The organism is Thalassobacillus devorans MSP14 (assembly GCF_000496835.1).
Classification (GTDB): Bacteria; Bacillota; Bacilli; order Bacillales; family Halobacillaceae; genus Thalassobacillus; species Thalassobacillus devorans_B.
On sequence record NZ_KI543237.1, the window covers coordinates 895,655 to 953,325 of the forward strand.

Annotated in this window: 53 protein-coding genes (2 of these 53 running past the window's edge); 23 read left to right on the forward strand and 30 right to left on the reverse strand. The window is 44.6% G+C overall.

What is annotated here, in order from left to right; genetic code table 11:
- The 12 genes from P855_RS0114600 to pxpB all read right to left on the reverse strand — a co-directional run.
- Positions 1–593, reverse strand: partial view of an aconitate hydratase gene (locus P855_RS0114600; protein ID WP_028784263.1) — the 5' portion only. The gene continues 1,357 nt to the left of window position 1, outside the view; the window shows 593 of its 1,950 coding nt (coding positions 1–593); it begins with the start codon at positions 591–593; its stop codon lies off the left edge, out of view.
- 157 nt (positions 594–750) lie between these two features.
- Complete coding sequence (locus P855_RS0114605) at positions 751–2,163, reverse strand: MBL fold metallo-hydrolase (RefSeq protein ID WP_028784264.1); 1,413 nt, start codon at positions 2,161–2,163, stop codon at positions 751–753.
- A 206-nt stretch (positions 2,164–2,369) separates the two neighbouring features.
- The gene (locus tag P855_RS0114615) at positions 2,370–2,876 is read right to left on the reverse strand and encodes a DUF6933 domain-containing protein (RefSeq protein ID WP_028784265.1); all 507 of its coding nucleotides are present in this window, start codon (positions 2,874–2,876) and stop codon (positions 2,370–2,372) included.
- Between the two features lie 423 nt (positions 2,877–3,299).
- Positions 3,300–4,013, reverse strand: coding sequence for a trehalose operon repressor (gene treR / locus P855_RS0114620; RefSeq protein WP_028784266.1), 714 nt, complete (start codon positions 4,011–4,013; stop codon positions 3,300–3,302).
- Between the two features lie 24 nt (positions 4,014–4,037).
- On the reverse strand, positions 4,038–5,720 hold the full coding sequence (treC, locus tag P855_RS0114625; protein ID WP_028784267.1) for an alpha,alpha-phosphotrehalase: 1,683 nt from the start codon (positions 5,718–5,720) through the stop codon (positions 4,038–4,040).
- Between the two features lie 69 nt (positions 5,721–5,789).
- Entirely contained in the window at positions 5,790–7,202 is a 1,413-nt protein-coding gene (treP, locus tag P855_RS0114630; protein WP_037986091.1) for a PTS system trehalose-specific EIIBC component, read from the reverse strand.
- Positions 7,203–7,220: 18 nt separating this feature from the next.
- Positions 7,221–7,715, reverse strand: coding sequence for a PTS sugar transporter subunit IIA (locus P855_RS22555; protein WP_028784269.1), 495 nt, complete (start codon positions 7,713–7,715; stop codon positions 7,221–7,223).
- A 203-nt stretch (positions 7,716–7,918) separates the two neighbouring features.
- Positions 7,919–8,710, reverse strand: a complete 792-nt coding sequence (locus P855_RS0114640) for a putative hydro-lyase (RefSeq protein WP_028784270.1) — start codon at positions 8,708–8,710, stop codon at positions 7,919–7,921.
- A gap of 19 nt (positions 8,711–8,729) precedes the next feature.
- Positions 8,730–9,920 carry an NRAMP family divalent metal transporter gene (locus P855_RS0114645; RefSeq protein ID WP_028784271.1) on the reverse strand — a complete coding sequence of 397 codons (1,191 nt, stop codon included), beginning with the start codon at positions 9,918–9,920 and terminating at the stop codon, positions 8,730–8,732.
- Positions 9,921–9,938: 18 nt separating this feature from the next.
- Positions 9,939–10,709: a LamB/YcsF family protein gene (locus P855_RS0114650; protein ID WP_028784272.1), complete on the reverse strand. Its 771-nt coding sequence runs from the start codon at positions 10,707–10,709 to the stop codon at positions 9,939–9,941.
- 11 nt (positions 10,710–10,720) lie between these two features.
- Positions 10,721–11,722, reverse strand: a complete 1,002-nt coding sequence (locus P855_RS0114655; RefSeq protein WP_028784273.1) for a biotin-dependent carboxyltransferase family protein — start codon at positions 11,720–11,722, stop codon at positions 10,721–10,723.
- The gene (gene pxpB, locus P855_RS0114660; RefSeq protein ID WP_028784274.1) at positions 11,719–12,438 is read right to left on the reverse strand and encodes a 5-oxoprolinase subunit PxpB; all 720 of its coding nucleotides are present in this window, start codon (positions 12,436–12,438) and stop codon (positions 11,719–11,721) included. The genes P855_RS0114655 and pxpB overlap by 4 nt, the downstream gene beginning before the upstream one ends.
- Before the next feature lie 294 nt (positions 12,439–12,732).
- Between pxpB and P855_RS0114665 the strand changes: the two genes are divergently transcribed.
- The 7 genes from P855_RS0114665 (at position 12,733) to P855_RS0114695 (ending at position 22,383) form a co-directional block, all read left to right on the forward strand.
- Positions 12,733–13,923, forward strand: coding sequence for an MFS transporter (locus tag P855_RS0114665; RefSeq protein WP_037986308.1), 1,191 nt, complete (start codon positions 12,733–12,735; stop codon positions 13,921–13,923).
- Between the two features lie 133 nt (positions 13,924–14,056).
- Positions 14,057–15,217: a CapA family protein gene (locus P855_RS0114670; RefSeq protein WP_028784276.1), complete on the forward strand. Its 1,161-nt coding sequence runs from the start codon at positions 14,057–14,059 to the stop codon at positions 15,215–15,217.
- Positions 15,218–15,485: 268 nt separating this feature from the next.
- Positions 15,486–19,166 (forward strand): nitrate reductase subunit alpha, encoded by a 3,681-nt coding sequence (locus P855_RS0114675; RefSeq protein WP_028784277.1) that lies wholly within the window; start codon positions 15,486–15,488, stop codon positions 19,164–19,166.
- Positions 19,156–20,703, forward strand: coding sequence for a nitrate reductase subunit beta (gene narH, locus P855_RS0114680; RefSeq protein WP_028784278.1), 1,548 nt, complete (start codon positions 19,156–19,158; stop codon positions 20,701–20,703). The genes P855_RS0114675 and narH overlap by 11 nt, the downstream gene beginning before the upstream one ends.
- Positions 20,690–21,226: a nitrate reductase molybdenum cofactor assembly chaperone gene (narJ, locus tag P855_RS0114685; protein ID WP_028784279.1), complete on the forward strand. Its 537-nt coding sequence runs from the start codon at positions 20,690–20,692 to the stop codon at positions 21,224–21,226. Before narH ends, narJ begins: the two co-directional genes overlap by 14 nt.
- Before the next feature lie 15 nt (positions 21,227–21,241).
- A complete protein-coding gene (gene narI, locus P855_RS0114690; RefSeq protein WP_028784280.1) occupies positions 21,242–21,952 on the forward strand; it encodes a respiratory nitrate reductase subunit gamma in 711 nt (236 codons plus the stop codon).
- A gap of 14 nt (positions 21,953–21,966) precedes the next feature.
- The gene (locus tag P855_RS0114695; protein WP_028784281.1) at positions 21,967–22,383 is read left to right on the forward strand and encodes a hemerythrin domain-containing protein; all 417 of its coding nucleotides are present in this window, start codon (positions 21,967–21,969) and stop codon (positions 22,381–22,383) included.
- Positions 22,384–22,432: 49 nt separating this feature from the next.
- Here the strand turns inward: P855_RS0114695 and P855_RS0114700 are convergent, their stop codons facing one another.
- On the reverse strand, positions 22,433–23,929 hold the full coding sequence (locus P855_RS0114700) for a NarK/NasA family nitrate transporter (protein WP_028784282.1): 1,497 nt from the start codon (positions 23,927–23,929) through the stop codon (positions 22,433–22,435).
- A gap of 374 nt (positions 23,930–24,303) precedes the next feature.
- Between P855_RS0114700 and P855_RS0114705 the strand changes: the two genes are divergently transcribed.
- Positions 24,304–25,254 (forward strand): rhodanese-related sulfurtransferase, encoded by a 951-nt coding sequence (locus P855_RS0114705; protein ID WP_028784283.1) that lies wholly within the window; start codon positions 24,304–24,306, stop codon positions 25,252–25,254.
- Positions 25,255–25,479: 225 nt separating this feature from the next.
- Positions 25,480–26,349 carry an SDR family oxidoreductase gene (locus P855_RS0114710; RefSeq protein WP_028784284.1) on the forward strand — a complete coding sequence of 290 codons (870 nt, stop codon included), beginning with the start codon at positions 25,480–25,482 and terminating at the stop codon, positions 26,347–26,349.
- Between the two features lie 222 nt (positions 26,350–26,571).
- Here P855_RS0114710 and P855_RS0114715 read toward each other — a convergent pair whose 3' ends face one another.
- Genes P855_RS0114715 through P855_RS0114725 form a run of 3 tightly spaced genes read right to left on the reverse strand, consistent with a single transcriptional unit; the run spans position 26,572 to position 29,476 of the window.
- A complete protein-coding gene (locus P855_RS0114715) occupies positions 26,572–27,405 on the reverse strand; it encodes an ABC transporter ATP-binding protein (protein ID WP_028784285.1) in 834 nt (277 codons plus the stop codon).
- Positions 27,406–27,419: 14 nt separating this feature from the next.
- Positions 27,420–28,475: a FecCD family ABC transporter permease gene (locus P855_RS0114720; RefSeq protein WP_028784286.1), complete on the reverse strand. Its 1,056-nt coding sequence runs from the start codon at positions 28,473–28,475 to the stop codon at positions 27,420–27,422.
- Complete coding sequence (locus P855_RS0114725) at positions 28,472–29,476, reverse strand: FecCD family ABC transporter permease (RefSeq protein ID WP_028784287.1); 1,005 nt, start codon at positions 29,474–29,476, stop codon at positions 28,472–28,474. Before P855_RS0114725 ends, P855_RS0114720 begins: the two co-directional genes overlap by 4 nt.
- Positions 29,477–29,678: 202 nt before the next feature.
- Here P855_RS0114725 and P855_RS0114730 point away from each other — a divergent pair, with 202 nt between their 5' ends.
- Entirely contained in the window at positions 29,679–30,668 is a 990-nt protein-coding gene (locus P855_RS0114730; protein ID WP_028784288.1) for an ABC transporter substrate-binding protein, read from the forward strand.
- A 265-nt stretch (positions 30,669–30,933) separates the two neighbouring features.
- On the opposite strand, the gene argH is transcribed toward P855_RS0114730, so the two are convergent.
- The 3 genes from argH to thiD all read right to left on the reverse strand — a co-directional run bounded on the left by argH (position 30,934) and on the right by thiD (position 34,621).
- The gene (argH, locus tag P855_RS0114735; RefSeq protein WP_028784289.1) at positions 30,934–32,358 is read right to left on the reverse strand and encodes an argininosuccinate lyase; all 1,425 of its coding nucleotides are present in this window, start codon (positions 32,356–32,358) and stop codon (positions 30,934–30,936) included.
- On the reverse strand, positions 32,355–33,614 hold the full coding sequence (locus P855_RS0114740; protein ID WP_028784290.1) for an argininosuccinate synthase: 1,260 nt from the start codon (positions 33,612–33,614) through the stop codon (positions 32,355–32,357). The genes argH and P855_RS0114740 overlap by 4 nt, the downstream gene beginning before the upstream one ends.
- A gap of 167 nt (positions 33,615–33,781) precedes the next feature.
- Entirely contained in the window at positions 33,782–34,621 is an 840-nt protein-coding gene (gene thiD / locus P855_RS0114745; protein ID WP_235062654.1) for a bifunctional hydroxymethylpyrimidine kinase/phosphomethylpyrimidine kinase, read from the reverse strand.
- Positions 34,622–34,728: 107 nt separating this feature from the next.
- Between thiD and P855_RS0114750 the strand changes: the two genes are divergently transcribed.
- The 7 genes from P855_RS0114750 to P855_RS0114775 all read left to right on the forward strand — a co-directional run bounded on the left by P855_RS0114750 (position 34,729) and on the right by P855_RS0114775 (position 41,580).
- Positions 34,729–35,880, forward strand: a complete 1,152-nt coding sequence (locus P855_RS0114750) for a conserved virulence factor C family protein (RefSeq protein ID WP_028784292.1) — start codon at positions 34,729–34,731, stop codon at positions 35,878–35,880.
- Between the two features lie 85 nt (positions 35,881–35,965).
- Positions 35,966–36,394, forward strand: coding sequence for a BrxA/BrxB family bacilliredoxin (locus P855_RS0114755; protein ID WP_028784293.1), 429 nt, complete (start codon positions 35,966–35,968; stop codon positions 36,392–36,394).
- A gap of 291 nt (positions 36,395–36,685) precedes the next feature.
- The gene (locus tag P855_RS0114760) at positions 36,686–37,624 is read left to right on the forward strand and encodes a PD-(D/E)XK nuclease family protein (protein WP_028784294.1); all 939 of its coding nucleotides are present in this window, start codon (positions 36,686–36,688) and stop codon (positions 37,622–37,624) included.
- A 107-nt stretch (positions 37,625–37,731) separates the two neighbouring features.
- On the forward strand, positions 37,732–38,028 hold the full coding sequence (locus P855_RS22560; RefSeq protein WP_235062655.1) for a hypothetical protein: 297 nt from the start codon (positions 37,732–37,734) through the stop codon (positions 38,026–38,028).
- A 2-nt stretch (positions 38,029–38,030) separates the two neighbouring features.
- Positions 38,031–39,407 carry a M4 family metallopeptidase gene (locus P855_RS21095; protein ID WP_235062656.1) on the forward strand — a complete coding sequence of 459 codons (1,377 nt, stop codon included), beginning with the start codon at positions 38,031–38,033 and terminating at the stop codon, positions 39,405–39,407.
- A gap of 250 nt (positions 39,408–39,657) precedes the next feature.
- Positions 39,658–41,178 (forward strand): aldehyde dehydrogenase, encoded by a 1,521-nt coding sequence (adh, locus tag P855_RS0114770; protein ID WP_028784295.1) that lies wholly within the window; start codon positions 39,658–39,660, stop codon positions 41,176–41,178.
- 33 nt (positions 41,179–41,211) lie between these two features.
- Complete coding sequence (locus P855_RS0114775) at positions 41,212–41,580, forward strand: DUF779 domain-containing protein (protein WP_028784296.1); 369 nt, start codon at positions 41,212–41,214, stop codon at positions 41,578–41,580.
- A 643-nt stretch (positions 41,581–42,223) separates the two neighbouring features.
- Here P855_RS0114775 and hutH read toward each other — a convergent pair.
- The gene (gene hutH, locus P855_RS0114780; RefSeq protein WP_028784297.1) at positions 42,224–43,741 is read right to left on the reverse strand and encodes a histidine ammonia-lyase; all 1,518 of its coding nucleotides are present in this window, start codon (positions 43,739–43,741) and stop codon (positions 42,224–42,226) included.
- 96 nt (positions 43,742–43,837) lie between these two features.
- Positions 43,838–44,275, reverse strand: coding sequence for a hut operon transcriptional regulator HutP (gene hutP / locus P855_RS0114785; protein ID WP_028784298.1), 438 nt, complete (start codon positions 44,273–44,275; stop codon positions 43,838–43,840).
- Between the two features lie 198 nt (positions 44,276–44,473).
- On the opposite strand from hutP, the gene P855_RS0114790 reads away from it, so the two are divergent.
- Entirely contained in the window at positions 44,474–44,653 is a 180-nt protein-coding gene (locus P855_RS0114790; protein ID WP_028784299.1) for an H-type small acid-soluble spore protein, read from the forward strand.
- Between the two features lie 85 nt (positions 44,654–44,738).
- Here the strand turns inward: P855_RS0114790 and P855_RS0114795 are convergent, their stop codons facing one another.
- Positions 44,739–46,172 carry a PAS domain S-box protein gene (locus P855_RS0114795; RefSeq protein ID WP_028784300.1) on the reverse strand — a complete coding sequence of 478 codons (1,434 nt, stop codon included), beginning with the start codon at positions 46,170–46,172 and terminating at the stop codon, positions 44,739–44,741.
- Positions 46,173–46,308: 136 nt separating this feature from the next.
- The gene (locus P855_RS0114800) at positions 46,309–47,091 is read right to left on the reverse strand and encodes a carbon-nitrogen family hydrolase (protein WP_028784301.1); all 783 of its coding nucleotides are present in this window, start codon (positions 47,089–47,091) and stop codon (positions 46,309–46,311) included.
- 111 nt (positions 47,092–47,202) lie between these two features.
- Here P855_RS0114800 and P855_RS0114805 point away from each other — a divergent pair, with 111 nt between their 5' ends.
- The gene (locus P855_RS0114805; RefSeq protein WP_028784302.1) at positions 47,203–48,375 is read left to right on the forward strand and encodes a pyridoxal phosphate-dependent aminotransferase; all 1,173 of its coding nucleotides are present in this window, start codon (positions 47,203–47,205) and stop codon (positions 48,373–48,375) included.
- 37 nt (positions 48,376–48,412) lie between these two features.
- On the opposite strand, the gene P855_RS22280 is transcribed toward P855_RS0114805, so the two are convergent.
- From P855_RS22280 to P855_RS0114825, 3 genes are all read right to left on the reverse strand, one after another.
- Positions 48,413–48,565 (reverse strand): hypothetical protein, encoded by a 153-nt coding sequence (locus P855_RS22280; protein WP_161628824.1) that lies wholly within the window; start codon positions 48,563–48,565, stop codon positions 48,413–48,415.
- A 14-nt stretch (positions 48,566–48,579) separates the two neighbouring features.
- Positions 48,580–49,599 carry an AimR family lysis-lysogeny pheromone receptor gene (locus tag P855_RS0114815; protein ID WP_028784303.1) on the reverse strand — a complete coding sequence of 340 codons (1,020 nt, stop codon included), beginning with the start codon at positions 49,597–49,599 and terminating at the stop codon, positions 48,580–48,582.
- A gap of 860 nt (positions 49,600–50,459) precedes the next feature.
- A complete protein-coding gene (locus tag P855_RS0114825) occupies positions 50,460–51,347 on the reverse strand; it encodes a vanadium-dependent haloperoxidase (protein ID WP_028784305.1) in 888 nt (295 codons plus the stop codon).
- Positions 51,348–51,489: 142 nt separating this feature from the next.
- Here P855_RS0114825 and P855_RS0114830 point away from each other — a divergent pair, with 142 nt between their 5' ends.
- Entirely contained in the window at positions 51,490–52,200 is a 711-nt protein-coding gene (locus P855_RS0114830; RefSeq protein ID WP_028784306.1) for a nucleotidyltransferase domain-containing protein, read from the forward strand.
- A gap of 185 nt (positions 52,201–52,385) precedes the next feature.
- Here the strand turns inward: P855_RS0114830 and P855_RS0114835 are convergent, their stop codons facing one another.
- Positions 52,386–53,216, reverse strand: coding sequence for an STAS domain-containing protein (locus tag P855_RS0114835; RefSeq protein ID WP_028784307.1), 831 nt, complete (start codon positions 53,214–53,216; stop codon positions 52,386–52,388).
- 163 nt (positions 53,217–53,379) lie between these two features.
- On the opposite strand from P855_RS0114835, the gene P855_RS0114840 reads away from it, so the two are divergent.
- Positions 53,380–53,829, forward strand: coding sequence for a hypothetical protein (locus P855_RS0114840; RefSeq protein WP_028784308.1), 450 nt, complete (start codon positions 53,380–53,382; stop codon positions 53,827–53,829).
- A 9-nt stretch (positions 53,830–53,838) separates the two neighbouring features.
- Here the strand turns inward: P855_RS0114840 and P855_RS0114845 are convergent, their stop codons facing one another.
- Entirely contained in the window at positions 53,839–54,237 is a 399-nt protein-coding gene (locus tag P855_RS0114845; RefSeq protein ID WP_028784309.1) for an HIT family protein, read from the reverse strand.
- A 297-nt stretch (positions 54,238–54,534) separates the two neighbouring features.
- Positions 54,535–55,293: a TrmB family transcriptional regulator gene (locus tag P855_RS0114850; RefSeq protein WP_028784310.1), complete on the reverse strand. Its 759-nt coding sequence runs from the start codon at positions 55,291–55,293 to the stop codon at positions 54,535–54,537.
- 135 nt (positions 55,294–55,428) lie between these two features.
- Between P855_RS0114850 and P855_RS0114855 the strand changes: the two genes are divergently transcribed.
- Positions 55,429–56,586 (forward strand): MFS transporter, encoded by a 1,158-nt coding sequence (locus P855_RS0114855; protein ID WP_028784311.1) that lies wholly within the window; start codon positions 55,429–55,431, stop codon positions 56,584–56,586.
- Between the two features lie 126 nt (positions 56,587–56,712).
- Entirely contained in the window at positions 56,713–57,306 is a 594-nt protein-coding gene (locus P855_RS22665; protein WP_268744494.1) for a peroxiredoxin, read from the forward strand.
- Positions 57,307–57,412: 106 nt separating this feature from the next.
- Here P855_RS22665 and nagE read toward each other — a convergent pair whose 3' ends face one another.
- Positions 57,413–57,671, reverse strand: the 3' portion of a protein-coding gene (nagE, locus tag P855_RS0114870; RefSeq protein WP_028784313.1) for an N-acetylglucosamine-specific PTS transporter subunit IIBC. Its footprint extends 1,676 nt past the window's final position; only the last 259 of its 1,935 coding nucleotides appear in the window; its start codon lies off the right edge, out of view; it ends in the stop codon at positions 57,413–57,415.

Below are 57,671 nucleotides of genomic sequence, written 5' to 3' on the forward strand. Positions count from 1 at the left end.
CCTGGTCCATAATATTCAAAGACATGATTTGCCGCCGCCTTCACGCCATGTCTTCGAAGCATTTCCAGGATAACATCCTTGGCGCTTACCCAATCTGGTAATTCTCCGGTCACTTTTACGCCCCACACTTTCGGCATTTTCACATAAAACGGTTCCCCTGCAATCGCCATCGCTACATCAATTCCACCGGCGCCGATTGCCAGCATACCCATGCAGCCATTGGCACATGTGTGGCTGTCGGAACCTAACAACGTCTTACCGGGCCTTGCCAGACGCTGCATGTGAACAGGGTGGCTGACACCGTTTCCAGGTTTACTGTAGTAAAGTCCGAAGCGCTTAGCAGCACTTTGCAAAAACAAGTGGTCATCAGGATTCTTGCTGTCCTCTTGAATCAAATTATGGTCCACATACTGAGCAGAAGCTTCTGTCTTGGCTCGATCGACACCCATTGCTTCCAATTCCAGCATAACCATTGTTCCGGTAGCATCCTGGGTGAGGGTCTGGTCGATTTTCAGACCGATTTCTTCCCCTGGAGTCATTTCACCTTCAACAAGATGATCTTTAATCAGTTTTTGAGCTACATTCAAGCCCATTTTATTCCTCCTTTTCTTCTCAGAAACAATTGTAAGTATTTCCAATAATCATATATTCAGCCTATATATCCCATTACCCGCAACTGGAGTGGAGTATTCCCTGTATTTTTCCATGAAAAATACACCCGCATATCTATGCGGGTGCTTCATAAATTACTTATTTCTCTTTTACTACTGGAAGATCTTCTTTAACCCAGGCATCGTATCCACCTTCAAGGTTTTTCACGCCTTTAAAGCCGTTCTTTTGCAGGACACTGGTTGCAATGGCAGAACGGGCTCCAGACAGACAATGGACGACAGGAGTTTTGCCTTCTGGAATTTTATCGAGATTGTCTGGAAGAGTACCAACGAAGATATGCTCAGCATCTTCTAAGTGCCCTTCATTCCACTCTGACTCTTCACGAACATCGATGGTGACATAGTCATCATCTTTCTGGTATTTATCACGCAGCTCTTTTGGCGAAATGTTCTCATAAGTTTCCAGGTTGGACTGTTTAGAGACATCCTCTGCCTTTACATACGCTACCGCACGGTCAAGCCCGATCGATTGCAGAGTAAGGTTGATATCATAAGTGTTTTCCTCATCAGCGATCAATACGATATCTTTATCATAATCCATCATCCAGCCAGCCCAATTGGCAAATGACTTATTAAATGGAATATTGATCGTTCCCTCTATATGACCCTTAGCAAATTCCTGCTTAGGACGGGTATCCAGTATAATCGTATCGTCATTCTTATAACTATCCAGTTTATCGATAGAAATCTGCTCTAAGTCTTTATCTTCCAGGAAATCCGGACCTTCTTTATTAATTTTCTTCATCATAGCGAAATATTTCGGCGGTTCTGGCTGCCCGTCAAGAAGACTCTTAACAAATTCATCTTCAATGTCTTCTTTAACTGCCCAGTTATTGAGTTTTTCATAACCTACAGTAGAAAGAGGTACAGCGCCTAATGACTTACCACAGGCACTTCCGGCACCATGCCCTGGCCACAGCTGGACATACTCAGGCAGTTCCTTGAATTTTTTCAGGGATTCAAACATTTGATGCGCACCTTTTTCAGACGTACCTTCTTCTCCTGCTGCTTTTTCAAGCAAGTCCGGACGTCCGACATCCCCTACAAACACGAAGTCGCCAGTAAAAATACCCATTGGAACTTCCGAGCCGCCTCCTTCATCTGTCAATAAGAAGGAAATGCTTTCCGGGGTATGGCCCGGTGTATGCATGACATCAAAGCGGACCTTTCCGATATAAAATTTATCTCCATCGTTAAGCAGCTCATGGTCAACATCATCTAGATACTGATATTTCCAATCTCCGCCACCTTCGTTGGAAAGATAGAGTTTTGCATTTGTACGCTTAGACAATTCACGAGCTCCGGAAACGAAGTCTGCATGGATGTGTGTTTCTGTCGTTGCTGTAATGTTGAACCCTTCTGCTTCAGCCGTTTCCAGATAAGGTGTAATATCACGGGCTGGATCGACAACTAGCGCTTCACCCGTTTTCTGACAACCGACCATATAAGACATCTGCGCAAGATTTTCATCGAAAAAATATTTGAAATACATGTAATACCTCCGTTTTTCATTTTTTCATTGTATATACATTATATACCCAGTACGGTATATTCGTAAACCTTTAAGCTTCCTCGAAAAGGAGTTCATATATACCCATATCCGTTTGTGCTTCATTTAAACTTGGGGTTAAAAAAACCGCCATATGAACACACCCTATTGTCCGTTCTAATAACAAAGGTGCAGTTCACAGGCGGCTTTCATTTATTTTCATTATAATAGGCAATCAAAGTATCCAACGGCTTTAATTCTTTCAATGGGGATAAAATAATCCGGTTGTTTTTTTCATTTACTTCGATAGCGTCAATCTCCTCGTAGGATAATCCTTGCAGGACATGTTCCATCCCAAGCTTTATTTCATTCATCATGCCAAGAACACTGCGGTCATGAGTTTTTGTATAAACAATTTCCTGCCCTGCCTCCAGGAAATCATCGATGATAGCTTGGTCGACTTTAAGTAATCTTAGCAGCTCTCTTAATGAGCCCATAATGACTTGATCCATATTTTTGAATTGCTCCTGTTTTAAACCGAACAACGTCAAATTCAGCCCGGTCTCATCATTCATCAATAATATACATTTTCTCCGCTGAATAGTAAAAAAATTCATATGCCATTGATAAATTCGCGGGCTATCAACAGCATCTGCAGGCTGAACTTCTTTCTTCAATTCTTTTGCCATTTTAGCTGTAACGCCTATTTGCATCATCCTGAAATCACCTACTTCTGTAAAATCGGTCTTTCATCTATTTTTCATCTTAAAGTATAAATCCATACAATCCAAGTAAATCGCTGGCGTAATAATGAACCTTTGAAAATTGTTAAACATTTCATAAGGGGCTTATTCAACAAAAGGGCCAAAAGTCGAAAACTTGATTTCGAGATATTGTTAGAGTTGAGGGTCTTCGGGAAACGATTCGCTTTCCCCATTCCTCATATGGTAACGGCCCCAATTGTCTCGAAACTGAGTCTTCAGCAATTGGGAGCTTATCTGGAAAATACGGAGATTTAACGAAGTCTCTAATAAATAAACACTTCCAATAGAAGCTGCTATATTCGCTCCTTATGGAAGTGTTCTTCAATGATTTTCTCTTAATGGAAACTAGATTCTCTTTTGCTTAAATCAGGAAAGTTATTTGCTGCGCCGGGCGAAATCCACAAACCTGAATTTATCCGGGCGGTGCCTGGATTCGGTGAATTGAAAGAGGGTGGTATCCTCCAGATAAACAAAACTGCGGATGACCACCATTTGATCGTGGTTGTTCACATCCAGCAATTCCCGGTCTTCTTCCGACACCGGTTCGACGACAATTTCTTTTTTTGCATAGCTGATGGCCAACCCCAACTTATTTTCAATATATTCATACAGTGAATCTTCACAAATGGTTTTGGTCAATCCTGGTACAATATCCTGTCGGATGTAATCCTTGTCCAGAATGACTTTTTCTCCATCTATATTCCTTGAACGTACAACACGCCAGATTGGAACTTTTTCAGTATTATCCAAAAGCTCGGCTAACTTCCTGTCGGGTTCTAACAAGTATAACTCATGTACTTTTGTCTGGATTTGCTGGCCGGATTGATTCGTCAATTCCTTGAAGCTTGTCAGTCCGGAAACAGGAAACTCATATTTATCACTGTCCAGTACGATCGAGCCTTTCCCTCTCACTTTTTGAATATAACCGTTTTGCGCTAAAAGATGAAGGGCTTTACGGATCGTTTCCCGTGATGTATCATAACGCACGCAAAGCTCATGCTCAGACGGCAGTCGTTCTCCTGCCTTGAAACTGCCGTCCCTGATAGACATGACGAGTTCATTGTAGATATCTAAATATTTCTTTTTCATAGAATCACCATTACCATTTTAACATTAGTGGATGTGATAAACGACGGACTCATACGGCCGCAATCCTGCCCCCGCGTAGATATCCTTGTCTGAATCGTCGTAATTGCTGATCAGGATATCCACTTGCTTCCCTTTTAGGTCGAATTTCTCCGGCATTTTAAAACGCGTTGCCAACCCATAGAAGTTATTGACAACAAGAAGGGTTTCGTCTTTCCACTTACGTACATAAGCGAAAACCTGTTCATCCTCCTGTAGAATCCATTCGTAATCCCCGTAAGTGATAATGTCAAATTCTTTACGAAGTTGAATTAACTTTTGGTAATGATAGAATACGGAATCTTTTTGTTCCATAGCCTTTTGAGCATTGACCGTCTTAAAGTTGTCAGCCACTTCAATCCATGGATCAGATTTAGAAAAACCGGCATTAACGCTATCATCCCATTGTACTGGGGTTCGCGAATTATCCCGTGACTTCTGCTTCAATATCTCGATAATTTCCTCTTCGGTAATCCCTTCTTCTTTCAAAATTTGATACATATTCAATGATTCCACATCCCGGTACTGATCAATAGAATCAAAATAAGGGTTAGTCATACCGAATTCCTCACCCTGGTAGATATAAGGTGTTCCTTGCATCATGTGTATCGTTGTCGCCAGCATTTTCCCTGACTCTACCGGATAGTTGACATCATTACCAAACCGTGAAAGTACACGGGGCTGATCATGGTTACACCAGAATAAAGCGTTCCAGCCTTTGCCGGCATTCATTTCTTTCTGCCAGGTAGACAGGATTTTCTTTAATTCATAGAAATCAAAATCAGCAACTGTCCATTTTTCACCGTTCGGGTAATCGACCTTTAAGTGGTGGAAGTTGAACGTCATGCTAAGCTCTTTACGTTCTGGACGGGTATAAAGAATACAATGATCGATGGTTGTTGAAGACATTTCTCCGACAGTAAGCAAGTCGTATTTTCCAAATACCTCCCGGTTCATCTCCTGCATATACTCATGGACTCGAGGTCCGTCGGTATAATACTTGCGTCCATCTCCCGGAGCGACACTGCCATCATCATCCGGAAATGCCTGGTTTTTGGAGATCAGATTAATCACGTCCAAACGGAAACCATCAACACCTTTTTCCGCCCAGAAACTCATCATTTCATAGATGCTTTTACGAACTTGTTCATTTTCCCAATTCAGGTCGGCCTGTGTAACATCAAATAAATGGAGGTAATACTGATCAGTCTGTTCGTCATACTGCCAGGCAGAACCGCCGAATTTTGATTTCCAGTTGTTCGGCGGTCCACCGTCTTTGCCATCTTTCCAAATGTAATAATCGCGATAAGGATTATCTTTCGATTGCTTAGCTTGCTGGAACCATTCATGATCGGTCGACGTATGGTTCACAACAATATCCATGATCAGCTTCATGCCGCGGTCATGGACGCCGGTAATCAGTTCGTCAAAGTCTTTCATCGTCCCATATTCCGGATGGATATCATAATAGTCGCTGATATCATATCCGTTGTCCCGCTGTGGGGATTTATAAGGTGGAGTCAACCAAAGGACGTCGACCCCTAATTCTCTCAAATAATCCAGTTTTTTCACAATACCTTGCAAATCACCGACACCATTTCCTGTGGTATCATTAAAACTTTTCGGATAGATCTGGTAAACTACCGCTTTCTTCCACCATGCTTCATTCATAAAAACACCACCAACATATAGTAATACTTAGCACAATATAAACCTCAGTCGTTTGTCAAAAAGCGAAAATCAGCAATCGCCTCTACGCTTCGCCCATAGATACGTGATTACCATTGGCAGAATGATGACAATTGCCATTCCGATGAAGAAAGGCATCCATTTTCCGGCACTGATTGATAAGAAGCCGGGAATCCCGCCGACACCAATGGAAGTAGCTGTTACTCCTGCTACGGTAATATACATACCTGCGATACCAGAAGATACCAGGGCTGCAACAAACGGATATTTAAAACGGAGGTTGACCCCGAACAATGCCGGCTCGGTGATACCGAGATAGGCAGAAATACCAGATGTAGAAGCCAGACCTTTTAATTTTTCATCTTTTGTGGCAAGAAACATGGCAAATGCTGCTGAACCTTGTGCGATATTAGACAATGCAAGCATTGGCCATAAAAAGGTCGTACCTGTGCTGCCGACTAATTGAATATCCACTGCCAGGAACGTATGATGCATCCCTGTTACAACTAACAGACCGTATAAGCCACCATAGATTAATCCGCCTAATGCAGCGAATTGGTCAAAAATGGATACAAGACCATCAGTCAGCAGATTACCAACAAAGAACATAGCTGGTCCGATGAATAAGAAAGTCAAGAAACCTGTTACCAATAAGGTTACCGGTGCTACAATCAATAACTGTAAAGAATCCGGAATACGTTTACGAAGCCACACTTCTGATTTGGCTAACACCCACGAAGCCAACAATACCGGCAATACTTGACCCTGATAGCCGATCTTTTCAATTTCCATTCCAAATAAATTCCATGTCGGGATATTGCCTTCTTTTAAAGCATTACCATAATCCCAAGCGTTCATCAGGTCAGGATGAACTAAAATCAGACCGAGGACAATACCGAAGAGCGGACTGCCTCCGAATTTTTTCACTGCCGACCAGCCAATCAGTCCAGGCAGGAACACGAATGCTGTATTAGCAATAAGGTTGATCATTTCAGCTATGCCGGACCATTGCGGATAGACATCGATCAAAGATTTTTCGTCATAAAAGATCCCAGGACCAGCAAGAATATTATTTAGCCCCATCAATAAACCAGCGGTAACAATTGCCGGCAAAATCGGGATGAATATGTCCGCAAGAACCTTGATGGCTTTTTGAAGCGGATTCATTTTTTCCGAAGATGCCGCCTTGACATCTTCCTTCGTCTGTTCACCGATCCCTGTGATAGAAATCAATTCCTGATAAACTTTATCGACAGTTCCCTGTCCAATGACTATTTGAAATTGCCCGTTCGTTGAAAAAGAACCTTTAACCGCTTCAATGTTGTTCAGTTTCTCCTGGTCGACTTTGCTTTCATCATTCAAGGCTAAACGCAAGCGTGTCACACAATGGGTAGCGGCATTAATGTTTTCTTTTCCACCGATGGCTTCTAAAATCTGTTTCGCCTGATTATTCAAATCCATCATGATTTCCTCCCGTTTCTATTAGTTGGCCTTTGGCTTTATTTGCATAATTTCTGTCGAACCGGCTTTCACTTCACCCTGATTATAAAATTCAAGAGAATATTCATCGCTGTTTGTGATAATTACAGGGGTTAACGTGCTTGATGCTTTTTCCTCTATTTTTGCAAGATCAAAAGTCATCAGGGTCTGGCCTGTCTTCACTTTATCCCCTTGCTTTACAGAAGCTTCGAACCCTTCCCCGTTCATGCCAACTGTTTCCAGACCTATATGAACCAGTACCTCGACACCGGCTTTATTTTTCAGCCCGATTGCATGTTTTGTAGGAAATAATTGGACGATTTCTCCATCAAATGGCGCTACCGCTTTTCCTTCAGATGGCTGGATAGCAAGTCCTTCCCCCATCATTTTCTGTGAAAAAGTCGGATCCGGCACCTCAGACAGATCAATCACTTTTCCTGTGACAGGCGCTGTCAGAATGGTCTCTTTATTGTCTTTGCCAAATAGTTTTTTCAACATAGTAAATGTCCCTCCTAATCAGTTTTTCCCAATCGCCATGACATGTATATACAAGTTATGATCCAATTATAATTTGTATATACATGTTTTGCAAGCGTTAACAATCATTTTTTTATTACTAAAACATGGAGGCTTCAAATTAAGCGTGACAAAAAAGCTGTTCTTGAAAAGTAGTAACTAATCAAGAACAGCTTCGATAATGCTTATCCTATACTATAATCTTCATTTTTCTTATCGGTAATAAACATGTGCCCCGGGGCATGGGTGAGCATCAATTCCGGCTTCATGTGCATGGCGACTGCCTGAGGAGTAACCCCACAGGCCCAGAAAACCGGAATTTCTCCATCTTTGATCGTTACGGGATCACCAAAATCCGGGCGGGATAGATCAGCAATTCCAATTGCTCCCGGGTCCCCGACATGGATTGGAGCTCCATGTACGGAAGGAAACCGGCTCGTGACCTGGACAGCTTTAGATATGTCGGCAGCTTTCACTGGGCGCATGCTTACAACCATCGGGCCTGAAAACCGTCCTGCAGGCACACATTGAATATTAGTCTTGTACATGGAAACGTTCTTTTTTTCTTCCATATGTCGAAGTGGAATGCCATTCTCGATCAATGCTTGTTCAAAGGTAAAGCTGCAACCGAGTAGAAATCCAACCATATTTTCATCCCATTGTTCTGTTATATCAGTCAATTCTTCAGTCAGCTGGCCATTACGGTACACCCGGTAACCGGGTAAATCCATCCGCAAATCTGAATCTGGTGCAACCAAACGCGGCACAGGAGACCCTGGCTCAGTCACATCCAGAACGGGACAGGGCTTCGGATTGCGTTGGCAAAACAATAAAAACTCGAACGCCATTGCTTCGGGCAGGACAACCAGGTTTCCTTGAATATAGCCGGGAGCCAGACCGGAAGTCGGCCCCGTCCAGTATTGCGTGCGAATTTTTTCCCGTGCTTCCTCTGGACTCCATGTTTCCGGTCTTTCCATTTATGACTCCTCCTCTTTTTTATTCAAATAATTGCGGAATACCTTCCATTAGCGTAACGAAGCCCATATAAGACATGACAATGACGATCAATGCTCCGAATATAGTCATCCAAACCGGGTGCTTATAATCTCCTACGATACTCTTTTTATGGGCAGCGATAATCATAACCCCCAACGCAAGCGGCAAAATCAATCCATTCAGGGAACCAACTAAGATTAAAATGCTGACCGGGCGCCCCACGGAAACAAATACCAAGGTGGAAACAGCTATGAATCCGACAATATACCATTTATGGTGCTTTTCAATTGATTTACTGAATGATCTGATAAAAGACACTGATGTATAAGCTGCACCTACCACAGACGTAACAGCTGCCGCCCATATGACCACACCGAATATTTTATAGCCTATCGTACCTGCTGCCGACTGGAATACAGTGGCGGCTGGATTCCCGGGATCCAATTGTATCCCCTGAGCGACCACTCCAAGCGCAGCCAAGAATAGAAAGACACGCATGATGGAAGCGAAACCGATCGCTGAGACTGCACTGCGGTTGACATATTCCAACGAGTCCTTCCCCTTGACTCCTGCTTCCAGCAGTCGATGGCCGCCGGCAAAGGTGATATAGCCACCGACAGTCCCACCGACTAACGTTACAATTGCAAGAAAGTCGATCGTGTCCGGGGCAAACGTCTTTACAGCGGCTTCACCGAGCGGAGGAGTCGCGGTGAACATGACATAGACCGTCAACCCGATCATTAGAAAACCAAGCATTTGCGCGAAGCGGTCCATCACCTTACCAGCTTCACGTACGAGGAAAACCCCAATAGCAACCAGGCCGCTGAAGAGCGCCCCTATTTTTGGTGAAATCCCGAACAGAACGTTAGTACCTAATCCCGCTCCGGCGATATTCCCGATATTGAAGGCGAGACCGCCTGCCACAATCAGGGCAGACAAAACAAAGCCAAGTCCGGGCAGGAGCTTGTTGGCAATGTCCTGGGCAGGTTTTTCTGAGATAGCGATAATCCTCCAAATGTTCAACTGGGCTCCGATATCAATAATTATCGAGACGAGGATAACAAATCCAAAGCTAGCGGCTAATTGTTCTGTAAAATGTGTCGTTTGTGTCAGAAATCCAGGTCCAATGGCAGAAGTCGCCATCAAAAACGCTGCCCCCAACAGTAGTCGCCTTCTTGATCGTTTGTCCATAGGTTCCACTCCTTGCTGTTATTTCAATACATCTTTGATTTTTGTAGTTTCAATACCAGATTCGTTTAATGCTTCATTGATATATTTCGCAAAATCCAGAGCATTTTCTCCGTCACCATGGATGCAAATCGTATCGGCCTGCACCTCAATATCTTTTCCCTGGACGGTATGGACCCTCTTTTCTTTTATCATCCGGGTCACCTGGTTGACCGCTTCCTCATAGTCAGTCAGTAAGGCATTTTTTTCTTTCCTCGATGTCAGGGAACCATCTTCCTGGTAGGTCCTATCGGAAAAGACTTCACTGGCGGTACGAAGTCCTGCTTTCTTACCCGCCTTCACTAGTTCACTGCCTGCTAATCCAAATAAAACAAGTTCTGAATCCACTTTATAAACGGCTTCGGCAATAGCTTCCGATAAGTCCTGGCGCTTGGCTGCCATATTATATAATGCTCCGTGTGGTTTGACATGCTGCATCTTTCCACCTTCCGATTGTACAAAACCGTTCAAAGCTCCAATTTGATAGATGACAAGTTCATATGCTTCCTCAGGAGAGATGTCGATGTTCCGCCTGCCAAATCCCATCAGGTCAGGTAAACCGGGGTGCGCCCCGATGCCTACCCCTTTTTCCAGAGCCATGGCTACCGTCTTTCTCATGGTAGTGAAATCTCCCGCATGGAACCCGCATGCCACATTGGCTGAAGTGATAAAGTCAAGAATTTCTTCATCACGCCCTTTTTGATAGGTCCCAAAGCTCTCTCCCATATCACAATTTAAATCTACAATCGCCATATCATCCCCTCCTAATTGAATTTCAGACGTATTCCTTGAGCAAGCTGCTGGATACTACGCTCTCTTTCTAAATAAAGTTGTTGTGCCTTGTCGTGGGATATTTCCTCAAAACGGACTTTCTCTCCAGGTTTCAATTGCGCCATCAGCGGTATGTCGACCGAGGCGATTTGTCCGATTTTCGGATAACCGCCCGTTGTCTGCCTGTCAGCCAGCAGAGTGATTGGCTGTCCATTCGATGGCACTTGGATTGTCCCCAAAGCCACCGCTTCTGAAATCATATCTCCTTCTTTTTTTATATATAGTCCGGGGCCTTCCAGGCGATAGCCCATTCGGTCAGACTTACTGCCGACTTTGAAAACCTCATGAAAAAAGGCTTCCCGGCTTTCCCTTTTAAATAGATTATATTGTCTTCCTTTTATAGCCCGTACCGGCTGCTCTTCTTGAAATGCCGGGATGAATTCAGAAGCCACATACCAATCCATACTGATAAAATTCCGCCCGTCCGACTTATCTTTTAATGAGGCCATTATTTTCTTAGCAACACTGGAAGCTTCCTCCGTCCGTAATTCATCATTCTCCTGCAATGCTCTTCCATGGAACCCTCCAAGCCCGGCCCGGAGGTAGGTCGACTTGCTCCCCATGACATCAGGAACATCAAATCCTCCCGCCACAGCTAAGTTAACCCGGCATCCCTCTTTCGCTTGTCCAAAGCGGAGTACACTGCCCTTTTTAACAAAAACAGGGCGCCACAGCTTGACCGGAGCATCATCAATCGATGCCGAAAGATCCCCGCCACACAGGGATATCAACGTATCACTTTCAAACCTTAAAGCAGGGCCTGACAATGTCATTTCCATCGTAGGCACGTCCTTCTGGTTACCTACCAGCAAATTGGCAATCCGGTGTGCCACAGGATCCATCACACCGCTGGCAATTACCCCGTGTTTTTGAAAGCCGGTCCTGCCCAGGTCCTGCAGGCTGGTCAGAAGGCCTGGCTTTAAAACTTTTATCATACTTCCCCCTCCTTATAATCGTCATATTCCTGCCGGGTAATCGCTTTAAAAACGACTTTATCTCCGGCTTGTAATAAAGAGGGGTTCGTTTGCTCAGGCCGGAACAAAGGAAGTGGCGTCCTTCCAATCAACTGCCAGCCTCCAGGAGTCTCAATCGGATAGACACCCGTCTGACCTCCTGCGATACCGACAGAACCTGCAGGAATTTTCAGCCTGGGTTCTTCTTTCCTTGGAGTAGCAATCTTTTCTGTCATCCCACCGATATAAGGAAAGCCTGGTGCAAAGCCGATCATATAGACAAGATAATCTCCCTTTGTATGATGTTCGATGACCTGCTTTTCTGTGAGTCCATTGTGCTCAGCAACGCAGGAGAGATCTGGACCCAACTCCCCTCCGTAACAGACAGGGATTTCTATGACTCTTGCTTGTTCAGACACGCCCTCTTTCAAAGTAGCAAGTTTTCTATCCAGCTCTTCGACAACCATCTCATATGGCAGCCGGGAATCTGTTTCTCCCAGGTACTCGATGACTTTCAAAGGATCATAGAATACCGCTACAGTTGTAAAAGCGGGAATATATTCTGTCATCCATTCTATTGGGTTGTCTTCAAAATAATTGGTCGCGCTTTTCACTCGCTCGTGTGTGTCTTCATCTATCGTTTGTCCAAACTCAATAATGACCGCCTGATCACCCAGTGGGTATATCTTATAATTCAAATCACGACCTCCTATGCTGACCTTTACGGTTTGTATTTTCATAAAATTCTATATTCATAAATGGTAAACGAACTGGAATCGCAATTCAATCTAATTTTCTGACGTTTATTATGGTGTACCTTATTCTTTCTCCTATAAATAAAGATGAGCGAGCATTTTTCTTTCAGGGAGGCAAAGAGTATGATATACATTTAGAATGACGAAATAATATTTAGGGTTCCGAAATAATTAATTTGAAAGAAGTGATTCATTATCGTTGAGCAAGAAAAATTGGCACAACGAAATCTGTTCATCATGTGGTTTGCTAACTTCTTTATTGCAGGAAGCATAACCATGGTTTTGCCCTTTTTATCTTTATATATAGATAGCTTTGGAAAATTCTCGGAAGCATATGTGCAACAATGGTCGGGTTGGGTGTTTGGTGTTACCTTTGTGACCGCCTTTCTATTCGCGCCAATTTGGGGACGCGTCGGCGACAAGTATGGCCGGAAGAAGATATTAATCATTTCCGCCTTGGGACTCGGACTTTCTGTTTTTTTGATGGGACTGGCCAACTCGGTCTGGCAGCTGTTTTTTCTCCGATTATTCATGGGTGTTTTCACCGGATTCATTCCGATGTCCCAAGCGCTGATTGCAACACAGACACCGAAAAACATTGCCGGGAAGGTCCTTGGAACTCTGCAAACAGGGAGTATCACAGGAAGTCTGATGGGTCCGATGTTAGGTGGATTATTAGCTGATTCTTTCGGGTACTCTGTGACTTTCCAGGGAACATCGATTACTGTCTTCCTATCTGCAATGATTGTCCTCTTCGGAATCAAAGAAGTTAAGATGGCAGATGAAAATAGTGATAATAAAACCAGCTATTCAAAAAAAGAAGTCATCAATCATATTATCAGACACCCGGTATTGTTGATGGTGATGCTGGTATCCTTGTTCGTACAAATCGCCCATTTCAGTATCCAGCCTATTTTGTCCTTATATGTTGCTGAACTGCATGGCGCAGCCAACCTTGCTTTCTTTTCGGGAATCGCATTCTCCGCAGCAGGGTTAGGGAACCTGTTGATGGCAAGACGCTGGGGCAGGATTGCTGACCGGGTCGGTTACATCAAAATACTCGTGTTCCTTTTATTCATGGCGGGAATCGTCTATTTTCCAGGGGCATTCGTTACCAGTATTTGGCAGTTAGTCGTTATCCGTTTCTTATTGGGCGCCTCGATTGGAGGCATCATTCCAGTACGCTCTGCCTACATCCGCCAGGAAGCCCCGCTCGCTATGCAAGGAGAAGTGCTCGGCTATAATACCAGTATTCGTTTCTTAGGAAATATGATTGGACCTGCACTCGGCGGAATGCTTTCCGGTTATTTCGGTTTTTCATCCGTATTCTTTGTTACCAGTACACTACTCGTAGCCTCAGGCATCGCCATGTATTTGACGATGCAGCGAAACCCGAATGCTGTTAAACACCATGCGCATTCTGTCTGAATATGAAAAATCCTCCCGTTTTTTAACGAAAAAGTTCGGGAGGCTTATTTTTATTTTCATGTAAACGGTTTATAATATAGGGAAATGGTCTTTTACATCCTAACTATTTTCCTATTTAAAAGGGGCGCTTGTTATGAATAGACTCTTCTTCCTCATCTTACTATTTCTCCTTACAGCTGCCTGCAGTCAGTCGGACCCTGCTGCTTTTTCTGCCAAAGACCTTACTACAAAGAATTCCGCCGTCCAGGCAAAACAGGATTTTCCCGCCAACCCTAAGATAACCCTCTCAGCAATCGGTGATATCCTGATCCACTCCCCCATTTACCATGATGCGCAAACGACCGATGGTTACAATTTTGTTCCCATGTTCAAAAACGTTGCACCTTACCTGAAAAACACCACATTATCCATCGCTAATCAGGAAACAATGATAGGCGGAACCGGTTTCGGCCTGTCGGGATATCCGGCATTCAACAGCCCCAAGGAAGTCGGGGATGCGTTGAAGGCTAGTGGTATCGACATAGTGTCCATTGCCAATAATCACACTCTGGACCGTGGAGGAAAAGCGATCCAACAGGCGATTTCCCATTGGAATGCCATCGATGTCTTGTATACGGGAGCATTCAAGAGTGAGGAAGACAAAGAGAAACTTCGAGTCATCCGGACCGCAGAGGGGATCGATGTCGCTTTTTTAAGCTATACGTATGGCACGAACGGAATACCGGTCCCTGAAAATAAAGATTATCTTGTCAATTTGATTAATGAACAAACCATCAAGACAGAAGTTAAGCAGGCAAATCAAGCGGCAGATGCCGTTGTTGTCAGTATGCATTTCGGTGAAGAGTATCAACGCATGCCGAATGATTATCAAAAAGAACTGGCACAAATGATATCCGATGCCGGGGCCCATGTTATTCTGGGTCACCACCCTCACGTACTTCAGCCAATGGAAAAGCTCCAGGGAAAGAAAGGGAATCAAACGCTTGTCATTTACTCCCTGGGAAATTTCCTCTCGGCTCAGGAAGAAACCTACAGACGCATCGGGGGTATCCTGCAAGTGGAGCTGGAAAAAGACAGGCTGGATGGCTCAATTTCTGTGAATAACCCTGCGTTCATACCAACGATCGTCGATTATACCCCTTTCGCCAATCAACACGCAGGAACAGACTTCAAGATCCTGCCAATGCACACCTCTCTTCAGGAAGAGGTCATTCCTGAGCAGAAAAAGGTTTTCGAGGATATTAAAAATCACATGTCCCAGTGGCTTCCTGAATTACGCTTTCCTTCTCCATGAAAATATGACATTTCTCACATTATCAAAAGCCGAGCTGGCAAAAGCCCGGCTTTTTTGCACTTTAAAAGTTTAACTAAATTATAAGAAAATACTAAGGCTTTCGCCATAAGTACTTGGCGACAATCCAGGTTTTTCTAATCGATTTATTGAAATCAGTGTTAAAATTACCTTAATATTGTGAAAATGGTAATGGAATCTGTTACCATAAATGTAATATCGATCTTGTTCATGCATGTTTTACCCTCAAAAAATGTAAGGAGATGTGAAAATGCCCAGAAAAACTCCACCATTTTTACAGAAACTAAAGTACTTAGGTAAAACACAGCCAGAGACAGAACATAGTGAAATGTCCCCGAAGTCACGCAGCAACACGGAAAATTATTACCGCAGCCGCTGGCAGCATGATAAAGTTGTCCGCTCGACGCATGGAGTCAATTGTACCGGTTCATGCAGCTGGAAAATCCACGTCAAAGACGGGATCATCACCTGGGAAACCCAGCAGACGGATTACCCGACCACCGGTCCCGATATGCCAGAATATGAGCCACGGGGGTGCCCTCGCGGTGCTAGCTTCTCCTGGTATACATATAGCCCCCACCGGGTGCGCTATCCTTATATCAGAAGTAAACTATTAGAAATCTGGCGAACTGCAGTAAAGAAAACAGACGACCCTGTCCAGGCGTGGGCATCTATTGCCGATAACCCTGAGCTATCCACACAGTATAAACAGGCACGTGGCAAAGGCGGATTCGTCCGTGCTGACTGGGATGAGGTTGAAACGCTGATATCCGCCCAGCTTATCCATACGATAAAACAGTACGGTCCTGACCGTATTTTTGGATTTTCCCCTATTCCTGCCATGTCGATGGTCAGTTATGCAGGGGGAGGCCGATTCCTTAACCTGATCGGCGGCGTCCTGTTAAGTTTCTATGACTGGTATGCCGATCTGCCCCCTGCTTCTCCACAAATATGGGGCGAACAGACCGATGTTCCGGAAAGTGCCGACTGGTACAACTCCAGTTATTTACTTGTTTGGGGCTCTAACCTTCCACAGACCCGCACCCCTGACTCCCACTTCATGGTGGAAGCCCGCTATAAAGGTACAAAAGTAGTCGCTGTCAGTCCGGATTACGCTGAATTCGTAAAATTCGCCGACGACTGGCTTCCCGTCCAGGCTGGCATGGACAGTGCGTTAGCGATGGCCATGACCCATGTGATCCTCCAGGAATTTTACATCGATAGACATGTTCCTTACTTTGATTTTTATGCGAAGACCTATACCGACCTTCCTTACTTAATCACTTTGAAAAATACCAAGCACGGCTTAAAAGCTGACCGTTTCCTGCGTGCAAGTGACCTTTCCCTCACCACAGAAAAAGCCGAATGGAAAACAGTGGTCTATGACGAAGAGACCAAAGATTTCGCCATACCTAATGGTTCAATTGGACACCGCTGGGATGGTGAAAAGAACTGGAATCTGCTGAAGGCAGATAAAGTCAATAATGTCGACACACTCTCCCCTGCCTTATCATTACAGGGGCACGAAAGTAAAATCGACCAGGTGTGCGTCGCAGCATTCGAGCAGGACGATAACCGCGTGTTCAAAGCGGACATCCCGATTAAAGAAATCGAGACCGCTGACGGTCCGGTTTATGTAACAACCGTATTCGATCTGATGTGCGCGCAGAGCGGAGTGAATAGAGGCCTGACGAATGACAATCCTGCTAATTATGACGAAGACCGTCCATTTACTCCAAAATGGCAGGAAAAATATACGGGTGTCAAAGCGAAACTTGTCGCCCAGATAGCAAGAGAATTTGCCCAAAATGCCATCGACAGTAAAGGACGCTCGATGATTATCATGGGATCAGGGATCAATCACTGGTACCATTCCGACACCATTTACCGGGCGGTACTGAATCTGGTTTTATTAACCGGTTCCCAGGGAGTCAATGGTGGAGGCTGGGCGCACTATGTCGGACAGGAGAAAGTACGCCCGCTCGAAGGGTGGCAGACCGTTGCGATGGCCCGGGACTGGGGCGGACCGCCAAGGCTGCAAAATGGCACCTCTTTCTTTTATTTCGCTACGGAACAGTGGAAATATGATGAACAGAAAACACGTGATTTGGCATCCCCGTTGATTGAGCAGCCAAAGTACCAGAATTTAGCTGATTATAATGTGTTAGCGGCTCGACTCGGCTGGCTGCCTTCTTATCCACAGTTCAATAAAAATGCTATCGGGATGTATGATGACTCGAAATCACCAGAGTCCAACACGGAACATATAGTGAATGCCGTTTCCAAAAAGGAAATGAATTTTGCTATCGAATCACCGAATGACCCGGTCAATTTCCCAAAATCCATGTTTGTCTGGCGGGCGAATTTGATTGGCAGTTCTGCCAAGGGGCATGAGTACTTCCTGAAACACCTGTTAGGTACACACGGACACAACCTGAGTGAAGAAACGGAAGACCTGGAGGCGAAGGAACTGAACATGGAGATTCCATCGGCGACCGGTAAACTGGACTTGCTCGTCAACTTGGATTTCCGTATGTCCGGAACCGGATTATATTCCGACATCGTGCTTCCTGCGGCTACCTGGTATGAGAAGCACGACTTAAGTTCAACCGACATGCATCCATTTGTCCACCCGTTCAACCCGGCTATCACCCCTCCATGGGAAAGCCGCTCAGACTGGGATATTTTCAAAAAGCTTGCAAAACGGTTCTCCAGCATGGCAGCACAGCATCTCCCTGAAAAGGTATATGATACGGTTGCTACCCCGCTCCTGCATGATTCTACCGACGAGATTGCCCAGACGTATGGACACGTCCCTGATTGGAAAGCAGATGGAAGTAAACCGGTTCCAGGGGTTAACTTTCCGAAAATCCAGGTAGTTGAAAGAGAATATGCCAAGGTCTATGACAAATTCATATCGCTTGGACCAAAAATCAAACATTCCATCGGCGCCAAAGGAATGTCCTGGGATGCTAAAGAAGAGTACGCCAAACTGTTCGACATGCTTGGACCATCGGATAAGTCGGCTTCCTACAAAGACTGCCCAAGCTTATATTCCGACCTTAATGTAGCCGAAACGATACTGACGCTATCCAGTACAACGAACGGATCACTTGCGATGAAAGCGTGGAAAACACTGGAGGGTAAGACTGGACAGGCATTAAAAGATCTTGCTGAGGAACGGGCAGAGGAACATATATCTTTTGCAGAAATTACGGCTCAGCCGCAAAAGGTCATCTCCTCCCCGGTTTACAGTGGCACCGAGACAGGCGGTCGTCGTTACTCTCCGTTCACTACCAATGTCGAGCGGATGATACCGTGGCGGACTCTGACCGGAAGGCAGCACTTTTATTTAGACCATGAAACGATGCTAGAATTCGGGGAAGAACTGCCTACATTCAAACCGCCATTGAAAAAAGCGTCGTTTTATTCTACCGATAATAAACCAGCCGAGGGGCAAAAAGAAATCACGTTAAGATACCTGACCCCACACTTCAAGTGGTCGTACCACAGTACGTATGGCGATACGCTGCCAATGCTGACTTTATTCCGCGGCGGTCCGCATGTCTGGCTGAACAACCTGGACGCTGATGAAGCAGGTATTAAAGATAATGACTGGCTCGAAATGTACAACCGGAACGGTGTCGTCGTAGCAAGAGCTGTTACGAGTCACCGGCTGCCAAGAGGCGTCGTGTTCATGTATCACGTTCAGGACCGCCTGATCAATGTGCCTGGTTCAAAAATCACGAAAGATCGCGGAGGCACCTTCAATAGTCCAACAAGAATCCACATCAAGCCGACTCAAATGATCGGTGGATATGCCCAATTGAGTTATGGTTTCAACTACTATGGTCCAACCGGCAACCAGCGGGATGAACAAGTACAGATCCGCAGAATGGACCGAAGCGAGGTGGATTGGCTTGAAGATTAAAGCGCAATTTGGAATGGTCATGAATCTGGATAAATGTATCGGCTGTCACACATGCAGCGTCACCTGTAACAATACGTGGACGAACAGGCCAGGTGCGGAGTACATGTGGTGGAACAACGTTGAAACAAAGCCAGGAATCGGCTACCCGAAAGAATGGGAAAACCAGGAGAAAAACAAAGGCGGATGGGAAATGCGAAACGGAAAGCTTGCCCTGAAAGCCGGCGGAAAAGCGAACAAGTTGTTGAACCTTTTCTATAATCCCGACATGCTTGACATTGATGAATACTACGAACCATGGACATATGAGTATGAGCATCTTGTGCATAGCCCGGAGAAAAACCATCAGCCCGTCGCACGTCCGAAGTCTCAGCTGACCGGTGAATATATGGATATCCTTTGGGGGCCGAACTGGGAGGATGACCTGGCGGGGGTCCATGAAACCGGGAAGCGCGACCCGAACATGCAAGGTGTCGATGAGAAAGTGAAATTCGAATTCGAACAAGCATTCATGATGTATCTTCCGCGCATTTGCGAACACTGCGTCAATCCTTCCTGTGTCTCCTCCTGTCCATCAGGAGCGATGTATAAACGGGAGGAAGACGGGATCGTCCTAGTGGACCAGGATGCCTGCCGGAGCTGGCGGTTCTGCATGTCCGGCTGTCCCTACAAAAAAGTCTATTTCAACTGGCAGACGAACAAAGCGGAAAAGTGTACGTTCTGTTTTCCAAAAATCGAAAATGGTGACCCTACCATCTGCTCGGAGACGTGTGTCGGCAGGATCCGTTATATCGGCATCGTTCTTTATGATGCGGATCGCGTCAAGGAAGCGGCTTCGGTTTCGAATGATCAGGACCTTTATGAAGCGCAGCTCGATTTGATATTGGATCCGAACGACCCGGAAGTGATCGCCCAGGCGAAAAAAGACGGTATCCCAGAGGACTGGATCGAAGCAGCCCAGGAATCACCGGTATATAAGCTGGCCTGCGAACAGAAAATCGCTCTTCCACTCCACCCGGAATACCGTACATTGCCAATGGTCTGGTATATTCCACCGTTGAGTCCGATTGTCGATGCTTTCAATGGTCATTTCAATGACCTTGATCCATCTGTGGTTTTTCCGGCAATCGACCAATTCCGGATACCAATCGAATATTTAGCCAACCTGATGACGGCAGGCGATACCGAATTAGTTGCGTCCGTGCTTAAAAAACTGGTTGCCATGCGGACGTACATGCGGAGTGTCGACCTCGGCAAAGAGCCCGATACGACGCTTATTGATGAAGTCGGCGTCTCGGAACAAATGGCGCGGGATATGTATGAACTATCAGCAATTGCTAAATATGGCGACCGTTATGTCATCCCGAAAGCGCACCGTGAGCAGGCGGAAGATATGTTTGCCCACCAGGGAAGCGCAGGTTTTGACTTTATGGATGGATGTGAATCCTGCGCTATGAATGGAGAATGGAAAGATCCTTATGAATACAGCGAATCCTATTGGAGCGATGTCACAGGAGGTGCCAAAGATGGAAGACAGTAGACATATTCTGAAGCTCTGCTCCCTGTTCCTCCGTTACCCGGAAGAAGAGTGGTTTCAACAGGAAGACGTCCAGTTATTCATTGAGGATTTAGAAGCGGCATCTCAACAAGATAACCTTTTACATTTCTGGAATTATGTCGAGGCCTCCTCATGGCTCGAATTCAGTCAGAACTATGTGAAGCAGTTCGACTTCAGCAAGGATTGTTCCTTATACCTTACTTATGGTGTATTCGGTGATAAACGGGAACGAGGGCTTGGGTTCGTCAAATTGAAACTGGAATTTGCAAAAGCGGGGTATTTCATCAAAGATGATGAATTACCCGACTACTTTCCGTTAATCCTCGAATTTCTGGCAGAAGCAGAAGAAAGTTTTATCCAGAAACTCTACTATATCCACAAAAAAGCGATCGATCAACTATATCAACAACTGCGTGAGCAACTGTCTCCGTATGCGTTTGTCATAGCAGCCGCTTTGGAAACATTGGATGCCATCGTCGCCCGTCGCGAAGCCAAAACGGTATGAAGGGATTGATTCCAGTTGACACCAATCGATTTTTTACTTTGGGTAGCGTACCCGTATATCACTTTAACCATTTTTGTCGTCGGCCATATTTATCGGTACAACCATGATCAGTTCGGATGGTCCGCTCAATCGAGTCAGTTTTTAAAATCAGATCCCCTACTGAAATGGGGAAGCATTCTATTTCATTACGCGGTCATCTTAGTATTTTTCGGCCATGTTGGCGGGATACTCGTTCCCCAGTCATTTTATCCGCTGATTGGAGTAACAGAAGAAATGTATCACTTTGGTGCCGTATGGTTTGGTGGTGCAGCGGGGGCTGCGATGGTCGTTGGCGGAGCTCTGCTAACTGCCCGCAGACTCCGTAATAAACGCATCAGCACTACAGGGTCACGTAAGGACCTGTGGGTGCTTCTGCTGATCGGAATCGTCACGGTCGTAGGATTCACCAATACTGCCTGGTATACGGCGACAGGCGGAGAATTCGATTATCGTGATACCATCGGACCATGGTTCCGTGGAATTTTAACGTTCAGACCAATGCCTGAAATGCTGGCTACTGCTCCATGGGGTTTCCAGGCACATGTGTTTGCAGCCTTTACCTTATTTGCGGTATGGCCGTTCACCCGACTTGTCCATGTATGGAGTTTGCCGCTCGAATATCTAAAACGGAGATATATCATTTACCGGCGCGCCAACCCGAAACAAACGAACAAGAAAGCACAATAGAAAGGAAGATGAGGATGTCAGGACCTGCACTTCGGCAGCTGGACGCCCACCGCTCGATTCACGAAGCGGCATACGGGCAAGTGAAGGATATGACAGAAGTTTTAAAACGTCTGTATCACGAGGAGCGTACAAAAGAAGCAAAACAGGCGGAATTAATCTTGATTGAACACTGGCGTGATCACATCATTTCCCATGCGACATCGGAAGAGGAAGGACTGTATCAGGATATCAGGGAGACGTACCCGGAGATGAAGAATACCATTACACAGCTTACCAGGGATCATGATTTATTAAGAAAGATACTCACCCGCATCGAAGAAAGTTTAGCAGCGGATGGGCGGGCTGAAGATCGACTTATGTTGTACGACAGCCTGCTTGTAGTAAACTGGCACCACAGCCGCGATGAAGAACATTATTTACTTGACCTTTAAAACTAACGGGATGCCTCCCTATGGGGACATCCCGTTAGTTGGTTCTACTTTAATTTTCCGGTGTTATTTCCGAAAACATAGCGACATAGCCGGTTACAGGTTCGTTTTTATTACGGATAGGACTTATCGTCAGCCATTCCAAAAATAACTCGCCGTTCTTTCGTTTATTCCATATTTCACCTTTCCAGTAGCCTTCTTGCTCAACTTTCTGCCACATATCACGGTAAAACTCTTCCTCATGCTTCCCTGATTTGAGAATATTCGGTGTGTTACCGATTGCCTGTTTTTCTTCAAAACCGGTAGTTTCCGTAAACGCCGGATTTACGTATTGGATGACCCCGTCCTGATCTGTAATCATGATTCCCTCTACCGTATTTTTCATAGCTGCATGACTCATCTGCAATTTGTCGGTAAAATACATCCAGATGACGATGATCAGACTTGCGAGCGCGAATTGTGATAGAGCCATGAAGCCAATCGCATAATGTCCTGTCAAACCAAATACCGTACTCAGGACGAGAGGCGGAAAGAAGCCGCCAAGACCGCCGATAGCAGAAACTACTCCATTGACAACCCCAGCCTGTTTGGAGAAATAAAATGGCACCAATTTGAATACAAGGCCGTTTCCGATGCCAGCGCAAACCGCTACACTTAAGACACCGACTGTGTAAAGCTCGATTGTCGGGGAAAAAGAAAGCACCACGCCAGCCAGTGTCAACCCTGCAAATACCACCATCAATAAAATGAATGAGTTGAATTTATCACCGAGCCATCCCCCTACCGGTCGTAAAAAGGTAGCCAAAGCGATGAACCCTGCCGTGCGCAGCCCTGCATCTCCGCTGGTCAAGCCGAAGTTCGAAACTAAAAAGTTCGGGAGGTAGATGGTAAAAGCTACAAAAGATCCGAAGGTGATAAAATAAAATAAGCTCAGAAACCACATCTTCTCATTATCAATCACAGATTTGATTTGAGGCACGATCGGCGCTTGAACTTTTTTCTCATGACGATCGCCCATCAGGAAATTCACTATAATGAATAATAACAACAAGCCTAAGTATAGACGAATAGTACTTTGCCAGCCGATTTGTACGGCCAGAAAAGGTGCGGCAAATGAGGTGGCCGCCGTCCCGACGTTCCCTACCGCATAGACACCATTCACAAAACCGTGACGCTTTTTATCATAATATTTCGGGAGCGAAGTAACACCAATGGAAAATATCGCTCCCCCTAACCCTAACAGTAAACCTCCGAGAACAAGGTCAAGGAAAGAATCAGCGGTGCTTAAATAAAAAACAGGAAACAGCAGAATAACGAAGCTGATTGTGAATAGCAGCCTTGCTCCGAATTTATTCGCCCAATAACCTAAAGGAATACGAAGCAATGAACCCAGAATAACCGGAATGGCCGTGGCCAATGCTACTTGATTGGCATTTAATTCGATGTCTTCCTTTATAAAGGGCATTAAGGAAGATATAATTACCCAAACCATAAACCCTGCAAATAAACTGAGTGTCTGTAATCCTAGTTGAAATCCTGGTTTTTTCATTCACACACCCTCTTCAACAGAATATTTTTCCTTACGAGCATTATAACAAAGCATTACCTCTGTATTCCGTTTTTGACAAAAAATTCAGTTTTTTGTATGTTCTCTTCTAGTTTAGATTGGTATTGTGGAGTGCTTGCTATACTCAAAACTTCCATTGTCAGGACCTTACCATGCTACCTTAAAGTGATTATGGAACGAGATATTCCTCCTCGCCTGCATTTATATCTGAGGGAAACCAAAAGAGAGACCATAACTTCCAAATAAAGGGTCTATTGAAAGCCATCTCATGTTGAAATTTTTTCAAAAAGCAGATATGATATAACGTGGCAAAAAAATGTTATCACACTTGCAATGTGAAACAGGAGGAATAAGAAATGAGCAATAAAGACTACCGTGTGTTGTTATACTATAAATATGTCGACTTACCAGAATTTGAGGAGTATGCGGAAGAACACTTGGCATACTGTAAAGACTTAGGAGTAAAAGGAAGAATCATCGTCGCCCCTGAAGGGATTAACGGCACTGTATCCGGAACTGTTGAACAGACGGATGAATATATGAAGCATATGCATGCAGATGAACGATTTAAAGAAATGGTTTTTAAAATAGATGAAGCAGAAGGTCATACCTTCAAAAAAATGCACGTACGTGCAAAACCAGAGGTTGTCAATTGGAGCATCGAAAACGATGACATCGATCCGAAAACATTCACCGGTAAGCGCTTGAAGCCGAAAGAATTCTATGAAATGCTTCAAGACGAAGATACGATCGTGATTGACGGCCGTAATGAATATGAATACCGCATTGGTCACTTCCGCAATGCCATTCAGCCGGAGGTCGAGACTTCCCGTGAGTTTCCAGAGTGGATTGCTGAAAATGCCGATCAATGGAAAGATAAAAAAGTGCTAACTTACTGCACTGGCGGTATCCGCTGTGAAAAGCTGACAGGCATTCTCATGAAAAACGGTGTGGAAGACGTCTATCAGCTGGATGGCGGTATCACGACTTACAGTAAGGACCCGGAAACAAAGGGCCGTTATTTCGACGGTAAAATGTATGTGTTTGATGAGCGGATCTCTGTTCCTGTCAACCATACAGAAGAAGATACCGTCATCGCTGAATGTGAGCACTGTGGCAAAAAAGAAGACCGCATGATCAACTGCAGCAACCCGATATGCAATCGCCAGTATGTCTGCTGTGAAGAATGCGAAATCGAGCAGCATGCTGCCTGCACTACGGAATGCCGCGAGCACCCGGAAAACCGCTGGGACGTGGACAAACAAAAACAAATTGATAAATACGATCGAGTTCAGGTACAAAAATAAATGAATGAAAACCTTACAACAACGTTGGTCTCTAATCAGACCAACGTTTTTTAATTCCCTTAACGATCTTTAATTGGGGTACTGCTGGCTGTTCAGCTGGAGCGTTCACATCCCTTGCCTTCTTAGTATAAAGTTTCGCAACTGTCGAACATTTCCCGCTTTGTTTACTATATTCCTTTAAGTGGTAAAGTTCACTACCTGAGAAAAACAAAGGAGGCAGTATGTATGAAACCGACAGATCGTCAAACAGAAGGACAACCGAAACAGGTACAGGATAAACAGCCGGGATATCGGGAAGAAATGGCTCCAAAACCGATTGTAGAAGATGATGACTATAAAGGCAGCGGAAAGCTGAAAGATAAAGTTGCATTGATTACAGGCGGTGACAGCGGCATAGGTCGTGCTGTAGCCATTGGATACGCAAAAGAAGGCGCCCATCTTGCTATTGTCTACCTGGATGAACATGAGGATGCAAAAAGCCTGAAAGAACGTGTAGAACAGGAAGGTGTCAAGTGTCTCTTGATTGCTGGTGATGCCGGCGAAGAAGAGTTCGCCAAAGACGCCATCAAACAGACTATCGATGAGTTCGGAAAACTGAACATTCTGGTCAATAACGTAGCAGAACAGCATCCACAGGCAAGCCTGGAAGAGATTTCGACAGAACAAATGGAGCGTACATTCAAAACCAATTTTTATTCTTACTGGCATTTCACAAGAGCAGCTGTCCCTCACTTGAAGGAAGGAGATGCCATCATCAATACGACTTCAATCAATGCCTATCGCGGGAACAAAGAGTTGATCGACTACACAGCTACAAAAGGTGCTGTCGTCGGTTTCACACGCTCGATGGCCCAGGTATTGGTTGATAAAGGTATACGTGTCAATATGGTAGCACCTGGTCCAATCTGGACTCCTCTCATCCCGTCCAGCTTTGAAGAGGAAAAAGTAGAGGTATTCGGCACCAACACTCCGATGGATCGTCCTGGTCAGCCGGTCGAACATGTCGGCAGCTATGTACTATTAGCTTCGGATGACTCTTCTTACATGACTGGTCAATGTATCCATATTAACGGCGGCCATTGGATGAGCAGTTAAAAGAACAAAAGCGCAAGTGCCTCGCTCACCCCCGACAAGCTTAAGACAAGCCTCGCCGTGACGTTTTTTGTCACAGAGAGGATTGACTTAAGACCTCGAGGGGGTAGGCACTGGAGCTGGATGCAGCCCGCTACTAAGGATTATCTCCATCCCATATATAATAACCTAGACATTTAAATAATGCCCCGGGAGAACAGGTCGTTCTCCCGAGGCATTTACTGTTTATGAGGAAATTTGGCTGGTTTGATTTTGAGCTGCTGCTTTAATCAGACAGCGTCCTTTTCCGTGCGGGATACACATGGGTGTACCAAACAAGGGATCCTCCCTGACATCACAAGTCATGTCAAAAACATCCTGCACCATTTTACAGGTTATAATATCCTCCGGCTTTCCTTGCGCATAGACTTTTTTATCTTTCAAAGCCACGATATGATCTGCATACCTGCTCGCAAGGTTGATATCATGTAACACCATTACAATCGTACGACCGTGAATCTGATTTAAATCAAATAAAAGATCCAGAATTTCAATCTGATGGGTCATATCCAAATACGTTGTAGGTTCATCCAGTAACAACGTGTCTGTGTTCTGGGCAAGTGTCATGGCAATCCATGCCCGCTGTCGTTGCCCGCCAGATAAAGAATCAACTGAACGTTCTTTCAGTTCAAGCATGTTCGTTGCCTCTAAAGCATTCTGTACAGCTTCCTCATCCTGCTTCGACCATTGGCGCGCCCAGCTTTGATAGGGGTAGCGTCCCTGCTTCACCAATTGCAGCACAGTCAGCCCTTCCGGAGTAACGGGGCTTTGCGGCAAGATGGCCATCTTCTTTGCCACTTCTTTGGTGCGCATCTTTGAAATATCTTTATTATCAAGTACAATATGACCGGACAGCGGCTTTAGAAGTCTGGCTAATGAACGAAGCAATGTAGACTTTCCACAACCGTTTCCTCCGATCAATACCGTTACTTCCCCTTTAGGTATCGAAATATCGAGGGAATCGATAATAAGATCTTCTCCGTATCCTAGTGACAAATCATTGGCAATCAGCGTTTTCATAATAATCTCTCCTTTTATGACTGCTTGCTTTTATAAAGTAAAAAGATGAAGTAAGGCGCTCCAATCGCTGCTGTAAATACTCCAGCCGGGACTTCAAGCGGGGAAAATACTGTGCGTCCCACCAGATCAGCACCTAGTACGACGATGGCCCCGACTAATGCTGATACTGGTATCAAGGCACCGTAAGACGATCCAACCAAACGCCTGGCAATATGAGGAGCCATCAATCCGACGAAACCGATTCCGCCAGCAAAAGCAACGGCAGCACCAGTCAATGCCGTGCACACTGCCAAAAAAATCAGCCGATCCCTTTGAAGGTGAGCCCCAATGCCTGCAGCAGCTTCTTCCCCTAACTCCTGAGCATTGATTCTTCTTGAAATAATTAAAGAAACGATAAACAAAACAAGAACTACGGGAACCAATATTTTAACTTCTGCCCAATTGGAACCATATACACTTCCCGTCAGCCATATATTTGCCTGGGAAGCACGGAAGATAGGCCCCAGAATCATAAATGTTGTTATCAATGCCTGGGTCAATAAGGAAATACCTATCCCTATCAAAACCAGCGTCATGGGCGCAATACCATTTTTATAAGCAAGAATGTACACCATAAACCCAACTATGATTGCTCCAATGAAAGAAGCTAAAGGCAGCCACTGAAGACTTACTGTCAATGCATTGTCTTCATTACTGAACATGGCCAGGAATGCAACTACAGCTACCCCTGCACCGCCTGTGATTCCTATAATATCCGGTGATGCGAGTGGATTTCTGATCATTCCTTGTAAAATTGCCCCACTGACCGATAACGCAATACCTACAAAAAGCGCGGTTAAAATTCTCGGCATACGGAATGAGTTGACTACCATCTGATTTATTTCATTTCCCTGCCCTATCAAAACTTTGATTACATCCAGAGGATGAACAAAGATTTCACCAAGAGCAGCTGAAAATAAAAACAACGTGATTAAAGCGAGAAGAAGCAGTGCGGATACGATCATCGACCTGGGATCGAAAAGAAACGAGATCCAATCATTTTTTGTACGAAATACGCGATATCTGCTCATGTGCTTTTCAATCCTTTACGGGCAATGTAGATAAAGAATGGTGTCCCGATGAATGCTGTCATGACACCAACCGGAACCTCCTCCGGCATAATGACATACCTTGCAGTAATATCGGCAGCTAATAATAAGATAGCTCCTAATATGCCGGCATAAGGGATTACCCAGCGATGATCCTGCCCGACGATCGATCTTGCAAAATGAGGAACCACGATTCCGATGAAGCCGATAGGTCCTGCAATCGCTACTGCTCCACCGGCTAACAGTACAACCAGAATACCTGATACCGCTTTTATCCAGCCGGTTCTCTGGCCCAGCCCCTGAGCTACATCTTCCCCCATGATCAAAATATTGATATGGCGGGAAATGAGCAGTGCCCCTATCCATGCAGTTGCAAGATATGGAAATACAGAAGAAAGGTATTCCAGACTCCTCCCTTGTACAGAGCCGGCCAGCCAGAACAATACTTCATCCAGAGCCTTTTCATTCAAGACAAGCAGCCCCTGGGTAAAAGAAGAAAACAAAGCCGCAATGGCAGCACCGGCCAGTGTGAGTCTTACTGGTGTTAAGCCCTGCTGGCCAACAGAGCCAATTGCGTACACCGTGACAGCAGCCACTGCCGCTCCTGCAAAAGATACCCATGCCATTCCTTGCAGGGAGATAGCCTGAAAATAGGAAACTGCCAGAACTACGAACAAGGAAGCTCCGGCATTGATCCCGAAAATCCCAGGTGATGCAAGCGGATTTCTTGTAAGTGCCTGCATTAATACTCCTGCAACCGCTAATGATGCTCCCACAACAGTTGCAATCAGTGCCCTGGGCAACCGGACGTCTTTTATAATGATATGTTTATTAGTTTGTTCAAAATGAAAAAAAGCTTGGTATGCTTCATTAAGTGTTACATCTGTATAACCTAAAACGATACTGCCGCAGATAAATAAGATAAGCAGCAGAAGTCCGGCAAGAATACCTGACCACTTCGCACCGGCTGACCTCAACACCATAATTTTTAATCCTCTCATTATACAGAAACTAGTATATTCCTACTCTTTCAAGTCTATTTGACCTATTGTCAACTGTCAATGATTTTGAGAATCATTTTCATTTATGTCACAAAATATTTCAAAATTCCGTTGACTAAAGGTTAAAGATTAGGTAAGCTACTAATTGTGAATGATAATCATAATCAATTAGGGAGTGGAAGGTATGTTTAGGAAATACTTACCTGCATTTATGTTAATGTTGGTTTTATCTCTTGTATTAGCAGCTTGCGGAGGGTCTTCCAGTGAAGAAAATGCAGATGAACAAAAGAAAAGTAATGAAGGCACTAGCAGTTCAGAAGATTTCGAGCCATATACCATAGAACATGCAATGGGTGAAACTACGATCAAAGAGAAACCGGAGCGTGTCGTAATACTTACAAACGAAGGTACCGAAGCTTTGCTGGCCCTTGGCGTCAAGCCGGTCGGGGCAGTAAAATCATGGACAGGCGATCCATGGTATGATCACATCAGTGATAAAATGGAAGGCGTCGAAGTTGTCGGTGATGAGTCAAACGTCAACATTGAAAAAATCCTGGAATTGAAGCCCGACCTGATCATAGGCAATAAAATGCGCCAGGAAGACATTTACGATAAACTGAGTAAAATTGCACCGACCGTTTTCTCAGAAACATTACGTGGAGAATGGCAAACGAACTTTATGACCTATTCCAAAGCAATGAATATGGAAGACAAAGGACAACAACTGATTGATGAATATGACCAAAGACTGGAAGATTTCGCAAAAAAAGCTGGCGATAAGTTGAACCAGAAAGTATCTGTGGTTCGTTTCATGCCTGACCATGTCCGTATTTATCATAAAGATTCCTTCTCAGGAGTCATCCTGGAACAAATCGGCTTCAAACGTCCTGAATCCCAACAGGCAAATGACTTTATGGAAAAAGCAACCAAAGAACGCATTCCAGCCATGGATGGAGATGTCCTTTTCCATTTCACATATGAAACTGGGGATGGCGCTGCAAATAAAGTGAAAGAAGAATGGATGAACGATCCGTTATTCCAGAACCTTGACGTTGTTAAACAAGGGGATGTCCATGAAGTGAGTGATGCAATCTGGAACACTGCAGGTGGATACATCGCTGCCAACGAAATGGTCGATGACCTTGAAAAAGTATTTCTGGAAGAAGAAAAATAATGATTAATTAAAGGCTGCTCCTCTCAGGGCAGCCTTTCTTTATGTAATGGAATAAAGCATAAGAAAAACCGCCCTGCCGTATGCTGCCGGACAGGGCGGTTTTACTAGACAATTATTTTATATTCTAGACACAATTATGAGGTTACTGGACATTTTCGGAAAAATACTAAACATTATTCAAGATTTATTAGACAAAACGTGATTTTACTAGACACTTCCTGAAGTTAACTAGACAAATCATCCGATTACTAGACAACCTTCACAGTCAACCATCCAATTTTACTGCAGACTGCAAGGACTGGACCCAGCTTAAGCTTTCTGTAATCGACTGTTCGGCACTGAGAATCTGTGCCTGTACCCGGTTTTTCGCAGGGCCTCCGGCAACATTCCTGGCTTCCACGACAGACTCAGGTGTGAGAGCTTCATAGATGTCTGCTTCAATAGCGTCGGAGAATTGATGAAACTCTTCCAATGATAGATCAAGAAGGTAACAGCCTTTATTGATGCAATGAAGCACCACCTGACCGACTACAGCGTGGGCTTCACGAAAGGGAACATTCTTCCCTACCAGGTAATCAGCAAGGTCGGTCGCGTTGGAATAATCTTCGGCGACCGCTTTATACATCGCCTCTTTGTTGACGTGCATCGTTTCGATCATTGGGGCAAACAATGCCAAAGCCCCTTTCAAGGTTTCGGCTGTGTCGAACATGCCTTCTTTGTCTTCCTGCATATCTTTGTTGTATGCGAGCGGCAGCGACTTCAGCGTCGTCAGCATGCCGATCAGATTACCATAAACCCGGCCGGTTTTGCCACGTACAAGCTCAGGCACATCCGGGTTTTTCTTTTGAGGCATCATACTGCTCCCTGTACAAAAGGCATCATCCAGCTCAATAAAGTTGAATTCCGTGCTTGACCATTGGACAAGCTCCTCGGATAACCGGGACAGGTGCATGGAAATCATTGATGTGTTCGATAAAAACTCGATGACAAAATCACGGTCACTGACGGCATCCAGACTGTTTTCGCATAGACCGTCGAACTGCAGCTTATCGGCTACCTGCTGACGGTCAATCGGGAAGGTCGTGCCTGCAAGTGCCCCAGCACCAAGGGGCATCTGGTTGATACGCTTGAAACTGTCTTCCAAACGCTCCACATCACGCTGGAACATGAAGACATACGCCATCATATGGTGAGCGAACGATACGGGCTGTGCCCGCTGGAGGTGGGTGTACCCCGGCAGGATCGTATCCACATTTGTTTTCGCCTGGGTAAGCAGTGCCTGCTGCAATTGGACAAGCTGCTCGACCATATCGACGACCACCTCACGCAGGTAAAGCCGCATATCAAGAGCTACCTGATCATTACGACTTCTTCCGGTATGGAGCTTCCCGCTTAGTGGACCGATTTCCTTGCTCAACAGCTGCTCGACATTCATATGGATATCTTCATGGCCGACATCGAGCTCCACCTTGCCACACTCGATTTTATAATCCACTTTGTTCAGGCCTTCAATGATGATTGCCGCTTCCTGATGGGTAAGAATCCCACAGGAAGCGAGCATATCTACATGAGCCATGCTGCCGATGATATCGTATCGGGCAAGCTTCCGGTCAAAATTGATGGAAGCTGTATATTCTTCTACAAGTTGATTGGTCGCCTTCGTGAAACGGCCTCCCCATAATTTAGTCACGACTTAACCGCCTCTTTCAAATCTAATTTGACTTTATCTAAAGAGCTGCCTGTAATTTTTTCACCCTGAGTTACGGATGCATGGACTTTTGTCGGCAATCCCCATAGTTTGATGAATCCAAGTGCTGCTTCATGGTCGAAAGCGTCATCCGGATTGTAAGTGGCCAGATTGAAGTCATAAAGAGAGAAGTCGGATTTACGTCCGATCACCTGCGCCTGGCCTTTGTACAACTTCACCTTCACAACACCGGAGACGTGGGTCTGGGTCTCTTCGATGAATGCTTTCAATCCGTCCATCAGTGGTGAATACCATAAACCTTCATATACCATTTGAGCGAATTTTTGTTCCACGATCGGCTTGAACTGCGCCACTTCACGAGGAAGTGTCAGAGATTCCAACGCCTGGTGAGAAGTAATCAACGTTGTTGCGGCAGGAGTTTCATAGATTTCTCTTGATTTGATGCCGACCAGACGGTTCTCCACGTGGTCGATACGCCCGACACCATGCTTACCTGCAATCTGATTCAAGTTCAGGATCAAATCTTCCAATGGCTGCTGCTCGCCATTGATAGCGACAGGCATGCCTTTTACAAAGGTGATCTCCAATTCTTCCGCTTCATCTGGTGCGTTTTCAGGTGCAGTCGTCAGATCATAAGCTTCTTCCGGCGGCTGTGCCCAAGGGTCTTCTAGTACGCCGCATTCGTTACTTCTTCCCCACATATTCTGATCGATGCTGTACGGATTGTCGACATCGACAGGTACCGGGATGCCATGTTCTTTGGCATAGGCAATTTCTTCATCTCTCGACATTGCCCATTCTCTTACTGGTGCAACGATTTCCAATTCAGGATTCAACGCCGTGATGGCTACATCGAATCTTACCTGGTCGTTCCCTTTTCCGGTACAGCCATGAGCGACTGCTACCGCTCCCTCTTTTTCTGCGATTTCAACAAGCACTTTTGCGATCAATGGACGCGACAACGCAGATACCAGCGGGTATTGCCCTTCATACATAACATTCGCTTTCAATGCTGGAAGCAGGTAATCTTCTGCAAATAACGCCTTCGCGTCGACCGTATAAGATTTCAGCGCGCCGACATTCAACGCTTTTTCTTTTACAAAATCAAGGTCTTTCCCTTCTCCTATATCCAATCCGACAGCGATAACCTCATAATTATATTTATCCTGTAACCATTTCACCGCTACCGAAGTATCTAATCCACCTGAATATGCTAATACTACTTTTTGTTTTTCCATGAGTGTCAGCTCCCCTTTGCTGTTTGTTGTCCTCGTTCTTTTAAGATATGAATTATTATGCATTATTAAGTATATTAATTCAACAGTTAAACGTGATTTTTTTCAAAAACTTTTTTAATGCCATGAAAAAAGCGCGCAGTGACAGGGTTCTGCGCGCTAAATCACATCTATTTATTTTTATTCCGATAGGCAGCATGATTGGTAGATCCGATTCCCCGCTCAAAAGAAAGGGCATGACGGATCGCTTCGGTTACAAATTCTTTCGCCAGGCCGACTGCATCCTCTATAGATTTCCCTTTAGCCAGCTCAGCCGTTATTGCTGCAGCATACGTGCATCCTGCTCCGCTTGTATGGATGGTATTTACTCGTTCAGATCGGTATTCCGTATAGCTTTCTCCATCAAATAAAATATCCACTGCCGGGTAATCAGCTAGAGAACCGCCCTTTACAAGTACATATGCTGGTCCCAGTTGATGCAGATCTTTTGCAGCACGGTACATATCTTTCAGGGTTTCAATACTATCCCATCCCAAAATTTTAGCGGCTTCCATTGTGTTAGGCGTAATAAGGTCGGCAACTGGAAAAAGGACACCTTTCATCGTCTGGATAGCATCATCCTTCAGTAATTGCGACCCCATTTTCCCAATCATAACTGGATCGACCACAATAGTGTCTGCCCTTACTTCCTTTAATATAGCAGTGACATGCTCTATAATCTCTTTAGTAAACAACATACCAGTTTTTAAAGCATCTATTCCTACATGCTCGAATGCCGCGTAAATCTGTGCCTCAACCGCCTCAAGCGGTTGAGTGAATATTCCCAGTTCTGTCCTGGAATTATTAGCAACGATTGCAGTGATGGCACTCATGCCATACACTCCCCGTTCCTGGAAAGTTTTCAGATCTGCCTGGAGCCCAGCACTCCCTTGTGCGGCTGATCCAGCAATCGTCAATGTCCGGGCGATAGCCATAGCGAAAATCCTTTCTTTACATTTTTTCATTATCATACTACGACTTCTGTTTTAAACCAATGGTGAAAGGCTCCGGTAATGGATAGCAGCGCCAATCTCTGTTAAAATCAACAGTAGATTAATGTAAAAAGGGGGACATAGCTATGAAAATTGTGTCGATTGAACCGACGCCGAGTCCCAATTCAATGAAAATAAATTTGGATGAAGAGCTCCCGGCAGGCGATACCTACAATTTCAAGCAAGGTGATGATCTGCAGGAAGCACCAGATCATATAAAAAGCCTACTCGCTATTGAAGGCGTTAAAAGCCTGTACCATGTGATGGATTTTATTGCGCTGGATCGGAACCCACGTGCTTCCTGGGAAGATGTGCTGCCCAGGGTAAGGGAAGTACTTGGCACAAAAGAAGAAAATGATGGTGTAGCAAATACCCAGCAGCAGGCGGATCAGCCAGAAGAAGCATTCGGCGAAGTAAAAGTCTTCGTGCAGATGTTCCGGGGTATACCGATGCAAGTCAAACTTGATGACGGTAATGAAGAAAAGCGTATCGGGCTCCCGGAACGATTCAAAAGTGCAGCGATGAAAGCTTCTCCCGCTTCCCCAAATATGGTTATGGAGCGAAAATGGGTCGAACAAAACCCTCGTTACGGAGATATGGAAGAGATCGGGCAGGAAGTCGCAGAGGAACTGGCTGCCAGTTATGATCAGACACGTTTGGATGCCCTGGTTGAACGGGCTTTTGAAGAAGGAGCCGAAGAAAAGGTCGACGCTCTAAACCGTGACAGGCAGGAGGATATTCTCGAAAGCCTTGATGCCCCTGACTGGAAAGTGCGTTATGCAGCACTCGACCGGATGAACCCCACTTATGAAAGTCTGCCGGTGTTAGCAAAAGCGTTGCAGGATGAAAAAGGATCGATCCGCCGCCTGGCGACTGCCTACCTTGGGATGATTGAAGAACCGGAAGTCCTGCCTTACCTGTACCAGGCGTTGAAGGACAAGTCCGTCACAGTCCGGCGAACTGCTGGTGACTGCCTATCCGATTTGGGCTTCAAAGAAGCGATGCCTGAAATGATTGCTTCCCTATCGGACCAGAATAAGCTTGTCCGTTGGCGGGCGGCCATGTTTTTATATGAAATCGGAGACGAAACGGCAATTCCAGCATTGGAAAAAGCTATCAACGACCCTGAATTCGAAGTACGCATGCAAGTGAAAATGGCACTGCAGCGAATCAAAGGCGGCGAAGAAGCCAAAGGTTCCGTCTGGCATCAAATGACAGAAGCTCGAAAAAACAATTAATTTTATATAATGGGAAGTTAAGAGAAGATAATGTTATTACGCTTTTTACGTCATTACAGCAATTATCATTTAAGGAGGATTTAACATGAATGCTTATGAAGAATATATGAAACAAATGGCGCAGCCGATGCGTGATGAACTGACTAACGCAGGTTTCAAGGAACTTACTACTCCTGAGGAAGTAGATGAATTTGTAGCTGACACAAAAGGGACAGCACTGGTCGTTGTCAATTCCGTCTGCGGATGTGCAGCGGGGCTTGCCCGTCCGGCAGCACGAGAGTCGTTAGCCTTTGAAAAAACACCAGAACACCTTGCCACGGTTTTCGCTGGTCAGGACCGTGAAGCAACAGCCCGTATGCGTGAACACTTCGAAGGGCTGGAGCCATCTTCCCCTTCCATGGCACTAATGAAAGATGGAAAAGTCGTTCACTTTATTCCACGGGAAGATATCGAAGACTTTGAAGTAGAAGAAATCGTCGATAACCTGACAAACGCTTACGACAAGCATTGTTAAACAAATTTATACAAATTGACAACACCCCTCTTCCGATATACCATTATAGGTATATGACGAGGAGGGGTTTTCTTGAGTAAAGAAAACAAGAAGCATTGTTACCAGGGCTCCTGACAAATTTCCAAAACCGATGATGGTCATGGTGGAAATAGCGGCGGCAAGCCTGAATTCCCACCAATATGACCAGGCACCATCGGAATGCTCCTGGTAGGAGTATATATTGTCATTATGCAGCTGATACGCTGAAGAGGGGCCGCCGTGCCCCTCTCATTACTTATTCGGAGTGATCCCATGTTCGAAATCAAACCCCACCCTGAGCTGTCCTGGTCCATTTCCCGTCACAAAACACTGCTCGAATGCCCTAGAAAATACGGCTACGATTATTATGTTTCGCATAACGGCTGGCTCCGGGACGCTGATTCCCTGGCACGGCACACGTACCGTTTAAAAAAGTTGACCAATCTGGAAATGCTGTTCGGGAGCATTGTCCACGATACCATCTATCAAGTCATTACGTATTTTTTAAAAACAAGACAGGTGCCTTCAGAAGAGAAGCTGATCGCCCGCATCCGTCAGCAGCTAAATCAGGGTTATATCGATTCGACCCGGCGGGAGCATTTGTGGCATGATAAACCGAAACATTATACGATGCTTCATGAAATCTACTATGGTCATTTTGATCAGCTTCCAGAGCATAAAATAGCTAAAATCCAGAGGCGTCTGAGTTCAGCCATGAACAACTTCCTGACCAGCCAGACCTTCCGTGATATCCAGTCTCCTGAAAATATCAGGTTTGTCGAATCCGAAGACTTTCGCTATATGACGATCGGAGATATCAAAATTTATATTGTCATGGACCTGGTCTATCGTGACCTTACGAATGATAAGTGGGTCATCGTCGACTGGAAAACCGGAAAATCCTCTGCGGAAGACCGTAACCAGCTGGCATTATACGCCCTTTACTTAAAGCAGCGCTATAACATAGATACTCTGGATAAAATCGTCATACGCAATGAGTACCTGCTGGAAGGCTACCATAAAGAACACGCATTGAATTCCACTGACTTGATCAATGTGCAGAACCTTTTTGGAATGAGTATACAGGAAATGTCCAATTACCTGATTGATTTTGAAAAAAATGAGCCCGTTGAAATCAGCCAATTTCCGATGCATCAGGAAGAGCGTAAATGTGCCAGGTGCAACTACCAGGAACTTTGTTTCGGAACATAGTATCATAGATCAGGACTTTCGCATTACGAAAATAGTTAAAAATATTCTGACATTTATTCCTCCTCTCTTTTATAATTGGTAATAAACCATTTTGAGGAGGAATTTTTTTGAATAAAAAACGAATATTACCAGTGTTGGTTTTATCGACCACCATGTTCGCCGGAACAATCGCCCCTCTCCCTTCAGAAGCAGTACATAGTGAAGTATCCACGGAAGCCATTGCAGAAAAACATGGCCTTAACAACGGAAATAAACCTCTATTTGTGATTGAAAAACAAGCTGTAAAGCAACCTGCCAGCAATGCTGCTTCTGCGCTCGAGTATTTAGAAAAAAACACCAGTAAATATAACATTAAGAATCCAAAAGCGAGCTTACTGGAAAAAAGACAGAAAAAGACGAATTAGGCATGACCCATGTTCGTTTTCAACAGAGTAAAAACGGGATTCCAGTAGAAGGCAGCGAAGTAATTGTCCATTACAACCAGAATAATGCGATTACTGCTGTAAATGGAGAGTTTAATACATCTGTTGAAAATGCAGAAGTAGCTTCCGAACCTGCCATATCCCAGGAACAGGCGTTAGCTGCAGCTAAACAAGCTGTAAAGGCTCCCGAGAAGCTCGACTATACCCCTTCCAGCGAACTGGTCATCTATCCCTCTGATGATAAGAGCTACCTCGCTCATAAAGTCAATGTCAATTTTCTTGGAGAAAATCCAGGCAACTGGTATGTATACGTAGATGCCAAAACCGGAAAGGTCATCGATCAGTATAACGCACTGATGCATGCTGATGGTTACCTGCCTGCGGAAGGATCCGGTATCGGGGTCTTAGGAGATCACCGCAAGCTGCATGTTTCTCACAAAAATGAAAAGGCTGGGGATGGGACAACATTTTATCTCCAGGACAGCTCTCATAATAATTTAGACGGCATTTATACGTATGACCTCTCCCACCAATGGGGTGGACTTCCAGGTGAAGTACATACGAAAGTGGGGTCTGCCTGGAAATCGGAGTACGATCAGCCTGCGGTAGATGCTCATTACAATTCAGAAAAAGTATATGAGTATTACCTGGAAGAACATGACCGCAACTCGATTGACGGAAAAGGCATGGCGATCAAATCCAGCGTCCACTTCGGTGAAGATTACAATAATGCCTTCTGGAACGGTCATCAAATGACTTACGGAGATGGGGACGGTGAATTTTTCATTCCATTATCGGCCGGTCTGGATGTAGCCGCTCATGAAATGACCCATGGCGTCATCAGCCATTCCGGAGGGTTGAAATATCAATTCCAATCCGGCGCCTTGAACGAAGCTTTTGCAGATATCTTCGGAGCACTTGTTGATGAAGAGGATTGGGAAGTCGGGGAAGATATCATGGCAGAAGCTGCGAAGGAATCCGGCAGAACCTCACTTCGAAGCTTGAGTGATCCTAGTAAATATCCAGTTGGGGCCACGTATGCTCCATACGGAGATGGCAATGGTATGTACCCTTCCCATATGGATGAGTATTATGACCTTCCAAGAGACCTTGATAATGGCGGGGTACACATTAATTCTTCGATTATCAATCATGCCGCTTATTATACAGGTGAACAAATCGGTAAGGATAAACTGGGACAAATCTATTACCGTGCTCTCACTGTTTATTTCACTCCTGACACGAACTTCAGCCAGGCAAGAAAAGCACTGATCCAATCTGCGGCCGACATTTATGGTGAAGGCAGTGAAGAAGTACAAGCGACTGAATACGGACTAAACCAAGTAGGAATTACCGAGTAATACTTCCTACACCCCGGAGCCCTCCAAAATCTGGAGGACCCGGGGTGTTTGTTTGAACAAATGTAAAACTCATTTCTACGCAATAGATTTATTCACTCGCGGGACTAAATGCACAGACACAAATGACTAATAATTGACAATATTCTGATAGAATGATAGACTCAAAGCTGAATCTGATTCTATTCTTATCTTCAGATTTTTTGTAAACGATTACAAAAATTGAACTCATGAAATGGAGGAATCTTTGAAGATGGTTTATGCATTTCCGAACACAGAAGGATCGATCGTAGAATTTAAGAAAAAATACGATAACTACATAGGGGGCAAATGGACAGCCCCTGTCAAAGGCCAATACTTTGAAAATGTCACACCAGTAACCGGAAAAGCTTTCTGCGAGGTTGCCAGATCTACAGAAGAAGACGTTGAGTTAGCACTTGATGCTGCCCACGAAGCGAAAGATTCCTGGGGGAAAACCTCAGTAACTGAACGTTCTCTGATCCTCAACCGTATCGCTGATCGCATGGAGGAAAATCTCGAAAAACTTGCGGTAGCTGAAACGTGGGAAAACGGGAAAGCAGTGCGCGAGACTCTGAATGCCGATATCCCACTTGCTGTGGATCATTTCCGTTACTTCGCTTCCGTCATACGTTCCCAGGAAGGATCGATTGGTGAAATTGACGGAGATACCGTTGCTTACCATTTCCATGAGCCGTTAGGTGTCGTAGGACAAATCATTCCGTGGAACTTCCCGCTATTGATGGCAACCTGGAAGCTGGCACCTGCTTTGGCAGCAGGAAACGCAGTTGTACTTAAGCCTGCAGAACAAACGCCAGTGTCTATCCTATATCTCTTTGAAATGATTGAAGACCTGCTTCCACCAGGGGTTGTGAATATTGTAAACGGATTCGGCCTGGAAGCCGGTAAACCGCTTGCCTCCAACCCACGTATCAACAAAGTAGCCTTTACCGGTGAAACGACGACAGGTCGTATGATTATGCAATATGCTTCCCAGAACATCATTCCGGTAACGCTTGAGCTTGGCGGAAAATCACCGAATATTTTCTTCGAGGATATCATGCGTGAGGATGATGATTTCTTTGATAAAGCAATTGAAGGCCTGGTCATGTTCGCCCTCAACCAAGGGGAAGTTTGTACCTGCCCTTCCCGCGCGTTAATTCAGGAATCTATTTATGATGAGTTCATGGAGCGCGCAATTGAACGGGTCAAACAAATCAAAATCGGCAACCCGCTTGACCCGGAAGTGGCAATGGGAGCCCAGGCTTCTTCTGAACAGATGGAAAAAATCCAGTCCTACCTGCAGATTGGTAAGGAAGAAGGAGCGGAATGTCTCGTCGGCGGAGAGGTCAATAAATTAGAAGGCGACTTAGCAGAAGGTTACTATATCCAGCCTACTGTCTTCAAAGGAAATAATAAGATGCGTATCTTCCAGGAGGAAATCTTCGGTCCGGTACTTTCTGTGACCACCTTCAAAGACCAGGAAGAAGCGATGGAAATTGCCAACGACACCTTGTATGGACTGGGTGCCGGTGTCTGGTCAAGAGATATGAATACTGCCTATCGCTTCGGCCGTGGCATTGAAGCTGGCCGGGTATGGACCAACTGCTACCATGCCTACCCTGCTCATGCAGCTTTCGGCGGCTATAAGATGTCAGGTGTCGGTCGTGAAAACCATAAGATGATGCTCAGTCATTATCAGCAAACGAAAAACCTGCTGGTCAGCTACAGTCCGAAGAAACTTGGCTTTTTCTAAAATCAGATGATTTTGAAAAGGAGCGTGAATACGATGGTTGAGCGCGTAGTGGCAACAGATTCCGCTCTCCAGCTGATCGAAAAATTGAAAGAAAAACATGGTCCGCTTATGTTCCATCAATCGGGCGGCTGCTGTGATGGCAGTTCTCCGATGTGCTATCCGGAGGGAGATCTGATTATCGGAGCTCAGGATGTGCTGCTTGGTAAAATCGGCGACACGCCATTTTACATCAATAAGCAGCAGTATGAATACTGGAAACACACACAACTGATCATTGATGTGGTGGATGGCCGTGGCGGCATGTTTTCACTGGAAGGCGTGGAAGGCAAAAGGTTTCTGAGCCGCTCCCGCGCTTTTACAGATGAGGAATATCAGGAACTTAAATCAGAAGGAGCGCTCTGATCACATGAAGAACAGGCAAGCTGACATCAGCTTGCCTGGTTTTCTTTTAATATTTCCTTCTGTTAAACGTTATTGATATTTTATAAGAGGCTTCTTCAACAATAGGGCCGGATTATGGAAGACTCGATTTCGAGATATTGTTGGAGTTGAGGGGCTCCGGGAAACGATTCGCTTTCCGTGGGCGTGTGCTGAGTCTCCTCAGGCTTCGCCTTGCGGGGCCTCATCTATCACTCAGCTCCCACAGGAGTTTCACCGTTTCCCTACGCCCCTTGTCATAGAAAGATTTCGAAATCAACCTTATGGAAAATCGGCAATGATAATAAAAACAAGACTTTGGCACCGCTAAACCTTTTAAAATGAAGATTTCAGCTACATTCTTCCTTCTTTGGAAGGGGCCGTTAAGTATAAAAATGGCTGGATGGGAAGGGAAACGGCGAGACTCCCGCGGGAGAAGGGGCTAGGCGAGATCCCGCAGGGCTTTAGCCCGAGGAAGCTTGCCAGGTCCCCCGCTGGAAAGCGAGTTGTTTCCCGGACCATTCCATTCCTCTCATGGCTACGGCCCCAACTATCTCAAAACTGAGTCTTCAGCTATTGGGAGCTTTAACTGTAAAATCAACACTGAGATTTAACAGAACCTAATTATTTAATTAGCAACGGTTTGGGATGTTAAATCCCAGACAAACTCTCCCTCTTTCAACCAGACAGCCAGTCGTTCAATATCATTAGCAAACACTCTGTCTTCTTCAATCGATGGAATGAAAGTACGTACTTCCTCATACAGTTCTCTGGTTGCAGAAGCCATGTGTTCCACACCCCGGTGTTCGACTGCCTGCATAGCACAAATCAGTTCAACCGCAAGGACACGACGCAAATTAGTGATGATCTGATAGGCATGACGTGCAGCGATTGTCCCCATGCTGACATGATCTTCCTGATTAGCAGAAGAAGGAATCGAATCTACACTTGCCGGATGGGCAAGTGTTTTGTTTTCCGAAACGAGTGATGCAGCTGCATACTGCATAATCATCGCCCCCGATTGCAGGCCGGGATTTGGACTTAAAAATGGCGGCAGGTCATTCAACTGCGGATTCACCAGCCGCTCAATCCTGCGCTCAGAGATGTTTGCCAATTCGGCCACGGCCACTTTCATAAAATCCATCGCCAGCGCAATCGGCTGCCCGTGGAAATTCCCGCCAGAGACGACCACTTCCCCATCCTCAAAAATTAATGGATTATCCGTCGCTGCATTCACTTCTATTGCCAACTTGTCATGGACATAGTCAAGGCTCTGCCAGGAAGCGCCATGGACTTGTGGAATGCAACGGATCGAATAAGCATCCTGCACCCTTTTTTCCCCTTGTCGTGTAGTCAAATTACTATCAGCAAGCAGTCTTCTCATGCGTGCAGCAACGTCCACCTGCTCACGATATCCACGTGCTTCATGAATAGCCGGGTGGAAGGCGTCCATGATGCCCTGCAATCCCTCCATTGTCATGGCTGCTATCCATTCACTTTGCACCGCCAGTTGTTCCGCTTCGATGATATTGATCGCTCCCATTGCGGTCATCGCCTGCGTACCATTAATGAGCGCAAGTCCTTCCTTCGCTTTAAGCTTTACTGGTGCCATTCCGATGGCTTCCAGGGCCTCTGCAGCAGGCATTTCTTTTCCTTGAAAATAAACACGGCCTTCACCGACCAATACAAGTGCCAAGTGGGACAGCGGTGCTAAATCACCTGAAGCCCCTAATGAGCCCTGGCTAGGGATAACAGGGTGAACTTTTTCGTTAACAAGCTGGCACAGCCGTTTCACCACTACCTCTCGCACCCCTGAGAATCCTTTTAGCAGCGCATTCAACCGCAGCAATACCATGGCACGTGCTACAACTTCCGGAAAGGGCTCCCCTACCCCACAGGCATGCGAACGTATCAAGTGCAGCTGCAGATCATTGACGTCCCCTTCCTCAATCGATACATCACTGAATTTACCAAAACCGGTGTTGATCCCATAGACCGTACGGTGTTCCTCGACAATTTTATCGACAGCCTTCCGTCCCTTACGGACAGCTTTTAGACTATCTTCGGAAATACTGACTTCTTCCCCATGTATACATACACGCTTGATATCACGTACACTCAAAGATTTGCCGTTTAACTCTATCATTGTCCTCACTCCTCTTTTGAATATGAAAAAGGAGACGACAATGGCACATGAAAGCCAATGTCGCCTCCTATCAACTTATTACTTTAGGCAACGTTCCTATATATGATTGATCCCTAAACCCATCGTCTCGTGTTCGAGCCCTTTGACAGGGGCTCCGATCGTACCGTAAAAAGCTACGGCGATCCATTCTCCTTCTCCATCACGATCATAGGGCTTCCCCCTGACCACCGCGAATTTCAAACCTACAGTCCGCATCATATCACCGATGGCTATCTGCCCTCTGGTTACGCCTTCTAATGCTTCCAGGATGGCATGGTAAAGAGAATGCGTTTCGCGGTATACTATCTCGGAAATGATCTGCTGCCGCTTTGCAGCCGTTTCTACAGCCGAAATCACTTTTTGCATATTCATCGACCCGGCACGTCCGAGGCAAAAATCCACATCCTCCAATTGTTTTTCAAATGGGGCAAGCTCCTCCTCCTCAAGCGTTGTAAGCAGCACAGCTAATTTCCCGATTTTCACCCGTTGACTCATACGTACACCAAATTTCTTTTGTAAACTTTTCTAGTCACTAATCGCTATCTTAATTGTAATCGTTTTCTAAAATATCTGTCAATCACTTTTTTTGGAAATTTTAGTAAATTAGCACGTTAAACGATTAGTGAAATGATACGTCTGAATAAATTTCCAATAGGTGTTCAACCTAATAAAAAAATACCTGGAGGTGGCACGATGCAAACACATCGGGCAAAAGAAATCACAGAAGCACCTAATATGATTGACGTCACCTATAATGGTGTACCGATTTACATCCAGCATGTGGATGTAAAAAATGAAACCGCAAGAATTTATCCTTTGGATAATCCAGAAGAAGAAATGGAAGTAGCTTTACGAGGTTTGCAGGAACAATAAAAAGCACAATGGTTATCCGCTCGGAAAAAAAGGGTGCCCAGGGAATGTCATAACTACCTTCAGGGCACCCGATCATCATAATTTTTTATACAGGTAAGGTAATCGTTATGGTTGTTCCTGATCCAGCTTTACTATCAACCATCATTTTGCCGTTGTGGCTTTCAACAATATTATTCGTAATCATCATCCCAAGTCCGGTTCCATCTGACTTCGTAGTAAAAAATGGTGTGGTGATTTTCCTTTGCTCTTCTTCTGTCATCCCGCATCCCTCGTCCGCAAAACTTATTTTCATCCCTTCCTTACACTGATCGATTAGGATACGGAGACGTCCTCCTTCAGACATGGCTTCAATGGCATTTTTAATAATATTTATAAATGCTTGTTTCAATTTATTTTCAATACCATGAATCAAAGGTAAGGAGGCTTTCTCCTCAAAGTCAATCGTTACCTTATTACCTGCTGCATGAGCCTGCATCAGACTGACCGTCTGTTTGAGAGCGACATGGAGATCAATAGGCTTCATATCTTCTTCAGAAGGCTTAGCCAGCGTAAGAAATTCATTGACCATCAGGTGGATACGATCTATCTCTGAGAACATAAGATTTTCATATTGCGCATGCTCCCGCTTATGCTTACTGATGTCGAGTAATTGAATGAACCCTTTCAAGATCGTCAAAGGATTCTTAATTTCATGGGCAATACCCGCTGCCAGTTCACCGACCAGGTTCATTTTTTCATATTGCTGCAGCATATAGTTGCTTTTGTTCTCGAACTCTTTTTGCGCTGAATTATTCCGGAAAACTGCTTGCATGGCTCTTCTACCCTGGTATTCAATGATAGATCCGGTACTCGAGACATCCATCGTATCCCCGGAAGGCAAGACAAGCCGGATATCAAAAATCCCGTCCACTTTCCCATTTTCTAAAGCTTCAACTAATTTTTCCCGATACCACAACCAGTCTTCTTTACAAAGGAACTTTGATAATGGCTGGCCAATGATATCTTCCGCCCGGACTCCTAATGTCTCGACAGCTGCCTGATTAAGATATAAAATCCTTTCAGCGTCATGGATTGCCATCGCATCAGGAGCGCCTTCTACCAGTTCACGGAATTCTCTTTCACGAATCATCAACTCTTCTTCTTCCAGCTTTTGTTCAGTGACATCCTGCAGCTGGATAATCAGATGAGATTCCTTCGATTCATCCTGATAAACAGAAATACTGAGGCGTCCCCATATCGTGCTACCATTTTTTTTATAGCAACGTTTCACTATTTCAAAAGCTTCTATATCTTCCTCGGCCAGACGCCGAAATTGAGAAGCAACCAGTTTAAAATCCTCAGGCGGTGTCAGATCCATCACATTCTTTTGCAGAAGTTCCCCTTTTGTAAAATCCAATATCCTGCAAAACGATTGATTGACCATCATAAAGTTTCCATCCATATTTACAATTGCCATCCCTATGAATGCCTGGTTAAAAGCATTCATGAATGCCCCTTGCGTTTCTATATTATCCAACATGAGAAGAAACCCCTTATATGTTTTATTATAATCATTATAAACGATTCGACATGAAATTCCTGTAAGAACAGTTAAAAACTCACACGAATTTAAAAAAATCCGGCCTGGAATCACCTTTCCAAGCCGGCTATAGCATTTACCGATATCGTTGTGGTCTGCGATCCTCAAAAATAGGAATTCTTTTCCTTATCTCTTCTACTTCACCCAAATCCACTTCACCCGTTACGATTTCCTCTTCGTCTCCTCCTTCGGCTATGATCTCTCCCCAAGGATCAATGATCATCGAATGACCGGCAAATTTATTTTTCGGATCCGCACCGATTCTGTTACAGGCAACCACATAGCATTGGTTCTCAATCGCTCTTGCCTGAAGTAAGACACGCCAATGGTTGACACGGGGAGCTGGCCACTCCGCTACCACGAACAAAGCCTTTGCCCCCTCTTGAACAGGCTTACTCATCCATTCCGGGAAACGAAGGTCATAGCAGATAAACCCAGCTACGGATTCCCCATCCAACTCAAAACCACTTTCATCTTTCCCTGCTTCGAGGTAAAGATGTTCATCCATCAGTTGGAACAAATGCAGTTTGCTGTATTTATGGATAAGCTGACCGTTGTGATCCACAATCAGCAATGTATTCCTCACCCCGTCAACTTCTTCATTAGCAATAGACCCTCCAATCAAATGAACCTGATGTTTAACCGCCTGCTTTTGGAGAAATTCGATCGCTCGTTCAGCTTCTTTATCGGCAATTTCATCAAGACGGGTCAGGTCATACCCGGTGGTCCACATTTCCGGCAAAACGATCACATCGGCCAAGGAGGCTGCTTTAGCTATCCATTTTTCTGCTTCCTTATAATTTTCCTCTGGAACTCCATAGGCGATATCCATTTGGAGACAGGCTACCTTCCATTTCATCACTATCATCCCCCATTCAATTCTTTACAAATGTTAATTTTCGTTATACCATTTTAACCATTAAATTGAAAGAAGTTTAAGAAAATTCATTTAAAGGGTGGCTCATCTATTATGAAAACTTTCCCACATTCTGATATGTTAAAGCAATTACCGGATCAATTTTTTGCTGTACTAGCTAACCGCATGGAAAAAGCGGTTGCAGAAGGGCATGATGTCATCAACCTTGGTCAGGGAAGTCCTGACAAGCCCACTCCCCCTCACGTAATCAAACGGCTGCAGGAGGCTTCACAAGATATAGAAAACCACAAATACCCGCCCTTCCGGGGTAAGAAGAATCTGCTGAATGCTGTCGCTGAATTCTACCAGCGCGAATACGGTGTCGACATCGATCCGGATACCGAAGTGGCTTTATTGTTCGGAGCAAAAGCCGGTCTTGTCGAGCTTCCGCTTTCCGTGATGAACCCCGGAGAAACAATGCTTGTTCCTGACCCTGGTTATCCCGATTATTGGTCCGGTCCCGCTATGGCCAATGTCCCTATGCATATGATGCCATTGTTAGAAGAAAATAACTTCCTGCCGGTTTATGACGATATCCCGGAGGACGTGAAAAAAGCATCGAAAATGTTGTTGCTCAATTACCCTAACAACCCGACCGGCGCAATGGCTTCCGAAGAATTTTTTGATGAAACCATTGCATTTGCTGAAAAACATGATTTATGTGTAGTACATGATTTTGCTTATGGAGCCATCGGTTTCGATGGCAACAAACCGGTAAGTTACCTGGAACGTCCAGGCGCCAAAGATATCGGAATCGAAATTTATACGATGTCGAAAACCTATAACATGGCTGGCTGGCGGGTCGCTTTTGCCGTAGGTAATCCATCCGTTATCGAAGCGATCAACATTATCCAGGACCACTTTTATTGCAGTATATTTGGAGCAGTTCAGGACGCCGCTGCCGAAGCGCTGACTTCCTCACAGGAAGGCGTCGATGAGCTCGTGGAGCTTTATGAGGACAGACGCAAAGCACTGATAGAAGGAGCAAGGGAAATCGGCTGGAATGTAGCAGCTCCGCAAGGATCATTTTTTGCATGGCTGAAAGTACCGGAGGGGTATACATCCACTTCATTTGCCGACATGCTGCTTGAAGAAGCAAAAATACTGGTCGCCCCAGGCATTGGCTTCGGAGAGCATGGAGAAGGATATATCCGCGTAGGGCTGGTACTGGAAAAAGAACGTATCCAGGAAGCTCTGGAGCGTATAAAAAAACTGAATATCTTTTAGGATGTCCATAAAAAAAGCAGCAATTATGCTGCTTTTTTCACTTCCAGCTACCCATACCGCCATCACCAGGGTCCCGGTTTGCCAGTACTTCGTGAATCGCCTTCGCTTGTCCACCATGGCCAAAGGCTTCCTCCAAACCGGCAGAGCCAAGCAACGTGAATATTAATAATACAAGCAGCAGCTTTTTCATTACCTTCCCCCTTTTCAATCAATATATTTTAAATAATAAAAAGGCAAGCGGGCAAAGAAGTGATCTCCATATTCATGTTTGAAACGCTGGTAGGCTTTTTGAAGCAGGAACCTGTCATTTCGTGCCACTCCTAAATAAGTTTCCTGAAATGGCGTCAACGATGGAAGAGAGGATAAGATTTTTTCGGCTTTCTCCATTCTTCCCTCGGCGATTGCCAGATGGGCTGTTTCCACTGGATCTATTGTTTTGACACCCTCTGTTTTTCGGTGGAAGGCAGCGATAAACGGTAAGGACCTTTCTTTCAATTCATAAAGGGATGAAGTCAACGGATTTTCTTCTGCGATCTGTATCGAGGTTGTTAAATGATCCATGGCTGCACTATAGTCATCAAATACCTCTACCAAAGCAAGGTGGTGATACATTCCGGATTGTTTTTCGGGAGACAACGTGGAATTGATGACTCGGTAGGCATATTTTTTAGCGACTACCCCCATGTTCGACTTCCAGTGATACTGGAACATCAATTCATCAAAGCGAAGCTGGAAATAGTACTTAACCAGTGGTTTATTGATGTGATGCATCGCCATATAGATATCATCAATATAATTATCCATGCTTCCAAAGTGCTTGCTATCATAATGATGGTAAATGAGCATAAATAACCGAAGCGTTTCTGCAGCAGCTTGATCCTGTGACCAATTTTTCAACCTTCGGACTTCCTGCCTGGACATGGGCCTTCCAAATTTCCTTCTGACTAACAGGCGATAAAACCAATCATACGGCGCTTCTATCTCTCCCCTACCCAATAGCTCCTGAACTTCTTCAAAAAAACCATTCATATATAAGAATTCTAAAGCGATGGCCTGTTCTTCTCTTGGAAAATGGGCATTCAGGCAATAATTTTTTGTCAGGTCTGCCGCACCATGCCGGGAATGCTTTTTAAGTAAATGGTGATAGGTACTGTAAATACTGGAAGGGACAGTCATCTTCAAACGGTCAATACGGCTCGGTTCAATTACTTGGTAGTCTTCCACATTCACACCCTCTACTCTGAATGATTTTGTTGTGGGAAAAATCAGACAATAGCATCTATATCTACCTGTAAATTCACATACATGGTCGCCATGAAATTCCATTAGTTTACATAATTATTCATTCATGATACCTATTATATAATGATTCCTTGATAAGTTCCATTTTAAAAACTAAGCTTTAAACTTCCGTGTTGCAATTACATATAAGCTCCCTTTTATGGAAGACTCAGTTTCGAGAGAAACTGTTTCCGTTACGGTGGTGAGCGTTTGGAGGTCCGGGAAATCACTCGCTTTCCATGGGCGGACGGTGAGCTTCCTCAGGCTAAAGCCCTGCGGGATCTCACCATGTCCTATCCTCCCATAGGACTTTGACTAAGCTTCCTGAATAAACACCGCACGAAGAAAATGCGTAGCATTTTCGAGGAGTCTCGCAATTTCCCGGCCCTCCTTACGTCTATAAGAGAAACGAAAACATTGGCAGGCAGAGTCATCCAACCATACTAATAGCTACAAAGAGGCCTTGTTTGGCGGTGAATTTGGAAGATATCTTCATGTACGGCAGGGGTTCGTTTCTCCCATCCTTCGGATGGGGTGGTTGGGAAACTGCGAGACTCCCGCGGGAGAAGGAGCTAGGCAAGATCCCACAGGGCGATAGCCCGAGGAAGCTTGCCAGGTCCCCCGCAGGAAAGCGAGTAGTTTCCAAGCCACCCCGGACTCTTTTTTAGTAAAGAACCCCCTTTTCTCTTGAAACTGAGTCTTCCATAATCCGGTCATTTAATTGAATAAGCTTTTATGAAAAATCAACCACAACATTTAAAAGATACATAATTAAAAAAGGGCAGTTTGCCTGCCCTCGTCAACTAGATAAATAATTTAGGAGATGATGTGTTCACCTCTTGCTCTATGCTCTTGTCATCTATTAGTAAAGAATTACAATTTTGGTCATATTCAAAAGGGATTGCCTGTTCATATGGTGGAGGTATAAGCGGAGCATGCCTGTTCTCTCGATAAGGAGTGTCAATTCTCTCTCCTTGTCGGTCTCTTTCCCTCCTTAATTGTTCGACTACAATGCCACCAATTTGACGCCCAAGCTTTAATCCCTGTTCATTATCCACCGGAAAATGAACCCCTGCATATAGACGCGATTTCGCATCTTCTTCAGCCAGCTGACGGAGTCGTCTTTTTTCAGCAGGAAAGAAATAAGATAAAATCACTTCAGCAGCTCCTGATACTGTTGCATGACCGGAAGGATACGTTGGGTGCTCGGGGGTACAAATGACTGTCGCAAGCTGATCATCCAGCTGATTCGGACGGGCGACAAGCCACTTATATTTTAAATACCAGGTTACTACCAGAGCATCACTCAGGCCCGCAAACAAAGCCCCTAAAATCCTGCCGGCTCGTGGCGCTTCTACGTTATAAGTGTCGATCAGCCGGTCGGCAATAGGAGTCCATTGTTTAGAAGGCGGCCCGGACCCCCAATACTTAGCAATCATTATTTCTTCTTCTGTTAGGTTAGCCAGGGTACGTTTCACTATTCTTAACTGGTGGTCCCACCGGATCCGCTCCGGTTTTTCCACCTCAAAAAGAACCGGGCTGCCATCTAATGTTTCAAAACCGTCCGTACCAATTCGTAAAAAATAAGTGTTCCAGGAACCGGCATACGGCTCAACCCCCTTCTTAGGAGGAGTATTTTCCCCAGCATAAGGAAGATCCGTCCATAATGGGTAGGGCTTAAATTTCGTCATTCAGTTCACCTCGATTCATTCATTCTTCTAATCAGGTTATGTAATGATCAGCTCGGGATATAGGCTTTCTTCCTGATAAATGTAAATTAACGCTTTTTTTTTGTATGAATAACATAATCACAGGAATAGGAGGGGATGGAAAGTGAATGATTATATAACCCGAACCGCTGCCCGGTTTATTGAAGACTACTTTCCCGATGCGCTGGTTGTATTTATCGGGGGCAGTATAGTGGAAGGAAATATTACATCAGAATCAGACATTGACCTTGTTATTATTGACAATAAAGAGCCCTCTTCGTCATTAGAATGCCATGTGTATGAGGGATGGAAAATCGAATCCTTTCTTTATCATCCCAGCTCCGTCAGTGTTCATTTTGAAGCGGCAAAATATAAAGGACTTCCAACCCTGGTAAAGATGTGTGGGGAAGGCAAACAAATTGCTGGCGATCAAACGGAAGGGAGTAAAATCAAAGCCGAAGCACAGCGAATTTACAAAGAAGGTCCGTCCGCCTGGACACAGCAGCAAATCGATCATGCACGATACACAATCACCGATTTGTTATCCGATTTCAGGAGTGCTGCTAATTTTGAGGAAGAGGTCTTTATCCTGCAGGAGTTAATCGATTGCTTATCCGAACTCATTCTAAGGGGTAACCAACAATGGATCGGTTGGGGAAAATGGTATGCCAGGGCGATCAGAAGCTTTGATCCCGGGTTAGCCAGGCGAATAACAGCAGCGCTAGAAACATTTATCATTAAAAAGGAGAAAGAGGAGCTTTGCAAACTTGTTCAGGAACAACTCGAACCTTTCGGCGGTGAGAAGTTTTACGGTTACCGGGAAGAACACTTATGAGTGAAAAACGGTGTAGGAGTTATAACTTTCTCCTTTTAGGAAAGCTTAGCTTATCACCAGGTACTTATAGCTAAAGCTATAGGATTTACTTATACTTTAACACTTTACCAAAGTTAAAACTTTCTTAAGTACAAAAAAACTGCCCCACCCAGAATAACAGGGTGCGGCAGTTTTTCAATCATGCATCAGGGTTTTACGACGTACTCCTCCAACGCCTGCTGCAAATTCCCTTTAATTTCAGCCTTATCACCAAAGTCAATTTCCCCGTGAACTATATTTCTTACAATGGCTGCGCTCATTCCTGTAATGACTGACTTACAACCCATCATAGAGATGCCATCTAACATTTTCATCAAATAATGACTGATTTCCTTCTCCATTTCAGCCACACCAGAAAGATCAATGATCAATGTTTGAATATGTAACCTCCCTACTTCGATGAGCACTTTTTCCTCAATCGTTTGATAACGGTCTTCATCAATTTCCCCAATTAAAGGAAGAATACAGACATTGGATTGGATAGGAATAATCGGTACAGAAAGATTCTTCACCAATTTTCTTTGTGATTCGAGCAGTTTATCTTTATATTCGGAAAAGCTAAGAAAGAACCAGTTGAGGAATTTATCAATCTGGTCGTTAATTCGTTCCTCCGTTTGATAGAAGGCTTCCCTGTTTGCAGGCGTTTCACTCAATCGTTCATATTCATAGAGGAAGTTCCATATCGTTCTACGGATCGCCTGTACCCATTCCAGTTTGAATGAGAGGGTGAGCGAGTGTTTTGCCCAAATGACTCCTTCCTGTTTAGCAAAAGCTACCACTTCTTCTTCTTCCTGCTTGACAACGTGCAGGGTCAATTTATGGGCATTTTCCAATAAATCGATATTTCCTTTCAGCATAATACTTTGGATTTTATCTCTTACATTGACAGCTTCATTCAATAGGTTCTCCTCGAACTTATCATGATTGGCGGCAATGAAATCTGTGATTTCCTGACCTTCTTCATACGTAAAACCCACACGAACCCCTCCTTTTGGTTAACAGCTTAACCTGCTACCATTTGTAAATATCTGTTAATAACGTATTTATAGTATTAATATATACCATTTTATCAAATTAAAGCTTCTTTTTTAAATTATTAGCGGGCACACTGGTTACACTAAGTGAAAAAGAGGTGTAGCTATGTGGATGAATGTCCTGTTGGGTCTGCTTATTCCCTGGGGAATACTCATTTACCTATTTATGAAAAGCCCTTTACTGGTCATACTTATGTATCCTTTAGGTGTCACGATAGCCTTTGTTGCCAATGATTGGGGGTTCGATCTGGTTTGGGAAGTGAAACCTATTTATAACAATCCGTCCTTATCTGCGATTCCCATCAGTTTAGGTTACTTTCCTATGGTTACCAGCATATTTGCCTATGTAAGAGAGAAGACACTGATAGACATATGGACGCTCATCTTATCTTTTTCCCTCCTTACCACTTTCATTGAATTCCTGGTCCTATGGTCAGGCAAGATTCATTATTATAATGGATGGAATATTCTTTGGACATACGTTACTTATTTAGCTGGTTTTATAGTGGTTCATGTCTATGTAAATATATTAAAAAAGTATCATACGCCATTATGACCCTTCCTACTATCGAAGCTTTTGCCGCTTATTTTCCGACTGCTTCAACCAGTATCGGATTCCTTTGTAAGCATAAGGTTCATCAGCAAAGCGAGGGATCACATGGAGATGGGCATGAGGAATGGACTGCCCCCCAGCTTCTCCTGTATTCCACCCGACACTGTATCCATCCGGCGAATGAGTCTCCTCTAACAGCCTTTTGGCTTGCAGCAGCAGAGATCTCGTATCCTTCCATTCTTCCTCCGTCAGTTCAAAAACATTCTGATGATGCGCTTTCGGGATAATCAGTCCGCTCCCTTCCAGCACGGTTTGTTCTGACTTCTTTTGTATATAATAGCACGTGGCATTTTCCAGAATAATTTGTTGATCTCCATCTTCAACGATGTTGCAAAACAAACATTCTCTCATTTTATTTATCCTCCTATTTTACATAATTCTATTCGAATGACCATGTTTCCTTATTTTTTTACAAATTTTGAATATTTGTAAGTTCTTTTGGGTCATTTACTTTTTCGCTTTTATGTATTAACGTGTAATTGAAAGGGTGACCTCCCTTTTGTATATTTCACTTTCCCATGCCCTCTGTATAAAGGAGGGCACTTTTTTTATGACAAGATTTTGGCATCCTGGTGGTGTTTCATGCAGGTTAAAGAGCATACTCTGCTGGAAGTAACAACTCAGCGGAACAGCAAGCTACATTTACCATCAGTACCTTAACTTCAATAATACCTTTTTTATTTCCTCGTCTTTCATGATGGTATCTTTATATTTTTGAGTAATTTCTGTCAACGCCACATCATGATAGAAAAACTCCGTAAAGAATTTGACTAACGGGCCGGATTGGGTTCGTATTGCCTGCCACCTTGAACCTTCTACACCTGCAAACAACATTTCTTCTTCGTCTATTATCACGATTCTGCTGCGTTCCAGTGCCTCATGATGGGTATCAGGAATTAATGTGGAAACCCCCGGTATAATCGTTTTCACTTCTCCGATTACATGGATATTTACGACAAGACCAGCCTGGTACTTATCCTCTAATAAATTCAGGTTTGCGGAGATATCATCCGCCCACCCTGAAATAAAAATAGATTGCTCCGCCCGTTGCAATAGGTCCTGTAACACGGACTGGATCGATTGATCTTCTTTCAATGTCCAGACACGGTCATCTTTCGGTGCCTGTTTGCTTTTCGCTTCCCTTAACTGTTCAATATTCGCCTCAAAATCAGCTTTCAGTTTCTGAATCGTCGTTTCGATAGGAAGGGCAGTATAAAGCCGCTTCTTACCGGTAGTCGATTCTAAGATCATCCCTTTTTCACTTAAACGATGAAGCACTTCATATATTTTGGCACGCGGCACTCCGGATTGTTTGACGATCGTTGTAGCATCAAGGGGCTGATCGACGGTGATCAACGAATGATAAACTTGACTTTCATATTGAGTGAAACCAAACTGCTGCAGCATAGTTACAAGCTCCTTGCTTACTATATTATTGCTTTCATCATAGCACAGAAAAATAAGGATGTAATTTTCAATTGTCTTTCCTCTCTAATATAGTTACTATTGTAGTGGTAACAAAAAGAAAGGACGTCTTTTATTATGGATAAACGCGTATATTTATTGACTATCGTCTCTTTTATCGTCGGTATGGTTGAACTCATTATTGGCGGTATTTTAGATTTAGTAGCAACAAGCCTGCAGGTGAGCCTTGGCCAGGCTGGTCTGCTTATCACTATTTTTTCACTTGTCTATGCAATAGCAGCGCCTATTCTTTTAACAGCAACGGCGAAAGTAGAAAGAAAGCGCCTCACTTTGATTGCTCTGTCCATTTTCTTGTTCGGAAATATCATTGCAGTCATCAGTCCGTCCTACCTGATATTACTACTGGCACGAATCATATCAGCGGCAAGTGGTTCTTTACTGGTCGTGCTGTGTGTCACGCTGGCTTCTAATATTGTGGAAGAAAAATATCGCGCCCGTGCAATCGGAATCGTATTTATGGGGGTCAGTGCCTCTCTTGTATTAGGAGTACCAGTTGGTTTGATGCTTGGTAATGCATTTGGCTGGAGAGCACCATTTGCCCTGATCACTGTTTTGACAGTAGTGTCCATGCTGGGGGTTTACTTCTTCATGGGTAAAATCGAACCAAGGCCGGCCATTCCGATCAAGCAACAACTGGCAACTTTGAAAAACCGCCGGATTCTTTTTGCGCAAATGACCTCATTTTTATTTTTGACAGGGCACTTAGCGCTTTATGGTTATTTGACACCATTCTTAAAGATGACCATGGGCTTAAATGGCACGTGGGTCAGTATCGTCTACCTGATTTTTGGTGTAGCTGCTGTGATTGGCGGCGGTTTCGGCGGCATGCTGGCCGACCGCTTCGGAACAAAACCGACAATCGTTGGAATTATCATTACCTTTGCGTTCTCTATGTTCGTTATCCCTTTCACCACCTTTTCACTTCCAATTTTTCTAGTCGTCATGGTGGTTTGGAGCATGCTTAGCTGGGCAATTACGCCTGCAATGCAAAGCTATTTGATTGAATCGTCCCCTGAAACCTCAGATATCCAGCAGAGCCTGAACAATTCAGCACTTCACTTCGGTATCGCGTTTGGATCTTTTATCGGAGGTATCGTCATTGAGCAGGCTTCTGTAGAGTATAATGCAACTATCGGGGGGTTCTTCATCATCATTGCCCTTGCAGCAGCAGTATTCTCGATGGCTAAACAAACGAAACCCGCTCTTTCCCACTAATAAAAATGCCAGCCACCGAACCCCAGTGGCTGGCATTTTCATTCACCAGCTGCCTTCTCCACTTTGTTCATGAATAAGCCGCCCATTGAATATGATGTAAAAAACGCTGTGAAGCGAGGTGAAATGATGGATTTGTCCATAAATGACTTCAATGACTGTGACCTGCCATTTTGTGCTCAGACGAATGACACAGCTCCCTCCTTCCAGGCGGAAGCCTATGATAACACCACCAAAAAAATCATTCCGATCAACTTGGAAAACTACCGGGGCAAATGGGTAGTGCTGTTTACCTTTGTATGACCGACAGAATTAGCAGCGGTCGCTGCTATTCATCCCCATTTAAAACAATTGAATACAGAAGTGTTAGCCATCAGCACCGATAGTGTATACGCTCATAAAATATTTACAGAAACATCGCCATCTGCTTCCCTGGTCACATTCCCCCTTGTAAGTGACCGGACGCATATCATCAGTAAAGCATACAGGGCCTTCAATCCAAAAACGGGAGCCGCTTTTCGCGTCACCACTATTATTGACCCGGAAGGCGTAATATCTGCCAAGCTGGTCAACCCGCCAGAGGTCGGCCGTAACGTACCAGAGATTTTGCGTTTGTTACAAGGAATACAATATGGAAGAAGAACAGGCGAAGGCGTCCCGGCAAATTGGATGCCAGGACAGCCGGGAATCAAGCGGGACCCCAATATGATTGGTAAAATATAAATACTTGAGGTTTATTCCTCTTTCGATGCCCAGATAATTTTAGAAGGATATAGACCGTAAAAATAAAAGCCGGGATTCCCAAAAATGGGAGACCCGGCTTTTTGACTTAACTTAAAATGTTTCTTTCGTTGATGTTGACATCTTTGGCTTCTGTAACAGATACTTTTTCCCCTTCGTTTAAATTAGTAAATACGATGGGTGAAATCGTAGATGGTACATTCGCTTTCAAATAGTCAAGATCTGCCTGTAACAGCTTATCGCCTTTTTTGACGCGTTGTCCATCTGACACGTACGCTTCGAACCCTTTCCCTTCAAGCTTCACCGTATCAAGTCCTACGTGGACTAAAATTTCATGGCCGCTGTCT

Excerpts from the sequence above, each read along its gene's own strand:
- P855_RS0114725 (WP_028784287.1), bottom strand. The coding sequence starts at position 29,476 with ATGGTGTTGAGGTCAGCCGGTGCGAAGTGGTCAGGTATTCTTGCCGGA.
- P855_RS22280 (WP_161628824.1), bottom strand. The coding sequence starts at position 48,565 with ATGAAAAAGCTGCTGCTTGTATTATTAATATTCACGTTGCTTGGCTCT.
- P855_RS0114710 (WP_028784284.1), top strand. The coding sequence starts at position 25,480 with ATGAAACCGACAGATCGTCAAACAGAAGGACAACCGAAACAGGTACAG.
- P855_RS0114665 (WP_037986308.1), top strand. The coding sequence starts at position 12,733 with ATGTGGTTTGCTAACTTCTTTATTGCAGGAAGCATAACCATGGTTTTG.
- P855_RS0114750 (WP_028784292.1), top strand. The coding sequence starts at position 34,729 with ATGAAAATTGTGTCGATTGAACCGACGCCGAGTCCCAATTCAATGAAA.
- P855_RS0114840 (WP_028784308.1), top strand. The coding sequence starts at position 53,380 with ATGTGGATGAATGTCCTGTTGGGTCTGCTTATTCCCTGGGGAATACTC.
- treC (WP_028784267.1), bottom strand. The coding sequence starts at position 5,720 with ATGAATGAAGCATGGTGGAAGAAAGCGGTAGTTTACCAGATCTATCCG.
- P855_RS0114720 (WP_028784286.1), bottom strand. The coding sequence starts at position 28,475 with ATGAGCAGATATCGCGTATTTCGTACAAAAAATGATTGGATCTCGTTT.
- P855_RS0114640 (WP_028784270.1), bottom strand. The coding sequence starts at position 8,710 with ATGGAAAGACCGGAAACATGGAGTCCAGAGGAAGCACGGGAAAAAATT.
- hutH (WP_028784297.1), bottom strand. The coding sequence starts at position 43,741 with ATGATAGAGTTAAACGGCAAATCTTTGAGTGTACGTGATATCAAGCGT.
- adh (WP_028784295.1), top strand. The coding sequence starts at position 39,658 with ATGGTTTATGCATTTCCGAACACAGAAGGATCGATCGTAGAATTTAAG.
- P855_RS0114790 (WP_028784299.1), top strand. The coding sequence starts at position 44,474 with ATGCAAACACATCGGGCAAAAGAAATCACAGAAGCACCTAATATGATT.
- hutP (WP_028784298.1), bottom strand. The coding sequence starts at position 44,275 with ATGAGTCAACGGGTGAAAATCGGGAAATTAGCTGTGCTGCTTACAACG.
- P855_RS0114755 (WP_028784293.1), top strand. The coding sequence starts at position 35,966 with ATGAATGCTTATGAAGAATATATGAAACAAATGGCGCAGCCGATGCGT.
- P855_RS0114700 (WP_028784282.1), bottom strand. The coding sequence starts at position 23,929 with ATGAAAAAACCAGGATTTCAACTAGGATTACAGACACTCAGTTTATTT.
- P855_RS0114615 (WP_028784265.1), bottom strand. The coding sequence starts at position 2,876 with ATGATGCAAATAGGCGTTACAGCTAAAATGGCAAAAGAATTGAAGAAA.
- P855_RS0114715 (WP_028784285.1), bottom strand. The coding sequence starts at position 27,405 with ATGAAAACGCTGATTGCCAATGATTTGTCACTAGGATACGGAGAAGAT.
- P855_RS0114825 (WP_028784305.1), bottom strand. The coding sequence starts at position 51,347 with ATGACGAAATTTAAGCCCTACCCATTATGGACGGATCTTCCTTATGCT.
- P855_RS0114605 (WP_028784264.1), bottom strand. The coding sequence starts at position 2,163 with ATGTATTTCAAATATTTTTTCGATGAAAATCTTGCGCAGATGTCTTAT.
- P855_RS0114695 (WP_028784281.1), top strand. The coding sequence starts at position 21,967 with ATGTCAGGACCTGCACTTCGGCAGCTGGACGCCCACCGCTCGATTCAC.
- P855_RS0114775 (WP_028784296.1), top strand. The coding sequence starts at position 41,212 with ATGGTTGAGCGCGTAGTGGCAACAGATTCCGCTCTCCAGCTGATCGAA.
- P855_RS21095 (WP_235062656.1), top strand. The coding sequence starts at position 38,031 with ATGACCCATGTTCGTTTTCAACAGAGTAAAAACGGGATTCCAGTAGAA.
- P855_RS22555 (WP_028784269.1), bottom strand. The coding sequence starts at position 7,715 with ATGTTGAAAAAACTATTTGGCAAAGACAATAAAGAGACCATTCTGACA.
- P855_RS0114795 (WP_028784300.1), bottom strand. The coding sequence starts at position 46,172 with ATGTTGGATAATATAGAAACGCAAGGGGCATTCATGAATGCTTTTAAC.
- narJ (WP_028784279.1), top strand. The coding sequence starts at position 20,690 with ATGGAAGACAGTAGACATATTCTGAAGCTCTGCTCCCTGTTCCTCCGT.
- P855_RS0114670 (WP_028784276.1), top strand. The coding sequence starts at position 14,057 with ATGAATAGACTCTTCTTCCTCATCTTACTATTTCTCCTTACAGCTGCC.
- P855_RS0114855 (WP_028784311.1), top strand. The coding sequence starts at position 55,429 with ATGGATAAACGCGTATATTTATTGACTATCGTCTCTTTTATCGTCGGT.
- P855_RS0114800 (WP_028784301.1), bottom strand. The coding sequence starts at position 47,091 with ATGAAATGGAAGGTAGCCTGTCTCCAAATGGATATCGCCTATGGAGTT.
- P855_RS0114730 (WP_028784288.1), top strand. The coding sequence starts at position 29,679 with ATGTTTAGGAAATACTTACCTGCATTTATGTTAATGTTGGTTTTATCT.
- P855_RS0114760 (WP_028784294.1), top strand. The coding sequence starts at position 36,686 with ATGTTCGAAATCAAACCCCACCCTGAGCTGTCCTGGTCCATTTCCCGT.
- thiD (WP_235062654.1), bottom strand. The coding sequence starts at position 34,621 with ATGATAATGAAAAAATGTAAAGAAAGGATTTTCGCTATGGCTATCGCC.
- P855_RS0114850 (WP_028784310.1), bottom strand. The coding sequence starts at position 55,293 with ATGCTGCAGCAGTTTGGTTTCACTCAATATGAAAGTCAAGTTTATCAT.
- P855_RS0114805 (WP_028784302.1), top strand. The coding sequence starts at position 47,203 with ATGAAAACTTTCCCACATTCTGATATGTTAAAGCAATTACCGGATCAA.
- P855_RS0114740 (WP_028784290.1), bottom strand. The coding sequence starts at position 33,614 with ATGGAAAAACAAAAAGTAGTATTAGCATATTCAGGTGGATTAGATACT.
- P855_RS0114845 (WP_028784309.1), bottom strand. The coding sequence starts at position 54,237 with ATGAGAGAATGTTTGTTTTGCAACATCGTTGAAGATGGAGATCAACAA.
- P855_RS0114675 (WP_028784277.1), top strand. The coding sequence starts at position 15,486 with ATGCCCAGAAAAACTCCACCATTTTTACAGAAACTAAAGTACTTAGGT.
- P855_RS0114650 (WP_028784272.1), bottom strand. The coding sequence starts at position 10,709 with ATGGCGATTGTAGATTTAAATTGTGATATGGGAGAGAGCTTTGGGACC.
- P855_RS0114705 (WP_028784283.1), top strand. The coding sequence starts at position 24,304 with ATGAGCAATAAAGACTACCGTGTGTTGTTATACTATAAATATGTCGAC.
- treP (WP_037986091.1), bottom strand. The coding sequence starts at position 7,202 with ATGATGGATTTGAATAATCAGGCGAAACAGATTTTAGAAGCCATCGGT.
- P855_RS0114645 (WP_028784271.1), bottom strand. The coding sequence starts at position 9,920 with ATGGACAAACGATCAAGAAGGCGACTACTGTTGGGGGCAGCGTTTTTG.
- treR (WP_028784266.1), bottom strand. The coding sequence starts at position 4,013 with ATGAAAAAGAAATATTTAGATATCTACAATGAACTCGTCATGTCTATC.
- P855_RS0114655 (WP_028784273.1), bottom strand. The coding sequence starts at position 11,722 with ATGATAAAAGTTTTAAAGCCAGGCCTTCTGACCAGCCTGCAGGACCTG.